Annotated in this window: 56 protein-coding genes (1 of these 56 only partly in view); 24 read left to right on the top strand and 32 right to left on the bottom strand. The window is 71.5% G+C overall.

The genetic code is table 11. The features are described from left to right. From N912_RS0109580 to N912_RS50700, 3 genes are all read right to left on the bottom strand, one after another. The coding region (locus N912_RS0109580) for an SDR family NAD(P)-dependent oxidoreductase (protein ID WP_169747843.1) at window positions 1-400 on the bottom strand (400 nt) is incomplete at its 3' end. Window positions 401-414: 14 nt separating this feature from the next. Continuing rightward, window positions 415-1,755: an MFS transporter gene (locus N912_RS50705; protein WP_037063086.1), complete on the bottom strand. Its 1,341-nt coding sequence runs from the start codon at window positions 1,753-1,755 to the stop codon at window positions 415-417. Window positions 1,756-1,879: 124 nt separating this feature from the next. Next, window positions 1,880-2,452, bottom strand: a complete 573-nt coding sequence (locus tag N912_RS50700; RefSeq protein ID WP_037063084.1) for a TetR/AcrR family transcriptional regulator — start codon at window positions 2,450-2,452, stop codon at window positions 1,880-1,882. A gap of 88 nt (window positions 2,453-2,540) precedes the next feature. On the opposite strand from N912_RS50700, the gene N912_RS0109565 reads away from it, so the two are divergent. The 6 genes from N912_RS0109565 to N912_RS0109540 all read left to right on the top strand — a co-directional run bounded on the left by N912_RS0109565 (window position 2,541) and on the right by N912_RS0109540 (window position 7,932). Then, window positions 2,541-3,575 carry a zinc-binding dehydrogenase gene (locus tag N912_RS0109565; protein WP_028922256.1) on the top strand — a complete coding sequence of 345 codons (1,035 nt, stop codon included), beginning with the start codon at window positions 2,541-2,543 and terminating at the stop codon, window positions 3,573-3,575. Continuing rightward, window positions 3,572-4,282, top strand: a complete 711-nt coding sequence (locus tag N912_RS0109560; RefSeq protein WP_028922255.1) for an HAD-IA family hydrolase — start codon at window positions 3,572-3,574, stop codon at window positions 4,280-4,282. Before N912_RS0109565 ends, N912_RS0109560 begins: the two co-directional genes overlap by 4 nt. 86 nt (window positions 4,283-4,368) lie before the next feature. Further along, window positions 4,369-4,857 carry a VOC family protein gene (locus N912_RS50695; RefSeq protein WP_156993309.1) on the top strand — a complete coding sequence of 163 codons (489 nt, stop codon included), beginning with the start codon at window positions 4,369-4,371 and terminating at the stop codon, window positions 4,855-4,857. Next, window positions 4,854-6,266, top strand: a complete 1,413-nt coding sequence (locus tag N912_RS0109550) for a glycoside hydrolase family 1 protein (RefSeq protein WP_028922254.1) — start codon at window positions 4,854-4,856, stop codon at window positions 6,264-6,266. The genes N912_RS50695 and N912_RS0109550 overlap by 4 nt, the downstream gene beginning before the upstream one ends. Continuing rightward, complete coding sequence (locus N912_RS50690; protein WP_051579895.1) at window positions 6,263-7,051, top strand: SDR family NAD(P)-dependent oxidoreductase; 789 nt, start codon at window positions 6,263-6,265, stop codon at window positions 7,049-7,051. Before N912_RS0109550 ends, N912_RS50690 begins: the two co-directional genes overlap by 4 nt. After that, entirely contained in the window at window positions 7,048-7,932 is an 885-nt protein-coding gene (locus tag N912_RS0109540) for an SMP-30/gluconolactonase/LRE family protein (RefSeq protein WP_084210703.1), read from the top strand. The genes N912_RS50690 and N912_RS0109540 overlap by 4 nt, the downstream gene beginning before the upstream one ends. On the opposite strand, the gene N912_RS0109535 is transcribed toward N912_RS0109540, so the two are convergent. The 8 genes from N912_RS0109535 to N912_RS60110 all read right to left on the bottom strand — a co-directional run bounded on the left by N912_RS0109535 (window position 7,933) and on the right by N912_RS60110 (window position 17,236). Beyond that, on the bottom strand, window positions 7,933-9,063 hold the full coding sequence (locus tag N912_RS0109535; RefSeq protein ID WP_028922252.1) for a mandelate racemase/muconate lactonizing enzyme family protein: 1,131 nt from the start codon (window positions 9,061-9,063) through the stop codon (window positions 7,933-7,935). Next, the gene (locus N912_RS50685) at window positions 9,060-10,523 is read right to left on the bottom strand and encodes an APC family permease (RefSeq protein WP_051579894.1); all 1,464 of its coding nucleotides are present in this window, start codon (window positions 10,521-10,523) and stop codon (window positions 9,060-9,062) included. Before N912_RS50685 ends, N912_RS0109535 begins: the two co-directional genes overlap by 4 nt. Before the next feature lie 72 nt (window positions 10,524-10,595). Continuing rightward, window positions 10,596-12,008, bottom strand: coding sequence for a glycoside hydrolase family 1 protein (locus N912_RS0109525; protein WP_028922251.1), 1,413 nt, complete (start codon window positions 12,006-12,008; stop codon window positions 10,596-10,598). Between the two features lie 26 nt (window positions 12,009-12,034). Beyond that, the gene (locus tag N912_RS0109520; protein WP_028922250.1) at window positions 12,035-13,018 is read right to left on the bottom strand and encodes an ABC transporter ATP-binding protein; all 984 of its coding nucleotides are present in this window, start codon (window positions 13,016-13,018) and stop codon (window positions 12,035-12,037) included. 6 nt (window positions 13,019-13,024) lie between these two features. Further along, a complete protein-coding gene (locus N912_RS50680; RefSeq protein WP_084210702.1) occupies window positions 13,025-13,852 on the bottom strand; it encodes an ABC transporter ATP-binding protein in 828 nt (275 codons plus the stop codon). Continuing rightward, a complete protein-coding gene (locus N912_RS0109510; RefSeq protein WP_028922249.1) occupies window positions 13,849-14,673 on the bottom strand; it encodes an ABC transporter permease in 825 nt (274 codons plus the stop codon). The genes N912_RS50680 and N912_RS0109510 overlap by 4 nt, the downstream gene beginning before the upstream one ends. Next, a complete protein-coding gene (locus N912_RS0109505) occupies window positions 14,670-15,602 on the bottom strand; it encodes an ABC transporter permease (RefSeq protein ID WP_028922248.1) in 933 nt (310 codons plus the stop codon). Before N912_RS0109505 ends, N912_RS0109510 begins: the two co-directional genes overlap by 4 nt. After that, the gene (locus N912_RS60110) at window positions 15,599-17,236 is read right to left on the bottom strand and encodes an ABC transporter substrate-binding protein (RefSeq protein WP_169747842.1); all 1,638 of its coding nucleotides are present in this window, start codon (window positions 17,234-17,236) and stop codon (window positions 15,599-15,601) included. The genes N912_RS0109505 and N912_RS60110 overlap by 4 nt, the downstream gene beginning before the upstream one ends. 271 nt (window positions 17,237-17,507) lie before the next feature. Here N912_RS60110 and N912_RS0109495 point away from each other — a divergent pair, with 271 nt between their 5' ends. From N912_RS0109495 to N912_RS0109480, 4 genes are read left to right on the top strand one after another with little or no spacing between them, the layout of a single operon-like run. Next, on the top strand, window positions 17,508-18,461 hold the full coding sequence (locus N912_RS0109495; protein ID WP_028922246.1) for a thiamine pyrophosphate-dependent dehydrogenase E1 component subunit alpha: 954 nt from the start codon (window positions 17,508-17,510) through the stop codon (window positions 18,459-18,461). Beyond that, window positions 18,458-19,441: an alpha-ketoacid dehydrogenase subunit beta gene (locus tag N912_RS0109490; protein WP_245645214.1), complete on the top strand. Its 984-nt coding sequence runs from the start codon at window positions 18,458-18,460 to the stop codon at window positions 19,439-19,441. Before N912_RS0109495 ends, N912_RS0109490 begins: the two co-directional genes overlap by 4 nt. A gap of 6 nt (window positions 19,442-19,447) precedes the next feature. Then, window positions 19,448-19,726, top strand: coding sequence for a muconolactone Delta-isomerase (locus N912_RS0109485; RefSeq protein WP_028922244.1), 279 nt, complete (start codon window positions 19,448-19,450; stop codon window positions 19,724-19,726). Window positions 19,727-19,728: 2 nt separating this feature from the next. Continuing rightward, window positions 19,729-21,066: a GH1 family beta-glucosidase gene (locus N912_RS0109480; protein ID WP_028922243.1), complete on the top strand. Its 1,338-nt coding sequence runs from the start codon at window positions 19,729-19,731 to the stop codon at window positions 21,064-21,066. Between the two features lie 3 nt (window positions 21,067-21,069). Here N912_RS0109480 and N912_RS0109475 read toward each other — a convergent pair whose 3' ends face one another. Continuing rightward, complete coding sequence (locus N912_RS0109475) at window positions 21,070-21,843, bottom strand: SDR family NAD(P)-dependent oxidoreductase (RefSeq protein ID WP_084210701.1); 774 nt, start codon at window positions 21,841-21,843, stop codon at window positions 21,070-21,072. Between the two features lie 92 nt (window positions 21,844-21,935). Between N912_RS0109475 and N912_RS50670 the strand changes: the two genes are divergently transcribed. Genes N912_RS50670 through N912_RS50665 form a run of 4 tightly spaced genes read left to right on the top strand, consistent with a single transcriptional unit; the run spans window position 21,936 to window position 25,280 of the window. Continuing rightward, window positions 21,936-22,250, top strand: coding sequence for an L-rhamnose mutarotase (locus N912_RS50670; RefSeq protein WP_051579893.1), 315 nt, complete (start codon window positions 21,936-21,938; stop codon window positions 22,248-22,250). Further along, window positions 22,247-23,044: an SDR family NAD(P)-dependent oxidoreductase gene (locus N912_RS0109465; RefSeq protein ID WP_051579892.1), complete on the top strand. Its 798-nt coding sequence runs from the start codon at window positions 22,247-22,249 to the stop codon at window positions 23,042-23,044. Before N912_RS50670 ends, N912_RS0109465 begins: the two co-directional genes overlap by 4 nt. Window positions 23,045-23,052: 8 nt before the next feature. After that, the gene (locus N912_RS0109460; RefSeq protein WP_037063078.1) at window positions 23,053-24,405 is read left to right on the top strand and encodes a GH1 family beta-glucosidase; all 1,353 of its coding nucleotides are present in this window, start codon (window positions 23,053-23,055) and stop codon (window positions 24,403-24,405) included. Between the two features lie 59 nt (window positions 24,406-24,464). Continuing rightward, complete coding sequence (locus N912_RS50665; RefSeq protein ID WP_064745182.1) at window positions 24,465-25,280, top strand: IclR family transcriptional regulator; 816 nt, start codon at window positions 24,465-24,467, stop codon at window positions 25,278-25,280. A 347-nt stretch (window positions 25,281-25,627) separates the two neighbouring features. Here the strand turns inward: N912_RS50665 and N912_RS0109450 are convergent, their stop codons facing one another. Next, window positions 25,628-26,512, bottom strand: coding sequence for an amidohydrolase family protein (locus N912_RS0109450; protein WP_028922239.1), 885 nt, complete (start codon window positions 26,510-26,512; stop codon window positions 25,628-25,630). Between the two features lie 76 nt (window positions 26,513-26,588). Continuing rightward, window positions 26,589-27,380 carry an SDR family NAD(P)-dependent oxidoreductase gene (locus tag N912_RS50660; RefSeq protein WP_051579890.1) on the bottom strand — a complete coding sequence of 264 codons (792 nt, stop codon included), beginning with the start codon at window positions 27,378-27,380 and terminating at the stop codon, window positions 26,589-26,591. 87 nt (window positions 27,381-27,467) lie between these two features. Between N912_RS50660 and N912_RS0109440 the strand changes: the two genes are divergently transcribed. The 4 genes from N912_RS0109440 (at window position 27,468) to N912_RS0109425 (ending at window position 33,863) form a co-directional block, all read left to right on the top strand. Further along, window positions 27,468-28,628, top strand: coding sequence for a dihydrolipoamide acetyltransferase family protein (locus N912_RS0109440; RefSeq protein WP_028922238.1), 1,161 nt, complete (start codon window positions 27,468-27,470; stop codon window positions 28,626-28,628). 101 nt (window positions 28,629-28,729) lie between these two features. Beyond that, the gene (locus tag N912_RS0109435; RefSeq protein WP_037063076.1) at window positions 28,730-30,106 is read left to right on the top strand and encodes an amino acid permease; all 1,377 of its coding nucleotides are present in this window, start codon (window positions 28,730-28,732) and stop codon (window positions 30,104-30,106) included. Next, a complete protein-coding gene (locus tag N912_RS0109430; RefSeq protein ID WP_028922236.1) occupies window positions 30,103-31,725 on the top strand; it encodes an ABC transporter substrate-binding protein in 1,623 nt (540 codons plus the stop codon). Before N912_RS0109435 ends, N912_RS0109430 begins: the two co-directional genes overlap by 4 nt. Window positions 31,726-31,730: 5 nt before the next feature. After that, window positions 31,731-33,863 (top strand): beta-galactosidase trimerization domain-containing protein, encoded by a 2,133-nt coding sequence (locus tag N912_RS0109425; protein WP_156993307.1) that lies wholly within the window; start codon window positions 31,731-31,733, stop codon window positions 33,861-33,863. 1 nt (window position 33,864) lies between these two features. Here the strand turns inward: N912_RS0109425 and N912_RS50655 are convergent, their stop codons facing one another. Both N912_RS50655 and N912_RS50650 read right to left on the bottom strand, forming a co-directional pair. Then, the gene (locus N912_RS50655) at window positions 33,865-34,551 is read right to left on the bottom strand and encodes a response regulator (RefSeq protein ID WP_051579889.1); all 687 of its coding nucleotides are present in this window, start codon (window positions 34,549-34,551) and stop codon (window positions 33,865-33,867) included. Further along, a complete protein-coding gene (locus N912_RS50650) occupies window positions 34,542-35,669 on the bottom strand; it encodes a sensor histidine kinase (protein WP_051579888.1) in 1,128 nt (375 codons plus the stop codon). The genes N912_RS50655 and N912_RS50650 overlap by 10 nt, the downstream gene beginning before the upstream one ends. A 129-nt stretch (window positions 35,670-35,798) precedes the next feature. Between N912_RS50650 and N912_RS50645 the strand changes: the two genes are divergently transcribed. Together N912_RS50645 and N912_RS0109405 are read left to right on the top strand one after the other, a co-directional pair. Further along, a complete protein-coding gene (locus N912_RS50645; protein ID WP_037063074.1) occupies window positions 35,799-36,095 on the top strand; it encodes a hypothetical protein in 297 nt (98 codons plus the stop codon). A gap of 38 nt (window positions 36,096-36,133) precedes the next feature. Continuing rightward, a complete protein-coding gene (locus N912_RS0109405) occupies window positions 36,134-36,823 on the top strand; it encodes a hypothetical protein (protein ID WP_028922234.1) in 690 nt (229 codons plus the stop codon). An 82-nt stretch (window positions 36,824-36,905) separates the two neighbouring features. Here the strand turns inward: N912_RS0109405 and N912_RS0109400 are convergent, their stop codons facing one another. Next, entirely contained in the window at window positions 36,906-37,607 is a 702-nt protein-coding gene (locus N912_RS0109400) for a TetR/AcrR family transcriptional regulator (RefSeq protein WP_028922233.1), read from the bottom strand. A 91-nt stretch (window positions 37,608-37,698) separates the two neighbouring features. Here N912_RS0109400 and N912_RS0109395 point away from each other — a divergent pair, with 91 nt between their 5' ends. Then, window positions 37,699-38,013, top strand: a complete 315-nt coding sequence (locus tag N912_RS0109395) for a DUF1330 domain-containing protein (RefSeq protein WP_028922232.1) — start codon at window positions 37,699-37,701, stop codon at window positions 38,011-38,013. Then, a complete protein-coding gene (locus N912_RS50640; RefSeq protein WP_051579887.1) occupies window positions 38,010-38,390 on the top strand; it encodes a YybH family protein in 381 nt (126 codons plus the stop codon). The genes N912_RS0109395 and N912_RS50640 overlap by 4 nt, the downstream gene beginning before the upstream one ends. Window positions 38,391-38,449: 59 nt before the next feature. Here the strand turns inward: N912_RS50640 and N912_RS60105 are convergent, their stop codons facing one another. The 15 genes from N912_RS60105 to N912_RS0109315 all read right to left on the bottom strand — a co-directional run bounded on the left by N912_RS60105 (window position 38,450) and on the right by N912_RS0109315 (window position 51,029). Continuing rightward, the gene (locus N912_RS60105) at window positions 38,450-40,372 is read right to left on the bottom strand and encodes a serine/threonine-protein kinase (protein ID WP_051579886.1); all 1,923 of its coding nucleotides are present in this window, start codon (window positions 40,370-40,372) and stop codon (window positions 38,450-38,452) included. Beyond that, on the bottom strand, window positions 40,369-40,728 hold the full coding sequence (locus tag N912_RS0109380; protein ID WP_051579885.1) for a hypothetical protein: 360 nt from the start codon (window positions 40,726-40,728) through the stop codon (window positions 40,369-40,371). Before N912_RS0109380 ends, N912_RS60105 begins: the two co-directional genes overlap by 4 nt. 1 nt (window position 40,729) lies before the next feature. Continuing rightward, a complete protein-coding gene (locus N912_RS0109375) occupies window positions 40,730-41,512 on the bottom strand; it encodes an FHA domain-containing protein (RefSeq protein ID WP_028922230.1) in 783 nt (260 codons plus the stop codon). Between the two features lie 150 nt (window positions 41,513-41,662). Continuing rightward, window positions 41,663-42,481: a hypothetical protein gene (locus N912_RS0109370; protein ID WP_156993305.1), complete on the bottom strand. Its 819-nt coding sequence runs from the start codon at window positions 42,479-42,481 to the stop codon at window positions 41,663-41,665. Between the two features lie 42 nt (window positions 42,482-42,523). Then, window positions 42,524-42,919 carry a hypothetical protein gene (locus N912_RS0109365; RefSeq protein ID WP_156993303.1) on the bottom strand — a complete coding sequence of 132 codons (396 nt, stop codon included), beginning with the start codon at window positions 42,917-42,919 and terminating at the stop codon, window positions 42,524-42,526. A 287-nt stretch (window positions 42,920-43,206) separates the two neighbouring features. Further along, complete coding sequence (locus tag N912_RS0109360) at window positions 43,207-44,412, bottom strand: P1 family peptidase (RefSeq protein ID WP_169747841.1); 1,206 nt, start codon at window positions 44,410-44,412, stop codon at window positions 43,207-43,209. A 94-nt stretch (window positions 44,413-44,506) separates the two neighbouring features. Further along, the gene (locus tag N912_RS0109355; protein WP_084210697.1) at window positions 44,507-44,965 is read right to left on the bottom strand and encodes a cupin domain-containing protein; all 459 of its coding nucleotides are present in this window, start codon (window positions 44,963-44,965) and stop codon (window positions 44,507-44,509) included. Beyond that, window positions 44,962-45,300 carry a cupin domain-containing protein gene (locus N912_RS0109350; RefSeq protein ID WP_211261155.1) on the bottom strand — a complete coding sequence of 113 codons (339 nt, stop codon included), beginning with the start codon at window positions 45,298-45,300 and terminating at the stop codon, window positions 44,962-44,964. Before N912_RS0109350 ends, N912_RS0109355 begins: the two co-directional genes overlap by 4 nt. Then, on the bottom strand, window positions 45,297-46,265 hold the full coding sequence (locus N912_RS50630) for an amidohydrolase family protein (protein WP_051579972.1): 969 nt from the start codon (window positions 46,263-46,265) through the stop codon (window positions 45,297-45,299). Before N912_RS50630 ends, N912_RS0109350 begins: the two co-directional genes overlap by 4 nt. Window positions 46,266-46,288: 23 nt before the next feature. Continuing rightward, the gene (locus tag N912_RS0109340) at window positions 46,289-46,972 is read right to left on the bottom strand and encodes a GntR family transcriptional regulator (RefSeq protein ID WP_051579883.1); all 684 of its coding nucleotides are present in this window, start codon (window positions 46,970-46,972) and stop codon (window positions 46,289-46,291) included. Beyond that, a complete protein-coding gene (locus N912_RS0109335) occupies window positions 46,969-47,373 on the bottom strand; it encodes a RidA family protein (RefSeq protein WP_028922223.1) in 405 nt (134 codons plus the stop codon). Before N912_RS0109335 ends, N912_RS0109340 begins: the two co-directional genes overlap by 4 nt. Further along, window positions 47,373-48,437, bottom strand: coding sequence for an Ldh family oxidoreductase (locus tag N912_RS50625; RefSeq protein WP_037063939.1), 1,065 nt, complete (start codon window positions 48,435-48,437; stop codon window positions 47,373-47,375). Before N912_RS50625 ends, N912_RS0109335 begins: the two co-directional genes overlap by 1 nt. Continuing rightward, the gene (locus tag N912_RS50620) at window positions 48,434-49,216 is read right to left on the bottom strand and encodes an ABC transporter permease (RefSeq protein WP_037063067.1); all 783 of its coding nucleotides are present in this window, start codon (window positions 49,214-49,216) and stop codon (window positions 48,434-48,436) included. The genes N912_RS50625 and N912_RS50620 overlap by 4 nt, the downstream gene beginning before the upstream one ends. Beyond that, window positions 49,213-49,986 (bottom strand): ABC transporter ATP-binding protein, encoded by a 774-nt coding sequence (locus N912_RS50615; protein WP_037063064.1) that lies wholly within the window; start codon window positions 49,984-49,986, stop codon window positions 49,213-49,215. Before N912_RS50615 ends, N912_RS50620 begins: the two co-directional genes overlap by 4 nt. Continuing rightward, window positions 49,986-51,029 (bottom strand): ABC transporter substrate-binding protein, encoded by a 1,044-nt coding sequence (locus N912_RS0109315; RefSeq protein WP_028922222.1) that lies wholly within the window; start codon window positions 51,027-51,029, stop codon window positions 49,986-49,988. The genes N912_RS50615 and N912_RS0109315 overlap by 1 nt, the downstream gene beginning before the upstream one ends. Before the next feature lie 389 nt (window positions 51,030-51,418). Between N912_RS0109315 and N912_RS0109310 the strand changes: the two genes are divergently transcribed. Then, on the top strand, window positions 51,419-52,240 hold the full coding sequence (locus N912_RS0109310; protein ID WP_037063936.1) for an SAM-dependent methyltransferase: 822 nt from the start codon (window positions 51,419-51,421) through the stop codon (window positions 52,238-52,240). Then, a protein-coding gene (locus N912_RS0109305; protein ID WP_064745180.1) for a substrate-binding domain-containing protein crosses the window boundary here: on the top strand, window positions 52,237-53,112 show its 5' portion. 312 nt of this gene lie beyond the right edge of the window; 876 of the gene's 1,188 nt are visible here — the first part of the coding sequence; its start codon is at window positions 52,237-52,239; its stop codon lies beyond the right edge, outside the window. Before N912_RS0109310 ends, N912_RS0109305 begins: the two co-directional genes overlap by 4 nt.

Here is a 53,112-nt window from a genome sequence, read left to right as displayed (position 1 = left end):
CGAAGATGGATGCGGTGTTGACCACTCGTCCGCCGGCGGGGCGCATGTGTGGCATGACTTCTCGGCACATGAGGAAGGTGCTGGTCAGGTTGGCGTCGATGAGGAAGTGCCAGTCCTGGTCGGTGATGTCTTCGAGTGGGCCGAGTCGGTTGTTGCCGGCGATGTTGAGCAGTCCGTACGGGGCGCCGTGGTGTTCGATGCCGGCCGCGACGGCGTGGGCGACCTCGCCGCTGTCGGTGACGTCGGCCGCGACCGGCAGCAGGCGCGCGTGGTGCGGGAGCCGGTCGAGCGCGTCGGTGGACAGGTCGATCGCGGTGACCGCGAACCCACCGGCCAACAGCTCATCCACCGCGGCGGAGCCGATCCCACCCGCCGCACCGGTCACAATGACGTGTTTCACGACGCCTCCTGCTCTCACGCGGACGTTGTGGCGGGTGACTCGCTGGTTCTTACCGGTTCCGGGGTGTCCCTGAGGTCGTCGTGGTAGGTCTCGCGTGCCGCGTACACGCCCGCCAGCGTCAGCACGGCACCGAACATCAGGTAGAGCGCAAGCGGCCAGGCCGCGCCGGCCCAGGCGAACAGCGCCGTCGCGACGAACGGGGTGGGGCCGCTGAACAGCATGGCTCCGATCTGATAGCCGATCGCCGAGCCGGAGTAGCGCATCCGGGTCTCGAACAGCTCCGGCATGAACGCCGACAGCGGCGTGTACAGCAGGCTGTGCGCGATCGGCAGCGCCATCACCATCGCCGCCAGGATGGCGATGGTGCTGCCAGTGTGGAGCAGCAGGAAGAACGGGAACGCCGCCGCTGTCCCGAACACCGCTCCCGCGAGCAACACCGGCCGGCGGCCGTACCGGTCGGCGAGTAACGCCGTGATCGGCATCGTGACGATCAGCAGCAGCGCGGCAACCATGACCGCCAGCAGGACGGTGCCGCGTTGGGCTCCGCCCTCCTGCGAGGCATACCGCAGCGCGAACACGGTGGCGGTGTAGAAGAAGACGCTGTTGGCCGCCATCGACAGGATGGCGATGAGCACGGACCTCTTCCCCGAGCGCAGGACCTCGGCCGCCGGGAACCGCGACACCTGCCCGCTGTCGCGCACGGACCGGAACGCCGGCGACTCCTCGATCCGCGCCCGGATGTAGAGGCCGATCAGCACCAGCACGGCGCTCGCGAGGAACGGCACCCGCCACCCCCAGCTCATCATCGCGTCCGGCGGAAGCTGCTCGACCAGGTAGAACGACGCCGTGGCCAGCACGAGCCCCGCCGGGACCCCGGCCTGCGGCCAGCTGCTGTAGAACGCCCGCTTGCGCCGGGGGGCGTGCTCGGCGGCCATCAGCACCGCGCCGCTCCACTCCCCGCCGACCGCCGCGCCCTGCAGCATGCGGGTGAGGACCAGCAGGATCGGCGCCCAGATGCCGATCCGCTCGTACGTCGGCAGCAGTCCCACGATCGCCGTTCCGACGCCCATCGTCAGCAGGCTCACGACCAGCATCGTCTTGCGCCCGACCCGGTCGCCGAAGTGCCCGAAGACCACCCCGCCCAACGGCCGCACGAAGAACGCCACCCCGAACGTGGCGAACGAGGCGAGGGTGCCGGCCAGCGGGTCCAGCGACGGGAAGAACAGCTTGTTGAAGACCAGCGCCGAGGCCGTGCCGAAGATGAAGAAGTCGAAGTACTCGACCAGGGTGCCGATCGAGCTCGCCAGGGCGACCTTGCGGATCGAGGGTGCGGAAGTGCGGGCGGCCGTGGCCATGAGGACTCCCGGGAGTTGGCGTCCACCGCGTCGTCGCGGCGTACGAGAAGTGTAGGAACTTAGCCGAAAGTGTCAAGGTTGGACATTTACACGGCAGCCGTCATCGATACATGAGCAGGGCGGATCAGTGGTCGGCGTGCGTCACGAGGTCACTGACGAGCCCTCGCGTTCGGTGCAGGGCCTGGGGGTGTCCGTCGATCCCGCGTTGGAACGCGGCGCCCTCCAGCAGCAGGTAGACGTGTTCGGCCAGGCGGTCGACGTCGCGGGCCTCCGGGAGGTCGTCGGCCAGCAGCCGGGCGATCTCGGTTCGGACGGCGGCCTTGTGGTCGCGGATGACGGCGAGGCCGGGGTGTCCCTCCGGCAGTTCGGCGGCGCCCCGCTGGAACCCGCATCCCCGGTCGAGATCGAGCCGAGGGTGCTCGAGGTAGGCGTCGACCACGGCGAGCACGCGTGGCGCGGGCGCGTCGGCCAGGCGGTGTTGCAGGTAGGCCCACCAGGTCTCGTGCCGGTGCGTCAGGTAGGCCGCGACCAGGTTGGCCTTCGAGCCGTAGCAGTCGTAGAGGGTCTTCTTCGTGACGCCGGCGGCATCCGCGATCCCGGCGACGCCCACGGCGGTGATCCCGTCCCGGTAGAACAGCGCCGAGGCGGACTCGAGCAGGCGGCGCCCGGCAGCTGTCCTGGGGGCGGCGACGGACATGGCGGCGAGTATACCGACCGGTGGGTTGACTTCGAGCGGGTCGACTGGTCTCCTGGAGTAAACCGATCGGTATACCGGAGGGGTGACGATGAAGGCCGTGCTACTGACGCGCTACGGCGGACCGGAGGCGTTGGAGTTCCGGACGGACGTCCCGGATCCGGTCGCGGGTCCCGGCGAGGTGCGGGTGCGGGTACGGGCGGCGTCGCTGAACAACACCGACATCTGGACCCGCGAGGGCGCCTACGGCTCGCCGGACGATCCGGGCGCGCGGACCGGATGGCGCCGGTCGTCGTTCGGCTTCCCGCGCATCCAGGGCGCCGACGTGGCCGGCGAGATCGACCAGGTCGGTGCCGGGGTGTCGCCGGCGCGGCTGGGCGAGCGGGTGTTGGTCGATCCGATGATCTACGACGGCGGCGAGCGCGCCCTGGTCACCACCGACTACCTCGGCAGCGAGCGCGATGGCGGGTTCGCCGAGCTGGTGACCGTGCCGGCGCGCAACGCCCACGCGGTCGGGGGTTCGCTGTCGTTCGCGGAGCTGGCGACGCTGCCGACCGCGGCCACCACCGCCATGCGGATGCTCGGGCGCGCGGGGCTACGGAAGGGCGAGACGGTGCTGGTGACCGGCGCGTCCGGCGGGGTCGGGTCGTCGCTGGTGCAGATCGCCAAGGCCCTCGGGGCGCGGGTGGTGGCGGTCGCCGGGGCCGCGAAGCACCCGGCGATCCGGGATATCGGCGCGGACGAGGTCGTGGCCAGGGACGCCGATCTCCCGTCCGCGCTGGCCGCGGTCGGGATCGACGAGGTCGACGTCGTCGCCGACGTGGTGGCGGGCCCGTCGTACGGCGACCTGCTGCGGGTCCTCGCGCCCCTGGGCCGCTATGTCGTGGCGGGCGCGATCGCCGGGCCGTTGGTCGAGACCGACCTGCGGACCGTCTACCTGCGCCAGCTCACGCTGATCGGGTCGTCGTTCGGCACCCACGAGGACTTCGCCTCGGTCGTCGACCTGGTTGGTCGCGGTGCGTTCCGTCCGCTGGTGGCCGCCCGGTACCCGTTGGCCGACCTCGCGGCCGCGCAGCAGCACTTCGGGTCCAAGGACTTCGTCGGCAAGCTGGTGGTGGAGCCGTGAACCTGCGCGGATTCCGGGCGCTGACCTTCGACGTGGTCGGGACACTGATCGACTTCGAGGCCGGCATCGTGGAGTGCGTGCGCCGGGTGGCCGGGTCGGCATGGGACGGTGAGGAGATTCTCCGGGCGTTCGGCGTCGAGGAGGGCGAGCAGCAACGGCGCACACCGGAGCTGCCGTTCACCCAGATGCTGGACCCGATCTCGACGCGGCTGGCGGCCCGGCTCGACCTGCCCGGCCTGGACGGTCGCGGGAACCCGAGTCCGTTGCGGCGGTCCATCTCGGCGTGGCCGGCGTTCCCCGACGCACCGGAGGCGCTGGCCGGGCTGCATCGCCGGTTCCGCCTGGTCGCCGTGACCAATGCGGACAATGCGGCGCTGCGGGCGATGAGCCGCACGCTCGGGGACCCCTTCGACGATTCGGTCACCGCGGAGGAGGTCGGGGCGAACAAGCCCGATCCGAGGGTGTTCGCCTACTGCCAGGGCCGGCTGAGCGTGCTCGACATCGGCCGGTCCGACGTGCTGCACGTGGCGCAGAGCCAGTACCACGACATCGGGGTGGCGCGGCGGCTCGGGTATGCGACCTGCTGGATCGAACGGCGCCGCGGGCGCGACGGCTTCGGCGCCACGCCCGCCCCGAGCTCGGTCGCCGTGCCCGACTACCACTTCGGCACGCTGGCCGAGCTCAGCGCCGCGGCTGGCCAGGGTTGATGCGCTCAGAGCGCGTTGCTAGCCTCTTCATACTGCCTAATTAGATTTCATGACGTGAAATTTCCGCGCGAAGGCTGGTGAGGCTGATGATCGCCGGGTGTGATCACATAGGCATACAGGTGCGCGACGTCGACCGCTCGGCACGGTTCTATGCCGAACGCCTCGGCTTCGAGCCCGTGTCCCGGTTCGCCAAGTCCGAGCCGTACGTGCAGCGCGTGGTGGGCTGCCCGGACGGGGTGAGGTTGGAGATCGCCATCCTGCGCATCCCGGGCTCCGAGGTGTTCCTGGAGATCCTGGAGTACCGAGGGGCCGCCGGCACCCCGGTCGACCCGGCCACGGCGAACCCCGGCACGGCGCACTTCTGCCTGTTCGTCGACGGGTTGGAGGAGCTGCACCGGCGGCTGCTGGCCGAGGGCGTGGAGTTCGTCTCCGAGCTCGAGACCCCGACGGCCGGCCCGAACAAGGGCGGCAAGCTGGTGTACCTGAAGGACCCGGACGGCATCCGGGTCGAGCTGGTCGAGACCGACCGCCGCTCCGACGACAGCTTCCGCCCCGGCCGGGCGGGCGCGCGATGACCGCGTTCCCCGACGGGTTCCTCTGGGGCGCGGCCACCTCGGCCTACCAGATCGAGGGCTCGCCGCTGGCCGACGGCGGCGGCCCGTCCATCCAGCACCGCTTCGCGCACACCCCGGGCAACACGCTGGACGGGGCCACCGGCGACGTGGCCGCCGACCACTACCACCGGTTCCGCGAGGACGTGGCGCTGATGCGGGAGCTGGGCCTTGGCGGCTACCAGTTCTCGGTGCCGTGGTCGCGGGTGGTGCCGGACGGGCACGGCGCGGTCAACCACAAGGGCCTGGACTTCTACGACGCGCTGGTCGACGCGCTGCTGGAGGCGGGCATCGCGCCGGTGCCGGTGCTGCACGTGTGGGAGCTGCCCGGCGCCGCCCAGGACAGGGGCGGATGGGCCAACCGGGACTGCGCTGAGTGGTTCGGCGACTTCGCCTCGGCCGTCTACCGCCGCATCGGGGACCGGGCGACGCACTGGTTCACCATCTGCGAGCCGGCCTCGGTGGCGCACTTCGGTTACGTGCTCGGCGAGCTGGCGCCCTGCATCCGGGACATCTACGCCGGGCTGCGCGCCGCGCACCACCTGCTGCTCGGGCAGGGCCGCGCGGTGCAGGCGTTCCGGGCCAGCGGAGCCACCGGCCAGATCGGCAACTACCACGCGCTGACCGACATCCTGCCGGCCACGGGCTCGGACGCCGACCTCGCCGCGGCGGACCGGACGAACGCCTACGTCAACACCCTGTACCTGGACGCGATCGTGCGCGGCGAGTACCCGGAGTCGATGGTGGACTGGTTCGGCGACGCCTGGCCGGAGGTCGCGGACGGGGACATGGCGACGATCTCGGCGCCGCTGGACTTCCTGGGCTTCAGCTACTACTCGCACTCGGTGGTGGCCGACGCGGTCGCGGGCTGTGACGACGGCAGTGGCGGCGGAGAGCGCCGGGTGGAGGACATCGGCGCGGCGGGTCCGCTGGACGCCGGCGTGGAGCGGCTGCTGCGGGTGCGGGCGCTGCCGCCGACGCGGCCGACCACCGACCTGGGCTGGGAGATCGTGCCGGACGGGCTGGCGCGCCAGCTCACCTGGGTGCACGAGCGGTACGGCGGCCCGCCGATCTTCATCGGCGAGCTGGGCGCGTCGTTCGCCGACACGGTCACCGAGGACGGCCGGGTGCACGACCGGGCCCGCATCGACTACCTCGCCGACCACGTCAAGGCCGCGCACCGGGCCATCGAGGCGGGCGTCGACCTGCGCGGGATGTTCGTCTGGTCGCTGCTGGACACCTACGAGTTCAACCTCGGCTACGGCACCCGGTTCGGGCTGATCCGGGTCGACTACGAGACCCAGCAGCGCACGATCAAGGACTCCGGGTACTGGTTCCGCGACGTCGTCGCCGCGAACGGGCTGCCGTCGTGAGCGAGCTGGACGGGCGGGTCTGCGTGGTGACCGGCGGCGGTCGGGGGATCGGTGCGGCGGTTGCCGCCCGGTTCGCCGCCGAGGGCGGTCGGGTGGCCGTCCTGGACCTGGACGGGGCGGAGGACACCCGCGCCCGGCTCGGCGGCGACGCGCGCGCCTACCGGCTGGACGTGACCGACGAGGCCGGGGTCGTCGACGTGGCCCGGCGGGTGGTCGACGACCTCGGCGGGGTGGACGTGCTGGTCAACAACGCCGGCATCGGCCGCCTCGGCCCGAGCATGAGCTTCCCGGTGTCCGACTTCCGCGCGTCGCTGGACGTCATGGTCACCGGCGTGTTCCTGTGCAGCCGCGAGTTCGGCAGGGCGATGCGCGAGGGCGGCGGCGGGGCGATCGTGAACGTGTCGTCGATCAACGGGCTGGTGGCGTTCCCGATGCGGCTGGCCTACAGCGCGGCCAAGGCCGGGGTGATCTCGATGACGAAGGTGCTGGCCACCGAGTGGGCGTCCTACGGCATCAGGGTCAACGCGGTGGCGCCGGGCAACACCGAGACCGAGATGGTCCGGGAGGCGATCGACCAGGGCCTGATCGACGTCGACACCTACCTGCGGCACACCCCGCTGGGCCGGTTCGCCCAGCCCGAGGAGCAGGCCGAGGCGGTGCTCTACCTGGCCTGTGACCGCTCGCGCTACCTGACCGGCCAGGTCATCGCCCCGGACGGGGGCTGGACCGCGTTCGGCTGGGTGCCGTGGAGCGGCGACCCGGACGCGCCCTCGGTCGGCCGATGACGGTGGAGGTGCTCGCCACCGGGATCGGCAACCCGGAAGGACCGGACCTGCTGCCGGACGGCCGCGTCGTGTTCGTCGAGACGTTCCTCGGCCGCCTGGCGGCGTGGAGCCCCCGGCGCGGTCTGCACGTGTTCGCCGAGGTCGGCGGCGGCCCGAACGCCTGCGCCCTGGGCCGCGACGGGGCGTACGTGACCCAGACCGGCGGCAAGGCCGGGCCGTGGCGCGCGCCGGTCCAGACGCTGCCGTGCATCCAGCGGGTACGCGAGGGCGGCGCGCCGGAGGTGGTGCTCGACTCCGTGGCGGGAGTGCCGCTCCAGGCACCGAACGACCTCGCCTTCGGCCCGGACGGGCGGCTCTACTTCACCGACCCCGGCGACTACGACCCGTCCCGGCCGGTCGACGGGCGGGTGTGCGTGATCGAGCCGGACGGCTCGGCGTCGGTGGTGGTCCAGGCCGGGCCGGTCTATCCGAACGGCGTGGCCTGCGCCCCGGACGGCTCGCTGATCTGGACCGAGACCTACCCGAGGCGGCTGCGCCGGCTACGCCCCGGCGGCCGGGTCGAGCTGCTGGCCACGCTGCCGCCCGGGGCGGTCCCGGACGGGGTGAAGCTCGCCGTGGACGGCCGGCTGCACGTGGCCGACGTCGGCGCCGGCGGCGTGCACGTGCTGTCCCCGGACGGCGCCCGCGCCGGCTTCATCCCCACCGGCGGGCAGCCGCAGAACTGCGTCTTCGCCGGATCGACCCTGTACGTCACCGACTTCGGCGAGCCCGACGCCGCCCCGGCCGACGACCCGGCGCCCGCGACCGGCCGCCTGCTCCGCGTCCAGCTCGACTACCCCGGCCGCAGGCTCTCCCGGGGCGCGATCCGTCGCAAGGCCTGATCAGCCTCGGCCGAGGGCGTACCGCTCGACGGCGTCCTGGCGGACCGTGACACCCAGGCCGGGTCGGTCGCGGACGGCGAGCATGCCGTCGGTCGGCGCGAACGGGTCGTCGACGAGGTCGTGCTGCAGCGGGGACTCGTGCGGCTTGAAGTCCAGGGTGTCGCCGTTGGGAGAGATGGCGAGCAGGTGCATGCTGGCGGCGGTGTTCAGGGCGCCGCTCCAGCTGTGCATGCTGTACGACAGGCCGGCCGCCTCCACGAGCTTGATGGTCTCGCGGCAGCCGGTGATGCCCAGGCAGCGGCCGGGGTCGAGCTGGAGCACGTCGGCGGCCCCGGCATCGATCACCCGCTGGTAGCTCTCTGGGCTCCACTCGTCCTCGCCGGTACCCACCGGCGTCACCGTCGCGTCCCGCAGCCGGGCGTATCCGCGCAGGTCGCTGGGCCGCAGCGGCTGCTCGACCCAGCGCAGGTCGAACTCCTCCCACTCGCGCAGCCGGCGCATCGCCGTCTTGACGTCCCACAGCCCCTTCGCCCCGGGGGTGTCAGCGACCAGCGCGATGTCCGGCCCGAGGACCCGGCGGATCTCGGTGAGGTAGCGCAGGTCGCGGGCGCGGTCGGCGCCGAACAGGGAGTCCGGGCGCATGCCCCAGCCGGCCTTGGTGATCCGGTAGCCGCGCTCGCGGAAGGCCTGGAACTCCGCGAGCGTCCAGTCCAGGTCGTCCATGTCGAAGATGATCGACGCCATGGCCGGTAGCTCCGACCGGAGCCGGCCGCCGAGCAGGGTGGCCACCGGCCGGCCGAGCAGCTTGCCCTTGAGGTCCCACAGGGCCATGTCGATGGCGCTGATCGCGAACGCCGCGATGCCCTCCACCCCGTACCAGTAGGCGTGCTCGCACATCGAGTGCCAGATCCGCTCCACCTCGAGCGGGTCGCGGCCCACCACCAGCGGCGCGAACCCGTCGTCCACCAGCACCTTGGTCGCCGCCGACGCCTCGGGGAACTGGGAGATGGCCTCGCCCCAGCCGACCACGCCGTCGTCGGTCTCGACCCGCGCGAGCGTCACGCACCGCTCCATGCCCCGGTAGTGCGGCTCGGCGTAGACCAGTGGGAACGCGTCGACTCGACCGATCATCGGGCGGGGTGCTCCTCTCGTGCGTCCTGCTCCGGGGTGTCGGCGCCCACCGCCGCGAAGGCGCGGGCGACCCGGTCGACGTCCGCCTTTCCGGAGGCGCGCACGTAGACCAGCAGCGCGACGCCCAGCCCGGCCCACCCCGCGACCACGGCGGTGAGCAGCGGGTACGGCGCGTCGGGCAGCGGGCTGACGGTCCGGTAGAGCGGGTACAGCACGCCGGCCAGCGCGACCAGCGGCACCAGCACGTGCCGGGGCCAGGAGAACGTGGCCCGGTCGTGGCGGCGCACGTAGCGGACCAGCGCCACGTTGGTCAGCGCGTAGACCACCAGGAACGCGATGGCCGTCATGAAGCCGTAGTAGCCGAACAGCGTGAGCGGCCCGGCCAGCGCGGAGCCGACGAACGCGAGCGGCAGCACCAGCACGGAGAACAGCACCGTCGCGGCGCCCGGGGTGCGGAACCGGGGGTGGGTGCGGGCGAACACCGCCGGCAGCAACCGGACCTGGCCCAGCGAGTAGATGACCCGGATGCCGGCGTTGAGCGAGGTCTGGGCCAGCGCCAGCGAGCTGACGATGACGACCACCGAGACCACCCCGCCGAACCCGCCCCAGACCCGGGTGGCCAGCGTCTCGGCCGCGAGCGGGTCGGCGGCGAACTCCTTGGCCGGGCCGTAGCTGGCCACCAGCACGTACCCGACGACGAGGAAGAACACCGGGGTGCCGACGCCGGCCATCCACAGCCCCCGCGACACCGAGCGGCGCGAGTCGGTGGCCTCCTCGGCCAGCGTGGCGGCCTCCTCGTAGCCGACCATGGCCAGCACGCCGAACCCGATCGCCAGCCCGATCCCCGGCCAGCCGCCGGAGGACGCCCCGGGGTCGAACGGCTCGGGGTCCGGCGCGGTGTGCCCGGAGAGCACCAGCCACAGCGCGAGCAGCAACAGCACGCCCACCTCGATGCCGAGCAGGATCACCGCGGACCGCACGGTCTGCGCGACGCCCCGCCAGGCCAGCACGATCACGTAGCCGGCGCAGAACGCGGAGAACACCCACCACGGGACCGAGACGCCGAAGCTGTCGCGAAGGAAGTTGCTGGTGAACCCGCCGAACGCGGCGACCCCGGTGGCGCCGATCATCAGGTAGCCGCCGACGAAGAACCAGCCGAACACGAATCCCACGTTGGAGCCCAGCCCCGCCGAGTTCCACGCGACCAGCGAGCCGGCGGACGGGATCCGCTTGGTGAACTCCGCGAAGGTGTTGGTCAGCGTCACGATGATGACCAGCGCGAGGATCAGCGTGAACACCATCGCCTTGCCGGCGAAGCCGGCCATCTGCGGGAACGTCAGCGCCACGCTCGCCGCCGGCCCGCTCGCCGCGATCGAGACCACCGCGACCTGGACCGCGCTCACACTGCCCTTGGCCAGCCCGGTGTCGTGGTTCGCGGGCTCGGATGCTGGTGTCGTCATGGCTGCACTGCCTCTCCGGTACCTGCGGGGAGATTAGGAAGGGGATAACACATTGTCAATCAAAGAGTCACATCATGAAATGACGTCGAAACCGTTGGCCCGCGCCGCCGCGCCCCACCACCGCCCGGAGGACTTCACGGTTCGGTCCAGGGTCTTGTAGTCCACCCGGACCAGCCCGAAGCGCGCGTCGTAGCCGAGGTTGAACTCGTAGGTGTCGATGAACGACCAGATGAAGATGCCGCGCAGGTCGACGCCGTCCTCGATCGCGGCGTGCGCGGCCGCCGCGTGGTCGCGCAGGTAGGCCAGCCGCTTCGGGTCGTCCACGGCGCCGTCCGGGCCGACCTCGTCGCGGAACGCGGCGCCGAACTCGGTGATCACGACCGGCGGGTTGTCGTAGCGGTCGCGCAGCCAGCGCAGGGCGTTGCCGAGGCTGTCCGGCGTGATCTCCCAGCCGATGTCGGTGAACGGCCCGTCCGGCGCCACCACGCGGACCTTCAGCAGCCGCGCCATCCCGGAGTCCAGCGGGCCGGCCGCGCCGATCTCCTCGGCCTTGCCGCCCACGCCACTGCCGTCCGGGTCGTCCGCGACCACCGTGCGGCAGTAGTAGTCGATCCCGATGAAGTCCATCGGCGTGGAGATGATGTCCAGGTCGCCGTCGCGGACCTCGGGGAACGCCTCGCCCAGCCACTCGACGGCGGCGGGCGGGTACTCCCCGCGCATGATCGGGTCCAGGAACAGCGCGTTGAAGTGCGTGTCGACGCGCTCGGCGGCGGCCCGGTCGGCGTCGCTGTCGGAGGCGGCCTGGATGTCGGCCTGCGCGTTGATGATGCCGAACTCGCCGATGCCGCCGCTGGCCCGGAACGCCTGCACCGCGCGGCCGTGGCCGAGCATCAGGTGGTGGCCGACCTTGAGGCCGGTGTAGAGGTCGCGCATGCCGGGCGCGAGCGCGCCGACGATGTGCCCGTGGTGCGCGATCGACATCGGCTCACACATGGACAGCCAGTGCGTGACGCGGTCGCCGAGGCGCCGGTAGACGACGGAGGTGTACTCGCCGAACCACTCCGCGCAGTCGCGGTTCGCCCACCCGCCGAGGTCCTGCAGGTCGGTGGGCAGCTCCCAGGCGTAGAGCACGATCGCCGGCGAGATGCCGGCCGCGACCAGCTCGTCGACCAGCCGGTCGTAGAAGTCCAGGCCGAGGGCGTTGACCCGCCCGACCCCTTCCGGCAGCACCCGGGGCCAGCTGATCGAGAAGTGGTAGGCGTTGAGCCCCACCTCGCGCATCAGCGCGACGTCCTCGCGGAAGCGGTGGTAGTGGTCGCAGGCCACGTCGCCGTTCTCGTCGTTGACCATGTTGCCGGGGGTGTGCGCGAACGTGTGCCAGATCGACCGGCCGGCGCCGTCCGCGAGCGGGTACCCCTCGACCTGGTAGGACGACGTCGCGGCGCCCCAGAGGAACCCGTCCGGGAAGCGCAGGGTGCTGGCCATGGCTGTTGTCCTTTCGAAGGTCGCTGTCAGGTGAAGTGGCACCAGGACGTGTGCCCGGTGCCGACCACGCTCGGTGCCGGGTCGACCTGCGCGCAGATCTCCCTGGCCATCGGGCATCGGGTGCGGAACCGGCACCCGGACGGGATGTCCATCGGCGACGGCGGCTCGCCGCGCAGCGCGGGCTCGGTGTCGCGGGAGCGGCGGTGGCGTCCGGGCTGGGAGCGCAGGAGCGCCTCGGTGTACGGGTGCGCGGGGTTCCTGAAGACCTCGCGCGTCGGCCCGGACTCCACGATCCGCCCGAGGTACATGACGACGATCCGGTCGCAGACCTGCGCGACCACGGCGAGCTGGTGCGCGATGAACAGCATCGCGACGCCCTGCTCCGCGCGCAGCCGCTCGAACAGCTCCAGCACCTGCGCCTGGACCGAGACGTCGAGCGCGCTGACCGCCTCGTCGGCGAGCAGCAGGCGAGGGCTCGTGGCCATCGCGCGGGCGATCGCGACGCGCTGGCGCTGGCCGCCGGAGAGCTGGTGCGGGCGGCGGGAGGCGATCTCGGCGGGCAGCCCGACCAGGTCGAGCAGCTCGGCGACGCGCTCGTTCGCGCTCCGCCCCGCCAGCAGCCCGTGCACCACCGCCGGTTCGGAGACCGCCTGCTCGACGGACATCAGCGGGTTCAGCGACGAGTAGGGGTCCTGGTAGATGAGCTGCATGCGGCGGCGGAGCCCGGCCAGCTCGGTGCCCCTGGCCGCGCGGACGTCTCGCGAGCCGAACCTGATGGTGCCGCCGTCCGGCTCGACGAGGCGGACCAGGCACTTCGCCAGCGTGCTCTTGCCGCTGCCGGACTCGCCGACGATGCCGACCGCCTCCCGGGCGCCCAGCTCGAGGGACACGCCGTCGAGGGCGACCAGCCTGGGCGGGCGGCGGTGCCTCAGAACGTCGACGACGTCGCGGCGGCCGGGGTAGCTCTTCGCTAGGCCGGCCACCGTCAGCAGCGGCTCATCGGTCGGCATGGTTGGTCACCGGCCCCTCGGTGGTGGCGCGGGCCGGGGATCGCCCGGCATGGCGGGCACGGCGGCGAGCAGCCCCGCGGTGTACGGGTCGCGCGGCGCGCTCAGGACCTCGTCGACGGTGCCGGACTCGACGACGCGGCCGGCGCACATGACGGCGACGCGGTCGCAGGACTGCGCGATCACGCCGAGGTCGTGCGACACCATGATCGCCGCCATCCCGGACTCCGCCTGGATGTCGGCCAACAGCCGCAGGATCTGGTCCTGGATGGTCACGTCGAGGGCCGTGGTCGGCTCGTCCGCGAGCAGCAGCGCCGGCTCGCAGGCGATCGCCATCGCGATCATCACGCGCTGCCGCATGCCGCCGCTGAGATGGTGCGGGTAGTCCCGCAGGCGGCGCTCGGGCGCCGGGATCCCGACCCGGGTGAGCAGCTCCACGGCCCGGCGGCGGGCGTCCCCGCGGGTGAGCCCGGCGCGTCGGGTCAGCACCTCGCCGAGCTGGTCGCCGACCGTGTAGACCGGGTTCAGGCTGTCCTGGGGATCCTGGAAGATCATCGCGATCTGCCTGCCGCGCACCTCGCGCCACCCGCGCCGTCCCAGCGTCAGCAGGTCGGAGGCGCCGCGCCAGGTCGCGCTGCCGCCGAGCACCACGCCCGGTGCCGGCACGATCCCCAGCAGTGCCCGCAGCGACAGGCTCTTGCCGCTGCCGGACTCGCCGACGATCCCCAGCGTCTCGCCGGCCATGACCTCGAACCCGACACCGCGCACGGCCAGCTCGTGGTCGCTGCCGGTCGGGAAGCCGATGGTCAGCCCGGACACGGCCAGCAGCGCGCTCACCGGGCCACCCGCTCGACCCGGGTGCCCAGGCGCTCGCCGAGCGCGTCGCCGATCAGCGTGAAGCCCAGGCCGACGAGTGTCAGCACGACGCCGGGCAGCGTGGTGATCCACCAGGCGGAGAGCAGGTACGCCTGGCCGTCGGAGATGATCGCGCCCCACTCGGGCGTGGGCGGCCGGACGCCGAGGCCGAGGAAGGACAGCGCCGCGACGAACAGGATGTTCATCACGGCGTCCGACATCGAGTACACCAGGCCGGGGCGCAGCAGGTTCGGCAGCGCGTGCCGGAACATCACCCGGCGCGGGGAGAACCCCAGCGTGTGGGCGGCCTGGATGAACTGCCGCTCGCGCAGCACCAGCAGCTCGGCGCGGGAGATCCGGGCGTAGTAGGCCCAGCCGCCCGCGGTCAGCGCCGCGAAGATCCCCAGTGGCCCCGGCCCGACGATCGCGATGATCACCAACACCAGCACCACGAACGGGAACGCGATCACGAAGTCGGCGACGCGCAGGCTCACCCGCTCCGGCCAGCCGCCGAGGTAGCCGGCCAGGGTGCCGACCACGATGCCGACGGTGACCGACACCGCGGTGGCGCCGAGCGCGAGGGCGAGGTCCAGCCAGGTCGCGGCGAGCGTCCGCGCGATCACGTCCCGGCCGAGGTCGTCGGTGCCGAACAGGTGCGCCGGCGACGGCGGTCGCAGCGTCTCGGAGAAGGTCTGCAGGTTCGGGTCCGACAGGGTGAAGTGCCCGACCGCGCTGGCCAGCACGACCGCCCCGACCAGCGACAGCCCGGTGACCATCGAGGCGGTGCCGGCGCGGGCGGTCACAGCCGCACCCTGGGGTCGAGCAGCGCGTAGCACAGGTCGGTGAGCAGGCTGGCCGACACCACCGCGAGCCCGAAGAACAGGGTCAGCGCCTGGACGACCGGGTAGTCCCGCTGGGACACGGCCGTCACCAGCAGCGTGCCGAGCCCGGGGATCGCGAACACGTTCTCGACGATGACGTTCACGCTCAGCAGGACGCCGGCGATGATGCCGAGCAGCGTGACCGTCGACATCACCGAGTTGCGCACCACGTGCCTGCGCAGGACGCGGAAGGTGCCCAGGCCCCGGGCGCGGGCGGCCTCCACGTACTCCGCGCCGAGGGTGTCGATCACGTTCGCGCGCAGCTGGCGCAGGACCAGCGGCGCCAGCCCGAGCGCCGTGGTCAGCGCCGGCAAGGTCAGCGAGGCGAGGTGCTCGGTCAGGGTGCCGCCGTAGCCCGAGGTCGGCAGCAGGCCGAGCCGCAGGCTGGCGAGCTCGATCAACAACAGGCCCAGCCAGAAGCCGGGCATCACGAACGTGACGGTGGTGAGCACTCGGATCGCCTGGTCGACCAGGCCGCCGCGGCGGGCTGCGGCGAGGGTGGCCAGCGGCACCGCGATGGCCACCGTCAGCAGCAGCGAGTACAGCACCAGCAGCAGGCTCGGCACGCCGCGCCGCGCGATGGTCGCGCCCACCGGGTCGGTGCTGCGCAGCGACTCCCCGAAGTCGAGCCGCGCGGCGCGGGAGACGAAGTCCCAGTACTGCGTCGGCAGCGGCCGGTCGAGGCCGAGCCGGTGGTTGAGCGCGGCGACCGCCTCCGGGTCCGCCCGGAAACCGAGCAGCAGCCGCGCCGGGTCGCCGGGGACGAGATGGATCACGAGGAACGCCGCGACGCTGACCCCGAGCACGACCGGGACCATGTCGAGGACGCGAGTGAGCAGGAACCGCGTCACGCCTCGGCCTCCTTCCACACTTCGTCGAGCCGCCAGTAGCTGCCGGCCATCAGGTAGTTGAAGCCGTGCACGCGGTTGCCGACCGCCGCCCGGTTCGGCGTGTAGACCAGCGGGATCACCGGCGGGTTGTCGATCGTCACGACCTGGAGCCGGTCGAACAGGCGCTTGCGTTCGGCCTCGTCCAGCGTGGTCGTGGCCCGCCGGGTGAGCGCCGCCGCCGTCGGGTTGTCGAGGTAGGTGTGCAGGTTGTCCGTCGCCGGCGAGTCGAACATCAGCGTGGCGAACTCGTCGTCGACCGGGATGTCCGTGGAGAACGCCCCCGGCGTGAAGATCGTCAGGTCGTGGTCGCCCGCCTCCCACCTGGCGCCGAGCGTCGCGTTGTCCATGCGCTGGATCGTGACCTTGACGCCGATCGCGGCCCAGGACTGCTGCACGATCTGCGCGACCTGGTTGGACGGCTGGTCGGTACCGACGATGTTGATCGTCGTGGCGAAGCCGTCCGGCACCGAGGACCTGGCGAGCAACGCCCTGCCGTTCTCCCGGGACGGTCCGGGCGCGGCCTCGTTCCAGTACTTCGCCTTCGGATAGACCGTGTTCATGATCTGCGCGACGCCGCCGAAGGCCACCTCGTTGATGTCCTTGACCGGCGTCGCCGCGACCAGCGCCTGCCGCACGACCCGCTCGCTGAACGGCTCCTTCGCGCCGTTCGGCCAGATCACGTACATGTCGCCGCCGGCGCCGACAAGGACGCTGGCCCTGCCGCTGGCGTTGATGGTCTTGATCTGCGGGAACGGGACGGTGTCCGCGACGTCCGAGGTGCCGGACAGGACGTTGAGGATGCGGGTGTTGTCGTTCGGGGTGACGCGGATCTTGAGCCCGTCGAGGTAGGGGCGTCCAGCGCGCCAGTGGGTGGGGTTGCGGACCAGGTCGGCCTCCTGGTCCTTGATCCATTCGTTGAGCATGAACGGCCCGGTGCCCACGGGGTGTTCGTTGAACGCGGCGGCGCCCTCGGACTCGACCAGCGCCTTCGGCACGATCGACGCCGCGATGTTGCCGAGCGAGTAGACGAAGCCGGGGGTCGGCCGCTCCAGCGTCACGACCGCGGTCAGCGGGTCCGGGGTGTGGATCCCGGTGATGACCCCGTAGAGCGAGTCCCGGAAGAACGAGTCCGGCCCCCGGGCGTGGTCGAGGGTGAACTGGACGTCCGCCGAGGTGAACGGCATGCCGTTGGAGAACGTGACACCCGGGCGCAGGTGGAACGTGTAGGCCAGGCCGTCCGGGCTGACGTCCCAGCTCGTCGCCAGCCCCGGCTGTGGGTCGAACCAGCCCGGCCGGTACTCGACCAGTTGGTCGAACATCTGCGCCCCGACCTGCAGCTCCGGCGTGCCCGGTGCCTCCATCATCCGGTACGGGCTCAGTGTCTTCGGCTCGCCCGACTGGTCGACGACGAGCGTCCCGCCGCGCTCGGGCGTGCCGCCCGGCCGCAGGACGGCACCCCACGCGCCCGACAGCACGTCGGCCGGTTGCCGCGCTCCGTGGTCGCCGCCCCGCGCCGCGCCGCACCCCGAGAGCAACAGCATCACCGCCAGTGCCGGCGCGAAGAACGAGGCGCACGCCCGACCGCGCAGGGTCATGCTCATCTCCTGCCTCCACGTTGAGTCCAGCGACGGTCGTGCGTCGATGTGGCATGAGGGATGGGGGCCGCCGGGGCGATCCCCGGGCCGAGGCGCTTGCGGTCTGCGAGTTGCCGGCGAGTATAAGTTCGCCGCGCTCGGAGGGTCAACGAAAGATTCTGGTCATCTGAAACGAGCTTCACTATTCGAAGGATCTCTTGACCAGCTTCGAAGGCTCAGGTTAGCCTTTCAGTATGGCTCGTGTTTTTTCATATAGTGACGATTCCCGCTGATGGCGTCCGATGAGCGCCTGCTGTCGATGCTGCGGCGCATGATCGAGATCCGCGGCTTCGAGGACGAGGTGCAGCGGCTGTTCACCAAGAACCTGGTGCGCGGCTCGACGCACCTGTGCAACGGGCAGGAGGCCTGCGCGGTGGGCGCGTGCTTCGCGCTGCGCGAGGGCGACTCGATGCTCTGCACCTATCGCGGGCACGGCGCCGTGCTGGCCATGGGCGCGCCGCTGGACGGCACGTTCGCGGAGATCCTGGGGCGGGAGTCGGGGCTGTGCCGGGGCAAGGGCGGCTCGATGCACCTGACGGACGTGGGGGTCGGCGCGTACGGCTCGTTCGCCATCGTCGGGGCGCACCTGCCGATCGCGACGGGCCTGGCGTTCGCCGCGAAACACACCGGCAGCGGCGCGGTGAGCCTGTGCTTCTTCGGCGACGGGAGCACGAACATCGGCGCGTTCCACGAGGCGCTGAACCTGGCCGGGATCTGGAAGCTGCCGGTCCTGTTCTTCTGCGAGAACAACCTCTACGGGGAGTACTCGCCGATCGCGACGACGACCCCGGTGGAGCGGCTAGCGAGCCGCGCGGACAGCTACGGCATGCCGGGCGTGCGCGTCGACGGCAACGACGTCGTGGCGGTGCACACCGCCGTGTCCGAGGCCGCCGCCAGGGCCCGCGCCGGGGAGGGGCCGACGCTGATCGAGGCCATGACCTACCGCCACCGCGGCCACTCCCGCACCGACCCCGGGAAGTACCGGCCCGCCGGGGAGCTGGCGGAGTGGCTGGCGAAGGACCCGATCACGCGGCTGGAGGCGCTGCTGGCCGAGAACGGCGTGGCGCCCGAGGCCATCGCCCAGGCGCGCGCCGACGCGGACAAGGCGGTCGAGGCCGCGCTCGAACGGGCACTCGCCGCGCCCGAGCCCGGCCTGGCCCTGATCGAAGAGGACGTGTACGCGTGAGCGTGGGCACCGTGACGTACAAGGAGGCCGTCCGCAGGGGCCTGGAGGACGCCCTCGCCGAGGACGAGCGGGTCTTCATGATCGGTGAGGACATCGCGGCGGCCGGCGGCGCGTTCAAGACCACCGAGGGCCTGGTCGACCGGTTCGGCCCGGCCCGCGTCCTGGACACCCCGATCTCGGAGCAGGCGATCATCGGCACCGCGATCGGCGCGTCGCTGAAGGGCCTGCGCCCGGTGGCGGAGCTGATGTTCGCGGACTTCGCGGGCGTCTGCTTCGACCAGATCGCCAACCAGCTCGCGAAGTACCGCTACATGACCGGCGGCCAGGTCGGCCTGCCCGTGACGGTCCGGCTGCTCAACGGGGCCGGCGGCGGGTTCGCCTCGCAGCACTCACAGACCGTCGAGAACTGGTTCCTCAACTGCCCCGGGCTGAAGATCGTGGTGCCCGGCTCGGTGGAGGACGCCTACTCGCTGCTGCGGGCCGCCATCGCGGACGACGACCCGGTCCTCTACTTCGAGCACAAGGGCCTGTACAACCTCAAGGGCGAGCTGCCCGAGACGCCGACGCCCCTGGAGATCGGCAAGGCGGGCGTGGTCCGCCCCGGCGAGCACGTCACGGTGGTGGCCAGCCAGCTGATGCGCCAGCGGGCCGCCGAGGCCGCCGAGGAGCTGGCCCAGGACGGCATCGAGGTCGAACTGATCGACCCGCGAACCGTGCTGCCGCTGGACGCCGCGACGATCGGCGAGAGCGTCGACCGCACCGGTCACCTCGTCGTGGTGCAGGAGTCCTCGTTCAGCGGCAGTTGGGGAGCTACCGTCGTGGCCGCGGTCGTACGCGATCACTTCGAGTCGCTCGACGCGCCGCCGGCCCTGGTCAGCGGCGCCGACACGCCGGTCCCGTACGCCGGCGTGCTCGAAGCGGCCTGGCTGCCGAGCGTCGAGCGCATCGAGAAGGAAGTTCGCAACCAGCTCGAAGGGTAGACGCCGATGGAGTTCCTGGTCCGGATCGAGGTGGCGCTGCCGGCCGACATGCCCGCCGCCACCCGCGCCGAGCTCACCGCCGCCGAGTTCGACTACGGCCAGGAGCTGCGCCGCCGGGGGACGATCACCCGCATCTGGCGGCTACCCGGCGGCCTGCGCAACGTCGGCGTCTGGGCGGCCCGCGACGCGACCGAGCTGCACAACGCGATCGCTGGGCTGCCGCTGTATCCGTGGACGACCGTGGAGGTGACCGCGCTGGCGGTCCATCCGCTCGAGGAAGGGTAGGCATGCGCACGTTTCCCGACGGCTTCCTGTGGGGCACCGCCACGGCCGCCTACCAGATCGAGGGCGCCGTGGCCGAGGGCGGCCGCAAGCCGTCGGTATGGGACACGTTCGCCCATACCCCCGGCCGGATCGAGAACGGCTACACCGGCGACGTGGCCTGCGATCACTACCACCGCTACGACGAGGACGTGGAGCTGATGTCCTCGCTCGGGCTGGGCGCCTACCGGTTCTCGGCCGGCTGGTCGCGGGTGATGCCCGACGGCGTCGGCCCCGCCAACCCGGCCGGGCTGGACTTCTACGACCGGCTGGTCGACGCGCTGCTGGAACGCGGCATCGTGCCGGCGCTGACGCTCAACCACTGGGACATGCCGCAGGCGCTGCAGGACCGCGGCGGCTGGCCCGACCGCGCGACGGTCGATGCGTTCGTCGAGTACGCCCGCGCCCTGGCCGGCCGGCTCGGTGACCGGGTGCGGCTGTGGACGACGCACAACGAGCCGTGGGTGATCGCGTACAACGGCTACGGCGAGGGCTCGATGGCGCCGGGCGTGCGCGACTGGAAGGCGGCCTCGCGGGCGGCGCACCACCTGTTGCTCGCGCACGGCCGGGCGGTCACCGCGCTGCGCGCGCTCGGGGCTCCGGAGATCGGCTACTCGCCGTGCGTGATCCCGCACCGGCCGGCCACCGACCGCCCGGAGGACGCGCTCGCGGCGCGGCGCGCGAACGAGCTGATCTACGGCTGGTTCCTCGACCCGGTGTTCCACGGACGGTATCCGCGACTGCTCTGGGACCGTTTCGCCGAACACGGCTGCCTGCCCGATGTCGAGGACGGCGACATGGACGAGATCCGGGCCCCGATCGACTTCCTCGGGGTGAACTACTACATGGTCTTCGACACCGTCGACGATCCGGACGAGAACGGCCCGGCCGGGTTCCGGGAGCTGCTTCCCCCGCTGCCGAGGACCGACTGCGACTGGCCGGTTCATCCCGACGGCCTGCGCGAGACGCTGGTCGAGATCAACCGCGAGTACCGGCCGAAGGCGATGTACGTGACCGAGAACGGCGCCTCCTACGACGACCCGCCGAGGGCGAACGGCGTCGTCGACGATCCCCGGCGCGTCGAGTTCCTGCGCTCGCACTTCGCGGCCGCCCACGGCGCGATCGAGGCCGGCGTGCCGCTGCGCGGCTACTTCGTGTGGACGCTGCTGGACAACTTCGAGTGGATCTGGGGCTACAACCGGACGTTCGGCATCGTCCACGTCGACCGCGACACGCAGCGGCGCACCGTCAAGAGCTCGGCCCGGTTCTACGAGCGGGTCGCGCGCACCAACACGCTGCCGTGATCGTCATGGGCCGGTGAAGTCGTAGGTCGAGGTGAGGCCGCCGTCCACGGTGATCGCGGCGCCGGACAGGCCGGAGGCCCCGGGGCTGACCAGGAAGCACAGCGTCCGCGCGACCTCCTCGGGGCGCAGCAGGCGGCCCTGCGGCGAGCGCCGTTCGCACTGGGTCAGCGCGTCGGCCGGGTCCGGGCTGTGGGCGAGGTGCTGGCGCAGCAGCGGGGTGTCGACCGCGCCGGGCAGCACCGCGTTGATCTGCAGGCCGTCGCGCGCGTGTTCGAGCGCGGCGGAGCGGACCACCTGGAGCAGCGCCGCCTTCGAGGCCGCGTACGCGCTCATCTCCTCCTCGGCGAAGAGCGAGTCGACGCTGCAGACGACCGCGACGGCGCCCCGGCCGAGGGCCACCATCGGCGGCAGCAGCGTCCGCAACCCACGGATGACCCCGAGCACGTTGATCTCGAACAGCCGCCGGAAGTCCTCCGGGCGGGTGTCCAGGAACGGCTTGACGGTGATCGCGGCCGCGCAGCAGACGAGGCAGTCCGCGCCGGCCGGGTCGATCTCGGCGGCGACGCCGGCCACCCGGTCCCAGGTGGACGGCTCGGCGATGTCGCCCCGGACCCACGCCGCGGTGTCGCCGCTGAGCTGGTCGGGCTCGCCGTCCAGGTCGACGCCCACCACGGCGGTGCCACCATCGGCGAGTTGACGGGCGGTGGCGAGGCCCATCCCGGACGCGGCGCCGGTCACGACTGCCAACCGCCGGCCGGTGGCGGGCGAACTGCTCATGTTTCTGCTCCTGGACTGACGTGCCGGGTGCATCTAGTCTGGACACATTGTGAAGCAGGCTTCATTTGGTGGCAAGACTGGGTGGTGAGCTCATGCAGCGGGTAGGACACGCCTGGCGTACCAAGCCGGGCAAGGCCGAGGAGTACCGCCGGTTCCACGCGGCGGTCTGGCCCGAGGTGGAGCGGGTGCTGCGCGACAACGGCGTGCGCACCTACGTCATCTACCAGTACGGCGACATCGTGTTCAGCTACCTGGAGGTCGACGACTACGAGCGGATGGCGGCCGCGTTCAACGCCAGCCCGGCGGCGCAGCGCTGGGAACGGGCGGTGGGCGACATGATCGAGTACGTCGACGCCGACCCGGAGACCGGCTGGCCGGTGGTGCTGCCCGAGGTCTGGGCGCTGTGAGCGCGGGGCCCGACGAGCGCCTCGACGGGGCCGTCCTGGTCACCGGCGGCGCGCGCGGCATCGGGCGGGCGGCCGCGCTCGGCTGCGCGCGCGGGGGAGCCTCGGTCGCGGTGCTCGACCTCGACGGCGAGCTCGCCGGCCAGGTCGCCGAACAGGCCATCGGGCGGGGTGCGCCGGCGTCCGTCGGGTTCGCCTGCGACGTGCGCGACGAACGGTCGGTCGCCGAGGCCGTCGACGCGGCCGCCGACCGGCTCGGCCCGGTGCGCGGCGTGGTGAGCAACGCCGGGGTCGATCGCGGCGGGCTGGTGCACGAGCTGGGGCTGGACGCCTGGCGCGACGTCATCGACACCAACCTGACCGGCGCGTTCCTGGTGTGTCGCCGCGCGCTGCGGCACATGCTGGAGCACGGGCGGGGCGGCTCGATCGTCTGCGTGTCCTCCCCGTGGGCCGTGGTCTCGGCCCCCGGCGGCGTCACGCCGTACTCGTCGTCGAAGGGCGGGCTGTCCTCGTTCGTGCGCAGCGTCGCGCTCGACTACGCCGGGCACGGCATCCGGGTCAACGCGGTGCTGCCGGGCCCGATGGACACCGCGCTGATGTGGGCGAACGTGCCGGAGGACGAGGTCCCCGCCATGCGCGAGCTGATCGGGGGCCAGGTGGCGCTCGGCCGCCTCGGCGAGCCCGACGAGGCGGCGGCGGCGATCACCTGGCTGCTCAGCGAGCGCTCGTCCTACGTCACCGGGTCGCAGCTCGTGGTCGACGGCGGCGTGCTGGCCAAGGCCAGCATCGCGGTCTGAGCCCCGCCGTGACCAGGTACCGCTTTCCCGACGGGTTCGCCTGGGGCGCCGGCACGTCCGCGTACCAGATCGAGGGCTCGCCGCTGGCCGACGGCGCGGGCATGTCGCTGCAGCACACCTACGCCCACACGCCGGGCAACGTCCTCGACGGCGTCACCGGCGACGTGCTCGCCGATCACTACCACCGCTGGCCGGAGGACGTCGCGCTGATGCGGGACCTCGGGCTGGGGGAGTACCAGTTCTCGGTGGCGTGGCCGCGCGTGCTGCCCGACGGCACCGGCACGGTGAACGGGAAGGGCATCGGCTTCTACGACCGGCTGGTCGACGCGCTGCTGGCGGCGGGCGTTGCGCCGGCGCCGATCCTGCACGTCTGGGACCTCCCGGTGGCGTTGCACCACCGGGGCGGCTGGATGAACCGGGACAGCGCCGAGTGGTTCGCCGCGTACGCCGACGTCGTCTACGAGCGCCTCGGCGACCGGGTGCCCCGGTGGATGACGATCTGCGAGCCGCTGTCGATCGCCGGCGGCGGCTACATCGACGGCCTGCTCGCGCCCCGGATGCGTGACCTGCACTCCGGGCTGCGCGTCGCGCACCACGTGCTGCTCGCCCACGGCCGCGCGGTCGAGGCGTTCCGGGCCGGCGACGCGACCGGCGAGATCGGCACCAGCACCGGCCTCTCGGACATCCAGCCGGCCTCCGGCGACCCCGCCGACCTGGCCGCGGCCGCGCGGATGAACGAACATGACAACGCGCTCTACCTCGATCCGATCATGCGCGGCGAGTACCCGGAGCGGATCGTCGCCCGCTACGGCGAGGCCTGGCCGGAGGTGCGCGACGGCGACCTCGCCACGATCGCGGCGCCGATCGACTTCCTCGGCGTCACCTACTACCAGGGCCAGGTCGTCGCCGCCGCCGACGACGCTCTGACCGGTGTCGATGCTCTCCTCGGGGTACGGACGGTGCCGACGGGCCGCCCGGTCACCGGCATCGGGTGGGACATCAACCCGGAGGGGCTCACCCGCGCGCTGCTCTGGCTCAAGGAGCGCTACGGTGACTTCCCGCTGGTGCTGACGGAGTTCGGTGCGGCGTTCGACGACGTTGTCGTGGACGGTGCGGTCGACGACAGGGCGCGGCGGGAGTTCCTGTGTGGCCACCTCATCGCGGCGCACGCGGCGATCCGGCGCGGCGTCGACCTGCGCGGGGCATTCGTCTGGTCGCTGCTGGACACCTGGGAGTTCTGGCTCGGCGTGACCGCCCGGTTCGGGATCGTCCACGTCGACTACGAGACGAAGCGTCGGACGGTCAAGGAATCCGGCCACTGGTACGCCCGCGTGATGGCGGAGAACGGTTTCGACGGGTAGCGCCGACGGCGGCCGGTCGCCTTGACGCTACTCAACATCGCTGATAGAACGGTCAGTATATGAACAATCCACAGTCGGTGCCGAGCGGTGACGTTGCCGGTACCCGGATCCAGTCCGTTGCGCGCGCGTCGCAACTGTTGCTCTGGATTGCCCAGCAGCCGCGCGGGGCCACGGCCAAGGAGGTGTCGGTCGCACAGCGGCTGGCGCTGCCGACGGTCTACCACCTGGTGAACACGCTGGTCGACCAGGGCCTGCTGACGAAGGACGCGAGCCGGCGCTACGTGCTCGGCCGCAGCGCGTCGATCATCGCGCAGGCCTACCTGCGCGGGAAGTCGGTCTCGCCGGGGCTGCTCGCCGCCGTGCGCGAACTGGCCGAGCGCAGCGGGGAGACCGCGTACCTCGCCGACTGGGGAGAGAACGACATCCGCGTGCTGGCCTCGGTCGAGAGCAGCCAGCTGCTTCGGGTCGCCGAGGTCGCCAGCGGCCCGTACCAACATGGGCACGCCCGCGCGAACGGCAAGGTGCTCCTGGCCTACGCGTGGCCCGAGATTCGCGAGGCATACCTGCGCGCGCACCCGCCGGTCGCGCTGACCCAGGCGACGATCCACGATCGCGCCGCGCTGGAGCGGGAGTTCGCGCGGATTCGCCGCCGTGGCTACGCCTACGACCGCGAGGAGTACGCCCTGGGCGTGTCCTGCGTGGCCGCGCCGCTGCTGCACGACGGCCACATCGTGGCGGCGTTCGGGATCACGGTCCCGACCGAGCGTTTCAAACGCCAGCGCCAGTCGCTCACCGCGACCCTGCTCGACGTCGTCGCCGGCGCCGACCGGATGCTCGACATGGACGACCCCGACGCCCGCCAGCACGGCGCCTAGCTGAGGTCCGTGTTGGTGGTGCTCGTTCGTGGCGCACCCGCCCGCCGCGCTCGTCCGCCGCGCTCGTCCGCCGCGCTCGTCCGCCGCGCTCGTCCGCCGCGCTCGTCCGCCGCGCTCGTCCGCCGCGCTCGTCCGCCGCGCTCGTCCGCCGCGCTCGTCCGCGGCCGCGTCCCCGCCCCGCTCGCCCGCGGCCCGCGCCGCCGCCCGCCCGCGCCCCCGCTCGCCTGCCCCCGAGTAGAACGATCTATCCAGGAATAGAACGATCTATCAAGGCGTGCCTGGCGTCGTTGGCGTGCCCAGCCAGCCTGGCTGACCACCCGGGTACGGCACGCATGAGTACGAACAATTCAACCGATTCGGAATATGCGCCGCGCGTTCTCACCGAACAGCGCGCGCCGCTCATCCTCGGAGAAATCGGCGATGATCTCGGCGTAGGCGTCGAGCACGTCGCCGTACGAGCTGTAGATGCGGTCGACCGGCCAGTTCGTGCCGAAGAACGAGCGCTCCACCCCGAACGCCTCGATGCACGCGAGCACCCAGGGCCGCAGCGAGTCGACGGTCCAGGCGTGGTCGCCCATGCCGAGCCCGGAGATCTTCATGACGGCCGTAGGGACGGCGGCCATGGCGCCGATCGCCTCCCGCCACGCCGAGAAGTACTCGGGGTCGCGCCGGCGGGGCGCCAGCGCGTGGTCCACGCAGAAGGTGACCTCGGGGTGGCGAGCCGCGAGCGCGGCGGCCGCCGGCACGTGCTCCAGCAGCGGATCGTCACAGCACACCAGGCCCAGCTCGCCGAGCAGCGCGAACCCGGCCTCCCACGCCGGGTCCGTCAGGTAGCCGTCGTAGCGCAGGTCGCGCACGCCCCGGACCACGGGCGACGCGGCGAGGTGACGCTGCAGCGTCCGGCCCGCGTCCGGCGCGGCCAGGTCGACGTGCGCGACGATCGCGTGCGGAACGCCGAGCCGCTCCCGGAACGCCTCCAGCCACCGGGTCTCCTCGACGGGGTCGTCGATGCCCAGGGCGGCCTGCACGTGGATCACCCGCCGGACGTTCTGGAACCGGGTCTCGGCGATGAAGTCGTCGGCCCAGTAGCGCTCGGCGCGCATCGCCGAGTAGTCGCCGAGGAACTCCGTCTCCTCGTCGTCACCGCCCGGCCGGAGCCATTCGTAGTGCAGCTCGGGAGCGCGCAGGTCGAAGAAGTGCACGTGCGAGTCGGTGAACGGCGGACGGCTCACGCTGTGACACCTGCCTCGCTGCGCTCGGCGTGGAGCGCGTTCGCGGTGGCCAGGCTGGGCGCGTTCCGTTGTGGGCTCACTCGGCAGCCCCGGGCAGGGTGTTGAGCCGCGAGCCGCCGTCGACGTCCAGGGACACGCCGGTGATGAAGCTCGCGGCCTCGGAGACGAAGTAGAGGACGGCGTTCGCGACATCCGAGGCGGTCCCGTTGCGCGCCATCGGAATGGCGTTGGCGATGCCGGAGAGGACCCGGTCGGCGTCCTGGCCGGTGTGCTCGGTCTTCCAGGAGAGCAGCTGCTGGCCCATGCCGGTGGTCGGGACGCCGACCGGGCACACCGTGTTCACCGTGACCGAGGGCGCCAGCTCGGCGGCGAGCGACTCGGTGAGGCCCACCAGGCCGAACTTCGAGGCGCTGTAGGCGAGCAGGTGCGGCACGCCCCGGCGGCCGGCGTCGGAACTGATCGTCACGATGCGGCCGCGGCGGCTCGCGCGCAACGCGGACTCCGCCGCCTGGCAGCACAGGAAGGCGCCCTTGAGGTTGACGTCGAGGGTGTGGTCCCAGTCCGCCTCGGTGACCTCGGCGAGCGGCTTGACGTGGATCACGCCGGCGCAGATGACCAGGGTGTCGAGCCCGCCCAGCCGGTCGACGGCGCCCTCGACCGCCGCGCGCACCTGGCCGGGCGAGCCCACGTCGGCGCGGACGGTCACCGTGCCCGCGCCGACATCGGCCGCCGCCGCCGCGAGTTTTTCCTCGTCGAGGTCCAGCAGGGCGACCGCCGCGCCCTCGGCGGCGAGCTGGCGCGCCACTTCCAATCCGATGCCGGAGGCGCCGCCGGTGACCAGCGCCTTCCGCCCCGCCGCGATGTTCACGATCCGGCGCCTCCTTCGTGCGGTCGACCAGGTTGTTCATATACCCTAGCAACAAGACAAATGATGAAAAAGCCTGACGAGGTGCCGATGTCCGAAGTGATCATGCCGCGACTGTCCGACTCGATGGAGGAAGGCACCATCGTGCACTGGCTGAAGGCATCCGGCGAGGCGGTCCGGCGCGGCGACGAGATCGTCGAGATCGAGACGGACAAGGCGACGGTGGCCCACGAGGCGGACTCGTCGGGCGTCCTCACGATCGTCAGGGCGGAGGGCGCCGTCGTGCCGATCGGGTCGCCGATCGCCCGCATCGACGAGGAACCCGGCACCGCCACCTCGCCGGAGGACGGCGCCGCGCCGCGACCCGAGCCCACCGCGCCCGGTCGGCCCGCCTCGGCGTCGCCGGTCGCGCGGCGGCTGGCCCAGAAACTGGGTGTCGACCTCGCCGCCGTAACGGGTTCGGGCCCGAACGGGCGGATCGTCAGGGCCGACGTCGAAGCGGCCGCCCGCCCGGCAACCCCGGCGCCGGCCCGCGAGCCAGAGCCCGAGCCCCTACCCGAGCCCGTACCCGAACCCGAGGTAGAGGTCGTGGCGCTGTCCCGGGCGCGGCGGACGATCGCGCAGCGGATGGCGGAGACGAAGGCGACGGTGCCGGAGTTCACGGTCAGCATGGCGATCGACATGGCCGAGGCCGTGAGCCTGCGACGGCAGCTCACCACGCTCGCGGCCGAGGCCCCGTCGCTCAACGACATGGTCGTCAAGGCGGCGGCACTGGCGCTGCGCGAGCACCCGCGCGCGAACGGCGCCTACCGGGACGGGACGTTCGAGCTGCACCGGCGGGTGAACGTCGGGATCGCGGTGGCCGTGCCCGACTCGCTGCTCGTCCCGACCGTCGTCGACGCCGACCGAAAGCCGCTCACCCAGATCGCGGCGCAGACGCGGGCGCTGGCCGCCAAGGCCCGCGACGGCCGGCTCACCCCGGACGAGCAGGCCGGCGGCACGTTCACGGTCAGCAACCTCGGCATGTTCGGCGTCACCGAGTTCACCGCGATCATCAACCGGGGCCAGGCCGGCATCCTGGCCGTCGGCGCGCTGGCGGACGTGCCGGTCGTCGATGCAGGCCGGGTCACCGTGGGCACCCGGCTGACGCTCACCCTCACCTGCGACCACCGCATCCTCTACGGCGCGGACGCCGCGGCGTTCCTGGCCCGCGTCCGCGCCCTGCTGGAGACCCCGCTCGCCCTGCTCTAGCCGCTACGCAATTTCATACTATGACCATCATGTTGACATTACGATAATCGCCACCTTAAGGTTCGAGCCCGTCGAATGGTGACCACCCGCGGGGAGCGGCAATGGAGCTGTCGAAGACGACGCCCGGGAACACCGGCCTGCGCCGCTCACTACGCAACCGTCACATGATGATGATCGCGATCGGCGGGAACATCGGGGCCGGCCTTTTCGTCGGCAGCGGAACCGTCATCGGAACCGCCGGGCCGATCGCCGTTCTGTCGTACCTCCTCGCCGGGATCCTCGTCCTGTTCACCATGCGCATGCTGGGTGAGATGGTCGTGGCCAAGCCGTCGGCCGGCTCGTTCTCCGACTACGCGCGAATGACGCTCGGCCCCTGGGCGGGATTCACCGTCGGCTGGCTCTACTGGTGGTACATAGTCGTCGTCGTGGGATTCGAGGTGGTGGCGGCCGCCGGCATCCTCCGGCAGTGGATCGACATGCCACTCTGGGTTCTCGCGCTCGTCGTGTTGGTCGTGTTCACCCTCACCAACCTGTTCTCCGTTCGGACGTACGGTGAGGTGGAGTTCTGGTTCGCCTCGATCAAGATCGCCGCCATTGTCGTGTTCCTCGTCATCGGCGCCCTGTTCGTGCTCGGTGCCTGGCCCGGTGCCGAGCTCTCGTTCGTCAACCTCACCGGCCGCGGCGGGTTCGCCCCGCACGGCGTGATGGCGATGGCCAGCGCGATCGTCGTCGTCATCGTGGCACTGGTGGGTGCCGAGATCGTGACCATCGCCGCCGGCGAGACCTCCGAACCCCAGCGGTCGGTGGCGAAGGCCACCACGGGCGTGCTCTGGCGCGTGATGCTCTTCTACGTCGGCTCCGTGTTTCTCGTCGTCACCATCATCTCCTGGGAGGACGCCGAGGCGCTCAAGAGCCCGTATGTCACCGTGCTGGAAAGGGTCGGCCTGCCGAGCGCCGCGACGGTGATGAACGTGATCATACTGATCGCCGTCCTGTCGGTGTTGAACTCGATCCTGTATGTCTCGTCCCGAATGCTGTTCGTGCTGGCGCGCCACGGCGACGCGCCACGGGCCATGGTGGCGCTCACCCGCAACAGGGTTCCGGCCCGGGCGATCCTGGCCGGAACGACTGTGGGCTTTCTCTCCGTGGTCATGGCCTATTACTCGCCCGACGCCGTGTTCTCATTTCTCATCAACTCGTCCGGCACCATCGCGCTCTTCGTCTACCTGATTATCACGGTCTCGCACCTGCGCCTGCGTAAACGACTCGAACGCGAGGAACCGGAGGCGCTCACCCTCAAGATGTGGGGCTATCCCTACCTGACGTATCTGACCATCGCGTGTTTCTGCGCGGTGCTGGTATCGATGGCGGTGCGGCCCGACCAGCGGATCCAGCTCGTCGCGGGCTGCGTCAGCCTGGCGGTCATCCTGGTCGCGTACGCGCTGCGCCGCCGACGCGCGTCATCGGCGGCGCGGTGACAGGCGGATCGCGGTGGCGTGCCGCGCTGGCGGCGTCGCTGCTCGCGGTGGCCCTTGCGGCATGTGGGAGCCCGGGCGGCGGCGGGCGGCTCGCGGACACACACGTCGAGGCGGCGGCGTGGGGCGCGACGCTGCGCCCGGGCGGGGTGCCCAAGCGCGGCGGCACCCTCGTCGTCGACCAGAACATCGCGCCGCTCACGATCAGCGCGTACCGCATGATGGAGGCCACCGGCACGCCAGACCGCCAGATCGTCGCGCAGATGTTCGACCAGCTGGCCGAGTACGCCCCTGGCCAGCTCGAACCGCGCCCGGCGCTGGCGACGAGCTGGGAGGTCAGCCCGGACGGCCTGTCCTACACCTTCCACCTGCGCCCGGGCGTGACGTTCTCCAACGGCATGCCGTTCACCTCGGCGGACGTCCGGTTCACCCTCGACCACGCCCGAGGGCCGGACTCGTTCTTCAAGGACACGCTGTTCGCCACCGTCGCCTCGATCGAGACCCCGGACCCGCTGACCGCGGTGGTCCGGCTGTCCCGGCCCACGCCCAGCTTCCTCTACTCGGTCGCCATGGTCGCCGCGTCGATCGTGCCGAAGGCGCTGGTCGAGTCCGAGGGTGCCGCCGCGTTCAACGAACACCCCGTCGGCACCGGCCCGTTCATGCTCCAACACTGGATCAAGGACCAGGAAGCCGTCCTGGTCCGCAACCCCACCCACTGGCGCACCGGACGCCCCTACCTCGACGAACTCAAGATCCGCGTCACCCCCAACGACAACACCCGCATCCTCAACGTCCTGTCCGGCACCTCCGACGCGGCCGACAGCATCCCGTTCCCGCAGATCAGGACCATCGACGAGAGCGGCAGGGCCACCGTCCTGGTCGGAGCCGGCGGCGACATGTACGTCATCTGGTCCAACAACGCCACCCCACCGTTCACCGAACGCGCCGTCCGCCAGGCCCTGGCCTACGCCACCCCGGTCGACGACATCAACACCATCGCCTTCGGCGGCGTCGCGCCGATCATGAACACGGTCTACCCGAAGGCCAAGTACTGGAACGAGGCCGCGCCCGGCTATCCCTACGACCCGGGCAAGGCCAAGGCGCTGCTGGCCACCACCTCGGTGCCCCACGGCTTCGCCACCACCATCAACATCGTCGGCACCGACCAACCCTCCAACCAGGTCGCACAGATCGTCCAACAAGCCTGGGCCACCATCGGCGTCACCGTCACCATCCAGCGCCTGGACCACGCGACGCTCGGAGCGAGGTTCCTCGCCGGCGACGCCGAACTGTCGATCTTCCCGCCCGGCGAGTGGGCCAACGACGTGGTGGTCGACGACGAGTTCGCGTCGCTGCTGTTCGACTCGCCCGCGACGCACAACCTGTACACGTACCTGGCGAACCCGGAGGCGGCGGCGCTCACCCGGCGGGCCACGACCACGCTGGACGAGGCCGAACGCAAGCGCCTGTTCGACCGGCTCCAGCTCGTGACCATCGACAACCCACCGGTGATCCCGCTGGTCTACACCCCGAACCGGATTGCCGTGGGCAACACCGTGCACGGCTTCAACGACCTGATGGCCGGCAGCTTCTGGCGGCTCGACGAGGTGTGGAAGGACTGAGTGCCGTGGCGGTAGGAACCTCCGGCTACCAGCGGGGATGGCGCCGGATGCTGGTCGACATGGAGATCCCGGCGTGGGACGAGGGCTTCCTCGCCGAGTACGACCCGGTCGCGATGGCGGACCGCTACGAACGGGCGAACGCCAGCTCCGTGATGTTCGTCTGCAAGACGCTCAACGGGTGGTGCTTCTGGCCCACCGAGGTCGGCGCGATGCATCCGAGGCTGAACGGGCGCGACGTCGTCGGCGAGACCGCGGCGCTGCTGCGCGAGCGCGGCATCGCGGCGTGCGCCTACTACAGCGTGATCTTCGACAACTGGCCCGCCGCGCGGTACCCCGACTGGCGGGTCGTGCCGCCGACCCCGCCGACCCCGCCGTCGCAGCCGACCTCCCCCGGCGACCGGCACGGGCTGTGCTGCCCGAACAACCCCGACTACCGCGCCTACATCGCCGACCAGATCGCCGACCTGTACGGGCGCTACGAGTTCGGCGCGAGCTTCTGCGACATGACGTTCTGGCCCGGCGTCTGCCTGTGCCCGGCCTGCCGGACGCGCTACCGGGACGAGACCGGCGCGGACATACCCGAGACGGTCGACTGGACCTCGCCCGCGTGGTGCGAGTTCCAGGCGGCGCGCGAGCGCTGGATCTCCGACTTCACCGGGCTGGTCACCGGGGCGATGCGCCGGGCACGGCCGGACATCGCCGTCTACCACAACTTCGCGCCGGCCCCCGGGCACTGGACGTGGGCGGTGCCGTTCGGCGCCACCGAGCACTCCGACTTCCTCGGCGGCGACCTGTACGGCGACGACGTCGAGCAGCTGCTCGTGATGAAGCTGATGGCCAACCTGTCCCGCTCGCGGCCGGCGGAGTTCATGACGTTCGCGACGGTGGACTGCTTCGAGCACATCACGCTCAAGTCGGCGGACCGGATGCGGGCGCAGGTGCTCGACGCCGCGGCCGAGTCGACCGCGTTCATGTTCATCGAGGCGATCGACCCGGCGGGCACGGCGGCCGACGACACCTACGACCGCATCGGCGACACCTTCGAGGCGATGGCCGAGGTCGAGCCCTACCTCGGCGGGGAGCCGGTGGAGGACGTCGCGGTGTACTTCTCGAACGAGTCGAAGATGGACTTCGCGGAGAACGGCCGGCCGCTCGCCGAGATCGCGGCGCCCCCGACGTACCCGCACCTGGCGGCCCTGCGCGGCGCCTGCCGGAGCCTGCGGCGCGCGCACGTCCCGTTCGGCGTGATCACCCGTCGCCAGCTCGCCGAGCTCGACCGCTACCGCGTCCTGGTGCTGCCGAACGTCTCGCGGATGGACGCCGAGGAGGTCGCGGCGGTCCGCCGGTACGTGCGGCGCGGCGGGCGGGTCTACGCCAGCGGCTACACCTCGCTGGTGGAGAGCCGGGGCGTGCGCCACGACGACCTCATGCTCGCCGACGTGTTCGGCGTCCACCTGGAGTCCGAGGAGCCGACCGGCCCCGCCTACGCCAAGCCCTCGGACGACGCCGTGCGGCGGTGGCTGCATCCGCAGCGGTTTCTCACCTTCACCACCGGCTCCGGACTGGCCGGTGGGCTCGTGCGGCTGCGCACCGACCCCGGTGCGCGGGTCCTCGCGACGCTCACCCTTCCGCACGGGCACCCGCACGTCGGCGGTTTCGGCGACCAGAACTGGGCGTCGATCCACTCCTTCCCGCCGGTGCGGGACACGGCCGACCCGGTGCTGGTCGAGCACGACTTCGGCGCCGGGCGCGCCGTCTACAGCGTGTTCGACCTCGAACGGGAGGACGCGGACGCCAACGACCGGGTCTTCGCCGCGCTGATCGACGCCCTGCTCGACGGGGAGCGCTCGGTGCGGTGCACCACCCACCCCGGCGTGTGGGCGTCGGCCTTCCGGCAGCCGGGTGCGATCCGGGTGGCGCTGCGCAACGGCCCGCCGGCGATCGTCACCCCGGCCCGGCTGCGGCTGCGCGCCCCGGACGGCGCCCGGTTCGTCGCGCTGCAACGGCTGCCGTCGGGTGAGCCCGTGCCGTTCGAGCTGGACGCGGACGGCACGCTGAGCTGCGAGCTGAACCAGGTGCCCGAGCTGGCCATGCTGCTCGCCCGCCACGAAGCGAGCGCCGAGCCACCGACGGCGTGACTCACCTCCGCGGGTGGTCGGTGATCTCCGAGTCCTTTTCCGTCCCGGTCTGGTAGACCAGCAGCGCGACCTGGACCCGGTTCTCGGCGCCGGTCTTGGTGAGGATTCGGGACACGTGCGACTTGACGGTGGCCTCGCTCATCCGCAGGTCGGACGCGATGGTCGCGTTGGAGCTGCCGGCGGCGATGGCGTCGGCCACCTCGCGTTCCCGTTCGGTCAGGCGGGCGAGCCTGCGTCGGGCGTCGGCGGTCGTCGCGTCGTCCCGGCTGGAGATCCGGGCCACGATGCGCTCGGTGACCGTCGCGGAGAACACGGAGTCGCCGGCGGCCGCGACGTGCACGGCGCGGATGATCTCCTCCGGCGGCGTGTCCTTGAGGACGTAGCCGCTCGCCCCGGCGCGCAGCGCCTCCACGACGTAGGTGTCGACGTCGAAGGTGGTGAGGACCAGCACGGCGGGGGTGCGGCGATGGGTACGCAGCTCACGGGTGGCGGCCACGCCGTCCAGGACGGGCATCTGCAGGTCCATGAGCACGACGTCGGCGTCGGTGTCGCGCAGCACCTCCAGCGCCTGGCGGCCGTTCGTCGCCTCGGCCACGACCCGCAGGGTGGGGTCGGCGGAGAGCACCATCCGCAGCCCCGCCCGCACCATGGCGTCGTCGTCGACGAGGACTATCCGGGTCACGTCCATGGCAGCTCCGCGTCGAGGATGAAGCAACCGGTCCCGTTCGGGCCGTGGCTCAGTGTGCCGCCGGCGAGCACGGCGCGTTCCCGCAGGCCGATGAGCCCGCGACGGGAACCGGACTGGTCCGGCGAGTCGGCCGCGACCGGGTTGCTCAGGCGCACCCGCAGGAGGTCGTCGGCCCGGTGCAGCAGGACCGAGACCTCGGCCGAGGGCGCGTGCTTGCGCGCGTTGGTCAGGCCTTCCTGGACGATCCGGTAGGCGGCCCTGCTGACGCTGGCGGGTGCGTCGCGCAGGTCGTCGCCGGCGGTCAGGGTCACCCGTTGCCCGGCGGCGCGCGCCTCGGCGACCAGGTCGTCGAGCCGGTCGAGTCCCGGCTGCTCCAACGACGTCGGCTCGTCGGCGCGCAGCACGCCGAGCGCGCCGCGCAGCTCCTCCAGGGCCTGGACCGCCGCCGCCCGGATCAGCTCCAGGGAGGCCCGCAGCTCCTCGCGTGACGGGTCGGGTTGGACGGCCAGGCCACCGGAGTGCAGGGCGACCAGCGAGATGCGGTGCGCGATCGCGTCGTGCATCTCCCTGGCGATGCGGGCCCGCTCGGCCTGGCGGGCCTCGGCCTCCCGGATCGCCTGCTCGCGTTCGGCCCGTTTGGCCCGGTCACGGTAGGAGTCGAGCAGCGCGTGCTGGGCCTGCTGCAGCGCGCCCCAGGCGCACAGCGCGGCGACGATCGCCACGTTCACCACGATGGTCAGGCCGAGGGAGTTGTTGCGCGGGTAGAGCAGCCAGAACACGTACCCGGCGGCGACCTGGCAGGCGCCGACCGCGAGCGCGACCGGCAGCGGGCGGCGACGGGAGACCGCGTAGAGCGCGAGCATGTTCGCCAGCCCGGCTGAGGCGGCGACGGCGGCGGCGCAGGCCAGGACCAGCGCCAGCACCACCGGCGCCCGGCGGCGCAGCACCAGCGCGAGGCTGGCCAGCGCGCCGATCCCGATGTCCACCACCCGCCACACGCCGGCGGGGCCTTCCTGCAGCACGACGTAGAGCAGCGCCAGGCCACCGGCGAACGCCAACAGCACCACGGTGACCGTCCAGCCCACCTCGGGCCAGTCCGGCCTCTCGATCCTGCTCACCAGGTGAGCCTAGATAATCCCGGGGCATCGACGTCGGCTGTCGTGTGGAGGGCGGCTCCAACTTTCGTCGAACACCGCTGCCACCGCGCGCCGATGTCGGGGGCCGGCTCGGCGGCGAGAGTTTCGGCCATGAACAACGACACACACCGCACCCGCCGTCCACTCCGCGACCTCGTCGCCGACATCGCCGCGCCGGTGGCCGGCGAGGATGATCCGGCGCGGCGGCGGCTGCTGCGTATCCGACAGGTCGTCGCGTTCGTCGGCGCGGCGGCAACCCTGATCCAGGTCATCGTCTGGCTGATGATCGCCCTGCTCGGCGGTGGGCTGCACGAGCCGTGGTGGTTGTGGACCGCCGTGCCCTCGGCCGCCGCCGTCGCCGCGCTGACCGGCCTGGCGAAGCTGCGCACCGAGGACACCCGGTCATGACCGCGTACGCCCCCACCCTTGTCCCGAGAGGATTCGACATGTCCACGTTCTCCCGTGCCGACCGGCTCGTCACCGGGCTGAGCGGCCTGGTCAGCGGCGCCGCCTCGATCGTGATGGTCGCGCTGTACTTCGTCTACGACGGCCCGCCGCCGCTGGCCAACGTGCTGGGTCGCAACCTGATCACCGTCGCCACGTTCACCGGGTTCCTGATCTTCGCGGTCGGGCTGGCGCGGCTGCTGCGGGCGGCGAACGGCGGCGACCCGGGCCTGGCCGGATCGGTCGCCACCGCGGCGCTGCGCTGCTACATCGCGGTGACCCTGGTGTCGACCTCGCTGGAGGCCGGGACCTCGCTGTGGCACCCGGACGGATCACTGGACCCGACGGTCGACGGCCCGCTGTCGGCGGCCAACGTGTTGCTGCACGGGCCGATCGCGAAGGTGCTCATCGCCGCCTTCCTGATCGCGCTGGCCGTCGCGACCCGGCACGCGGTGCTGCCGGGGTGGGCCCGTCGCGGCAGCGTCGTCGTCGCCGTGGTCAACCTGGCGATGGTGCCCTCGCTGTTCTTCGGCATGGACGCCTCGTTCGTCTACGCCGCCAACGGATGGGGATCGGTGGCCACGATGGGCGCGATCAACATGATCTGGTTCGCCACCCTGGGCGCGGCGATCCTGCGGTCGCGCCTCGACGGGGTGACGGCTCAACCGCTGGCCCACGCTCCCGGTGCATGACGCACCCTGCCCGCGCGACATCCGGCCCGTATTGCACCCGGCGGTGCGATGCGGGCCGGATCTGTTCGGCGGTCCGGGGGAGTCACCCGTGCAGCTGGCCGACGAGATCGTGCAGGTCCGCGCGCTGCAGCGCCGCCGGGTCGTTCGACACCGAGCGCAGGTGGCCGTAGATCTCGAGGGTCACCAGGCCGTGTATGCGGCCCCAGACCCGCAGCGCGAGGGCCGCGACGGCCGGTGAGAGCTCGGGCGCCTCGGCGCGGACCTTCGCCACGTAGGCGGGCGGGAAGTCGGACCATTCGGCGCCGTCCGGGCCGTTCGCGGACCCGCTGAGCGCCGCCACCAGGCGGTTGAGCCCGCCGCAGACCCGGCGGGCGGCCTGGTCGGTCGGCCCGTTCGCGGGCGGCTGGTAGCCGGGCACCGGGTCGCCGTAGATGAGGCGGAAGCCGTCGGGGTGCGCCAGCGCCCACTCGCGCAGCGCAACACCCCACGCGATCAGCCTGGCGCCCGGATCGTCGGCCGGTGCGCCGTCGCGCGCTCGCTCCAGGCTGTTGGCCAGGGAGGTGCTGATCTCGTCGGTCAGCGCCGTGATCAGGTCGTCGCGGGTGGGGAAGTAGGTGTAGATGGCCCGCGCGGTCATGCCCATCTCGCGGGCGATGCCCCGCAGCGAGATGGCTCCGGCGCCGCCGGTGGCCAGTTGTCGCAGGGCAATCGCCATGATCTCGCGGGTCGTCTCCGCGCGCAGCCGTTCACGGCGGGTCACCCGATGTTGCGCTGTCGCCGGCACGGATTGACACTCTACGCCGCCTCTGTACTCTTCGCTGTAGCAAAAGTATACGGCGTGTCATGTTGGATCGGTGGGGAACGGAGAGCCCTGGATGTCTGTCTATGTGATCGTCGATGCGGTCAACCTGGACGAGGAGCGCGCCCTGGAGTACCGCGTGCTGGCCGAGCCCACGATCGAGCTGTACGGCGGCCGGTACCGCATCCAGGGCGCGACGCCGGAGCCGGTCGAGGGGGTCTGGCCGGAGGGGCGGGTCATGACCATGGTGGAGTTCCCGGACATGGCGCGGGCCAGGCGGTGGTACTTCTCCGACGAGTACGAGAAGGCGAAGCGGGCGCGCGACGGTGCCATCGACGTACGGCTGCTGTTCGTCGAGGGCGGGAAGGCCGCCTGGCCGGTCACGGCGTGAGCGACGCCGAGATGATCGCCCGTACACCCGAGGAACTGCTGCCCATGATCACGGTGGCGATCAACGCCGGCGATCCGGGCGGGGTGGTGAAGTACTGGGACGAGGAGGGCTGCTTCGCGCTGCCGGACGGCGGGACCGCGCGCGGGCATGCGGAGCTGCTGGCGCTGTACGAACAGCGGCTCGCGCTCCGCCCGGAGATCACCACGCGCGCCGCGAAGGTCGTCCAGGCCGGCGACATCGCGCTGGTGACGAACGTGTGGTCCACGCGCCTGCGGAACGGCGAGATCGACGGCAGGGACTCGTTCGAAGGCGTTGCGACCCTGGTGTTGCGTCGTCACGCCGACCGGGGCTGGCGCATTCTCGTGGACTCGACCTAGCTCGACCGACCACGTCGCGCACCCAACAGCGTCACCGTTCCGAAGGCGATGGTCCCCGCTCAGCGCGGGAGGCGGGCGGCGACGGACTCGGCGAGCACGGTCGCGGCCGGGCAGGCGTCGCTGTCTCCGGGCAGCTCTACTCGGACGCTGACCCGCTCGTCGCGGGAGGGCGCCCATTCCGCGCGGGTTCGGTACTCCATCCAGACGGTGCACCCGGTCTGGTTGTACCACCCGGTGCCCCGTTCAACGATCGCCGGGAGGTTCGCGACCTTGCGCTCGGAGGTCAGCGGGGTGCCGAGCTGGAACGTGACCGCGGCGTGCGGCCGGTTGTACTGCCGGGCACCCAGTGAGCACTGCCATCCGGCGTACCCCTGGCTGTGCCCGGTCGTGATGCCCGGCACCGCCTGTTGCAGGGGTGCGTCGTCCACCAGGGCGCACGCGTTGTGGGCGGCGATCCCCGTGGTCGAGCGCCGGTTCGGATCGTTCGGGATCCCGCGTCGGGCGAGTGCGCGCAGCGCGGTGACCGCGGCATCGTCGGCGATGCCACAGAGGCGAGTCGCGGCCGCATCCGTGAACCGCGGAGGTGGCCGTCGGAAACGCGCGCTGAGGTAGAGGGTGATCGCGCCGAGCGTGACATTGGTCGCGCACGGCGACGTGGGCTGCCCGATCGCTTGAGGAAAGGAGATGCTGGCGGGGCCGTGCACGACACCGGGCCGCCTCGTGACCCAAAAGCCGGGTGTCTGGCCCGCCTGAAGGATTTCGACGGAGACCGTCACATCGTCGACGGCTGCCGAACAGCCGGCCAGGTTGGGGCCCGGGACGGAGGGCGCGGCGCGAAGCGCGACCGTGTCGAGCAGTGGGCACGGGTCCGCGGCGCGCGGATCGACCTCGAGGGAGACGCCTTCCAGCGGGGGGAGCGTCCCGAACGGATCGGCCGATCCGGCGACGGAATCGGAGGGGGTTCGCCAGCCGAAGGGGTCGGCGATCGCGGTCGCGATGATCAGCATGCCGGCGACCGCCGCGGCGGTGTATCGCCGTCGCCACCGGCGCCTCGGCCGGTCCGGCGCGGTCGTGGCCGCCTCGACGGGCTCCGGGAGCTCGGTCGTCACCGGCTTCGGCCCCGGGTGTTCCGCCAGGTTGGCCAACGTCGGCGCGGTGAACGCGGTCGCGATCTCCTGCAACCGGTCGGCGGCGAAGTCGGCGTCGACGCGAGCGTCGTCGAGCAGGTGCAGCATGCGCTGCAGGAGCGTCGCGAACTCGGGTGTCCGCCGGGCCCGGTCGGTTTCGATGAGCTGGCCGTTGCGGACGCGCGGATAGAGGCGTTCGACGGAGGTGTCCTCGCCGTAGGGCGCCCGGCCTTCGACGGCGTAGAGGAGCGTGAGGCCGAGGCCGAAGACGTCGGAGGCCTCCGACGGGTCGTTACCTCGGGCGATCTCGGGCGCCAGGTAGGACAGCGTTCCGATGATCGTGCCGTCGGCGGTCAGTCGCGGGTCGGTGCGGCGGCGGGCGACGCCGAAGTCGCCCAGCTTGACCCCCGTCCCGTCGGTGCGGATCAGCACGTTGTGCGGCTTGACGTCGCGGTGCAGGATGCCGTGCTCGTGAGCGGCGGCGAGCGCGGCGGCCACCCGTGCGCCGATCCGGGCGACCTCGCCCGGTTCGAGGGGGCCGTGCCGGGCGACCAGGTCGGCGAGGGTGACCGACGGCACGTACTCCATGACCAGCCAGACGTGCCGGTCGTCCTCCAGCACGTCGATCACTTCGACGACGTCGGGGTGGCGGTGCAGCTGGGCGGCATGCCGACCCTCGTCGAGGGTGCGCCTGCGCGCCTGCGCATCGTCGGCGACCGGGACCTGCTTGAGGGCGACGCGATGCCCGAGCCGGCCGTGCCGGGCCAGCCACACGGTTCCCATCCCGCCGGATCCGAGCAGGCCCTCGATCTGGTACGGCCCGACCGACGCCGGCGGCCTGGCGTTCGGGCTCATGGGGTGGGCTCCGGGTGCGCGACGTCGAGCAGCCGCAGGTCCGGTGGCACCAGGACGGCGCACGCGACCAACCTGACCGCGAGGCCGGCATCCCCTGGCTCCGCACCGGGTCCGCGCACGTTCGACCGCAGCTCGATCAGGCTCAGCACACGGTCGACCCTGTCTTCCGACCACGACTCGCCGGGCGACAACGCCCGCAGCTGCCGGGCGACCTCGGGACGCGGCACCGGGCGTGGATCGACCTCGTAGCGGAGGTACCGCTGCGCCACGACGGCGAGGACGAGGCGTTCCTCCCGGCTGAGCGGCTCGATCCTGCCGAGCGCGATCCGGTCTGTGCGCATGGGGGTGCGCGCCATCTCAGGCCGATCCGGGACGGCGCAGGAGCCGCAGGTCCGGTGGGACGATCGTCGCGGAGCTCAGCAACGCCATGATCAAGTTGTGGTTCAGCGCGTTGCCCAGCGGTGGTGGAACCTCGGACTCGACCAGACCCCAGACTCCGCGCGCCGACAGTTGCAGCCGTACCTCGCGCACGCGGTGCTGCAGGATGCGGTCGGTCCACCGCTGCGCCGGACGCGCGGCCGAGAGCTCGCGGACCGCTTCGGACCACGTCAACGGTTGCGGGTCGATTTCGTGGCGGAGGTAGCGCTGACCCAGTACGACCAGCATCAGCCGGTCGCGCTCGTCGAGGGCGAACACGCGGGGGGCGCGCGTCTCATGGGAGGCGGGGACCGACGGCGCGGGTGGCGCCTCGCGGCGGGTCACCCGGACCTCCAGCAGGTGCTCGCGCCCGACGTCGGTGCGGATGAACAGCGGCGTGTATGCCGAGGGCATCGGCTCGTCGTGCCCGCTGAGCAGCAGCTGCCCACCCGGCAACGCGATCGGCAGCCGCCCCACATTGTGCAGCCGCCACCGGCGGCCGTCGTGGCGGAAGAATCCGTGCTCCCGGCTGACCGCGTCGTCGCCCCGACCGACGCACACGTGAGCCCGGTCGGTGTCGTCTCGCCCGAACCGAAGCGTGAAGTCCGAGTCCGGCAGGGCCCGCATCCCCCCGTGCGCCGACAACACGAACAGCGTGCCGGGCGGGAGGCCGTCCGACCGCAGTCGCGCCAGGCTGTGCAGCCCCTCCGGCAATGATTCCACCGGACGTATGTTCCGGCTGGCCCTCTCCGTCACGTCCCCTCCCTAGGTGCCCGGCGTGGGCGAGTCAAGCCCTCGGCCGCCAGCCGTACCGCCGATGTGAAGAACACGCCGCCCGTGCCGAGAAAGACAATTCCGCTCCGCCCCCGTTTCTCACCGATGTCTGATGCCCACGCCCATCCGTGCAGCGAGTGCGCTGGTCGTGCAACCGTCGTCGTGCCGGCGCAGCTCCGCGTATGTCACGACGGCGACGCCGGTAAGCATGACATTGACCGGGACCATCAGGCCCGCCCGCGAGAGCTCACCGAGTGCGACACCGGCGGAGCCGGGCAGCGGCCAGTCGCCGATCGAGTCGGCGACGAGGTGGACCAGTGAGTAGCCAAGGCCCGCGATGAGCAGCCGACCGCTGGTCGGCCAGAACCGCCCTGAAGACAACTCGATACTTCGACCGATGCCCTGCCGTTCGACCACGACCACCGCGAGCAGCGAGGCGTAGAAAAGAACCGTCAGATACAGCCCGGGAATCAGCAGCATAACCAGTCCGACCGTGATGAGTAACTGGGCGACCAGCCACCAACCCATGAGCGGCAGCGCACGACGGGTCGCAAAGCGCAGCCCGTGCGCCGCGGTGGCGGGACGCCCCGCCGCATCCTGTATCGCGACGAATACCGCGCCGGCCCAGACGAACGCGCCCACCACGAACAAGGCCACTTCCACCCCCAGCGAGCTGGCCAGGTACGTGACAATGTCAGCGAAGCCCGCCCGACCCGCATTGACCGTGCGTCGGAGCTCTGCGTAGTTCGGGATCGCCGTGACGATCACCGCCCAGTACAGTGCGGCGACGACGGCGTTGATCGCATGAAGCCGCCACAGCGTGTGCCCGCTGCGGCGGCACACGCCGATTACTCGAGTGCACCAGCCGCCGAAGCTGTTCGGCGCCAAGGGATCATCTGGCAGCGTTTCTTCGGACACAGTTCCCCCTCGTCCGCGGAGATCCCGCGGGGGTATCAGGGCTCAGACGTTGGCGCGCCTGAGATCCTCCGCCGTGCACGGCTTGCTCAGGGAGCCGTCCGTTCCGGTCTTGAGGTAGCGATCGGGGACGAACAGCTCGGAGCCGTCGAAGGCGACAAGGTCCCAGATCTTGCTCCCGTATGCCTCCTTGCCGACCTGCTGGCACGAGATGCGGACGTACTGCCCTTGCTTCAAGAAGTCGGTCCGGATACCCCCGGCCTCCGGCATCTCGGGAGCGGGCTTGAGCCGTCCGTCGACGGTGGCGGTCACCAGGAACCTCTCGTTGTCCGGGTGCGGCTCGGCGAAGGCTGGCGCGGCCACGGCGGAACCGAGACCGGTGAGAACCAGTGCCAGTGCGGCCGCTGTGGCCGCGCCGGTGACGACACGTCTTGTCAACATCCTGACCTCCTTGGTTTCACGGTGTGGCCAGGATGCCGGGGCGGTTCGGGTACCCCTACCGAGCTCGAACGGGTAGATACGGACCGTGCCGGCGCAGCCTCGAGGACTCGAGCTAGTGCCGCGTAAACGAGGTCGTCTTACCCGTCTTCGGCGCCCAGGCGGCGCCCCGCCGCGTTGTCGTCGGGGCCGATACAACCCCGGTATCGGCCCTCTCCGAATCAGACACAGCCTTGCGGTGCATCCATCTGGATCACCGAATCCGGGCAAGGAACCTCGTTCACACGACACTAGACCTGATGCTTCTGGAGGGACTGCATGAGTTTGTCCAGCGGCAGGGCCTCGCGGGTGCCCCAGTTTCCGGTCATGCGTTCGGCCTTGGTCGCGGCGTTCAGCAGCGCTTCCTGGGTGGCCTCGATCACGGCCTGGAAGAAGGGGTCGATCTCGTCATTGTTGACCGCGTTGGCGTTGTACAGCGCCGTCGAGTCGTTCGGGCGGATGTCGTTGCCCGTCGAGAAGGCCAGGTAGATGTCGCCGTCACCGTTGGAGGCGGTGCCGCCGAGTACGCCGACGCCGAGTCCCGCGTGGACGGCGAGCCTCCGGCACTGGTCCGGCAGCATGGGCGCATTCGTTGCCACGATGAGAATGCACGACCCCTGAGACTTGTTGGTGGGGGTGAGCGGCGGCGGCTGGGGCAGTTCCGCGCCCACCGGCGCGCCGTTGACCCGGAGGTTGCGCAGCCTTCCGAAGTTCGGCTGGGCGAACACGCCGACCACGTAGTTGGTGCCCTTGTAGGTGACCACCCGCGAGGACGTTCCGCTGCCGCCCTTGTGCCCGAAGAAGGCCATCCCGGTCCCGCCGCCGACGTTGCCCTCGGCGGGAAGCCCACCTTTCGCGTCGGCGACCGCCTCGCGGACGTGCTCCTCGGTGATCCAGAACCCGTTCATCTGGTTCATCGGGCCGTCCCAGGTCTCGGCCACCACCGGCAGCCGCCACTTCAGGTCCTTGTTCTGTTCGGCCTCTATCTTGACAAGGGTGTCCCTGACGATACCGACCTGATGGGTGTTGGTGATCCCGATCATCGACGACAGCCATCCGGACTCCGTGATCCAGTGGGAGCCCGTCATCTCGCCGTTGCCGTTGTGCGAGTAGATTCCCGCGTAACAATGGTTGGCCCACATGGGTTCGTCGCGCGGGACGATGATCGTAACGCCGGTACGGGCGATATTCGGGGCCGGACCGGGGCGGTCGAAGATCAGTGTCTTGTAACCGACCTTGACGCCGGGAACATCGGTGATTGCGTTCAATGCGCCGGGCGGCATCTCACCGATGGTGATGCCAAGCTCTCGTAACCGGTAACGCTTGCCTTCCGCGATTCCTTGAGCCACGTTCGGCGGCAATCCGGCCGGTGCGGCGGAACAGGCCGGAATCGCCGCCCCGGTTCCCGCCGCGACCGCGGTGGCCGCCGATGCCTTCAGCACGTGCCGGCGGCTCACCGAGTTTCCCTGGCTTGAGCGCCTCATTACGCCTCCATACCATTAGGAATGCAACGGGCTCAGGGTATCCGCACAATGCGGAACCCGCGCGTTGTCAGGAGGCGTCGTCGGGGTTGGTGTACCAGGACGGTTGGACGGGATAGTGCGGACCGTCGTACACCTCCAGCAGGATCGACTCCTCCTCGGCGCGGGTCGGCCCGTGCAGGCTTCCCTTCGGGTTCCAGTAGAACGAGCCCTCGGTGAGGGTCAGCCCGGTCGGCAGGTAGCGGTAGGTGCCCTTGAGGCAGAACATGAACTGGTTGGAGGCGTGCGCGTGGCGCTCCGGGATCCCGGCGCCACGTTCGAAGCGGACCAGGGCGATCGAGGCGCCGGTCTGGTCGTTGCGCCACAGCATCTTGTGCGACAACCCGGCCAGGGTCTTCTCGGCCCAGTCGAGGTCCGAGGTCTGGAGCAGGATCTCCCGGAACCGGCCGAGCGCCTCGGATCCGTCCACCCGGGCGCGGTCGGCCGCCTCGCCGGAGTAGGCGCCGGGTTCGGACAGGTTTTCGGTCATGACCGCGCCCCCTCGCCGAGGTACTTGAGCTCGACCAGCCGGCTGCGGTAGTGGGTGGCGCCCCGGTTGGTGAGCATGTGGGTCTCGCCCGGTTCGCGGTAGACCACGCCGCCGGCGGACTCGTGCACCAGCCTGGGCTCGCCGCCGTCCAAGGGGTCGATGCGGTTGTCGGCGGCCTCCAGGGCGATCACGAGGTACGGGTTGTGGTGCCGGTGCCAGAGCTGTTGCTCGCCCGGCGCGAGGGTGATCTCCCAGACCCGCACCTCGTCGTTCTCGAAAACGATCTTTTGGCCGACGTCGTCGAGCACGACCTGCTCGCCGTCGGGTGCGGTCACGATGTCGCCTTTGGCCATGTCTCGCCTTCCTCTCGGACGTACCTGATCGGGCGGGTGAGGAGCTCGGCGTCCGAGGCCCTGGCGGCCGCGCGACGGGCGTCGAGGGTCGGGGCGCGCAGCGGGAACGGCCAGTCGCTGCCGACGTGCACCCGCTCCGCGCCGAAGGTGGCCTCGAGCAGCCGGGCCGCGTCCGCGTCGTACACCAGGTCGTCGACGAGGAGGCGGCGCGCGGCCTCGCGCGGGGTGAGCCCGGTGCGCGGCACGCCCGGTCGTTCGGTGTCGCGCCCGCGCTGCCAGCGGCCGACCAGCGCGGGCAGGGCGCCGCCGCCGTGACACAGGCAGAAGCCGATGCCGGGGAACCGCTCCAGCACGCCGCTGAAGATCAGCTGCGCGGCGGCCAGGGCGGTCTCGTACGGGTTGCCGAGCAGGTTGCTCAAGTAGAACGGCCCGAGTCGCGAGTCGGGGCAGGTGGCGGGGTGCAGCAGGACGAACGCCCGCGCCCGGTGCAGCAGCTCCCAGAGGGGGTCGTAGGCCGGGTCGGCCAGGCCGGTGGGTGTGGTGAGCGTGCCGAGCGCCACGCCGGAGTACACGCCGGTCGCGAGGACGTCCTCGGCGGTTTTGGCGGAAAGGCCTGGGTCGCCGAGTGGGAGGGTGGCCAGCGTGCGCAGCCGGGGCACGGCGAGCGCGGCCAGGCCGGCGTTCACCAGGCCGGCCCACTCGTGGGCCGCCTCCCCGTCGAGGTGGTAGCGGTACAGCGGCGGGGGCACCGACACGACGGCGCCGTCCAGGTCCTGCTCGTCGATCCAGCCCTCCAGCGCCGCCACGTCGGTCAGCCGCCGCAGCGGCAGCCGTCCGGCGTCGACGTGCAGCCGCCCGTCGTCGACGGCCACGCCATGGGTGCCGGCGTGTGCCGAGGCGACGACGGTGGCGGGTACGAGGTGGGTGTGCAGGTCCCAGCCGGGCATGGCGGTCTCCTCGGGTGCGAACGTCATCGCCGCGCGCGCGACATGGCGGCCAGGATCCTGGTCGCCGCGTTCTCCAGGTGCGCGCGCAGCGCCTCGGCCGCCGCGTCGGGGTCGTGCGCCACGCACGCGTCGAGGATGGCCTGGTGCTCCCGGCGGGTCGTCTCGATCGCGCGCTCGTCGGGGGGCCGGGCGAAGCGGTACCGCTCGCTGTTGCGCCACACCGGCTCGATCGCCCGGGGCAGCCACCGCGAGCCCGAGGCCCGGTACAGGATGAAGTGGAAGTTGCGGTGGGCCTGGCGGGCGGCGATCTGGTCGCCCAGCCTGCTCAGCCGGGTGTGCTCGGCCAGCGCCTCGGCGGCCGCCCCGGCGTCGTCCTCGGTGAACACCCGCGCGGCACGGCCGACAGCCAGCGACTCCAACGCGATCCGGGTCTCCTGGGTGTCGCGCAGGTCCTCCTCGGACAGCTCGCGCACCCGGGCGCCCTTGTGCGCGATGATCTCCACCAGGCCGATCGCCTCCAGCCTGCGCAGCGCCTCCCGCACCGGCATCGGGCTGACGTCGAGCCGCTCGGCGAGGTCCACGATGCGCAGCGGCGCACCGGGCGGCACCTCGCCGGAGAGGATCAGCTGGTGCAGCTCGGCCGCCACCGCGTCGGCCAGCGTGCGAGTGCGCAGCGGGCCCGCCTCGGGCACCAGTTCGTAGGTCACGGCGAGGCGTCCAGCACGGCGATCGCGTTGATCTCGATGAGGTACTCGGGGGCGGCCAGCTTGGTCACCTCGACCATCGTCGACGCCGGCAGCGGCGGGGCGAAGTACTCCGCGCGGACCTCGTGGATCGCGGCGAACTCCTCCATGTTGCGCACGTAGACGTCGAGCCGGCAGATGTCGTCGAGGCTACCGCCGGCGGCTTCGGCGGCCGCCTTGAGGTTCTCGCAGACCTGGCGGGTCTGCTCGCGCATGTCGCCGACGCCGGCGATCGTGCCGTCCGCCCGCCTGGCGGTCATGCCGGAGATGAACAGCAGCCGCCCGGTGGCGCCGACCACCGTCGCCTGCGAGAACACCCCCGGCGGGGTGCGCAGCTTGGCCGTGCGTATCTCGGTCTTGGCCATCACGGTGATCCTTCGCTGTCGAGGGTGAGCTCCCAGGCCAGGCCGAGCCCGGCCGCCTCGGCGCGGAGCGCGTCGAGGGTGCTGGCCGGGACCGGTATCCCCGTCGCGTGCCGCCGGACGAGGGTGTGCTGCTTGGCCATGCCCGGCGTCCGGACCGGCGCGGCGCCCGGGGCCGTCGGCGAGGAACGCACGAACCGGGCGAGCTCGCCGGCCCGCTCCGGGAAGCCGGGCACCGCGGCGCGGGGGTCGATCGCGACGAACAGGTGGGCGCAGTTGTTCGGACGGTCCAGCTCGGCGTAGAGCGGCCGGACCGAGGCGCCGAACCCACCCCCGCCGAGCACGCCGGTCAGCAGGTCGATCATCAGCGCCAGCCCGAACCCCTTCGGCCCGCCGGCCGGCAGCAGCATCCCGCCGATCGCCTCGCCCGCGTCGGTGGTCGGCGACCCGGCCGCGTCGGTGGCCCAGCCGTCCGGGATGGGCCGGTTCTCGGCGTGCGCCAGGCGGATCTTGCCCAGCGCCGCCTCGGAGGTCGCCATGTCGAACTCGAGGGGGAGGCCGTCGTCGACGGGCACCGCGACCGCGACCGGGTTGTTGCCCACCACCGGAGTCGCGCCGCCGGGGGCGGGCATCATCGGCCGGGTGTTGGACATGGCGACGCCCACGCATCCGCCGGCGACCGCGCGCGCGGCCCAGTAGCCGGCGGCGCCGAAGTGCATCGCGTTGCGGACGGCGACCGCGCCGATCCCGAACCGCCGCGCCCTGCCGACGGCGAGGTCGACCGCCCGCGCGCTGGTGAGCTGACCCAGCGCGTTGCCCGCGTCCAGCACGACCAGCCCGCCCGCGTCGCTGACGATCTCGGCGGCCCCGCCGCCGCGCCGGACGGTGCCCGCCCGCAGCCGGGCCAGGTACATGGGCACCAGCATCACGCCGTGCGAAGGCAGCCCGCGCAGGTCGGCGTCGACCAGCGCGCGGGCGATCTCGGCGGCGTCCTCGGTGCCGAACCCGGCGGCGGCGAAGATGGCGAGGACCAGCTTCTCCAGCTCGCCGGCGGACACCGTCGTCACCTGAGGTCCCCGGTTCGCGGCGCCCACGGTGTCGCCCACCGCTCGACCAGGCTGACCAGCCCGAACAGCACGATGCCCAGGACGGCCAGGCAGGTGAGGGCGGCGAAGGCCAGGTCGCCCCGGGACTGCGAGGTCGCGGCCAGCACCAGGTAGCCGAGCCCCTTGTCGGACCCGATGAACTCACCGATCACCGCGCCCACGATGGACAGCCCCACGGCGATCTTGAGCCCGCCGAAGAAGCTCGGCAGCGCGTGGCGGAACCGGATGGTCCGGAAGGTGTGCCACCGGGAGGCGTTCAGCGACCGGCTCAGCTCCAGCAGCTCCTTCGGGGTTGAGCCGAGCCCGAGCGAGGTGGCGATGATGATCGGGAACAGCGCGACGATGGCGGACACGGCGATGCGGGTCTGCTCTCCGTAGCCCAGCCACAGCAGCACGACCGGCGCCAGCGCCAGCTTGGGCACCGACTCGGAGGCGAGCAGCAGCGGGTAGATGGTGCGGCGCAGCACCGGCGAGAACGTGATCGCCGCCGCGACCGGCACCGCGACCGCCGTCGCGAGCGCGAAACCGGACAGGGACTCGGTCAGCGTGGTCACCGTCGAGGACAGCAGCAGCGCCTGGCGCGCGGTGAGCACGTCCGCGACCGCCGTCGGGGCGGGCAGCACGACCGGCGAGACGCCGAAGAGCCGCACGTAGCCCTGCCAGAGCGCGATCAGGCCGACCAGGGTGCCGAGCGGGAAGGCCAGGTCACGCAGCGGCCGCCGGCGGGTCGTGACGCTCATGCCCGCTCCAGCCCGAGCGCGCGTTCGGCCTCGCGCTCCAGGTCGTTGAACACGGCGGTGTGCCGAACGCCCAGCGAGCGCGGGTAGGCGATGTCGACCGCGATCTCCCGGTCGATGTGGCACGGCCGGGCGCTGAACACGAGCACCCGGTCGGACAGGTACACCGCCTCGGGGATGCTGTGCGTGACGAACACGATCGTGGTGCCGCTCGCGCGGCGCAGCTCCAGCAGCAGGTCGTTGAGCTGCAACCGGGTGAGCTCGTCGAGCGCGCCGAACGGCTCGTCCATCAGCAGCAGCGCGGGCTCGTGCACCAACGCCCGGCACAGCGCGACCCGCTGCTGCATGCCGCCGGAGAGCTGCGCGGGCAGGTGCCGCTCGAACCCGCCGAGCCCGACCGACTCCAGCAGGGCTCTCACCCGCGCGCGGGCGGCCGCCGAGCGGTGCCGGCGCAGCACCTCCATCGGGTACATGACGTTGTCGAAGACCGAGCGCCACGGCATCAGCGTGGGGCTCTGGAAGACCATGCCGAAGTCGGGGCGCGGGCCGCTCGCGGGTGCGCCGTCGATGCGGATCTCGCCGGTGGTGAGCGGTTCCAGCCCGGCGAGCACCCGCATCAGCGTGGTCTTCCCGCAGCCGCTCGGGCCGAGCAACGCGACCAGCTCGCCGGCGCGGACCTCGAAGTCGACCTCGTCGACGGCCTTGAGCGGCTCGCCGCCCCCGCCCGCGAAGGTCTTGCTGACCCCGCGCGCCTCGATCAGCGGCGTGCTCATCACGGCATCACCGGGGTGGTGGGCAGGAAGTCGGCGGAGTAGAGGTCGGCGACGGGCGGCAGGCCGTCCAGCCCGAGGTTGCGCCGGATGAAGTCGTAGGAGCGCCGCATCTCCTCCGGGTCGATCGCGCCGAGGCCGTGGGTCCTGGTGTACGGGGTGACGGCGAGGCCGTTCACCACCCGGACCATGTCCAGGCTGACGTCGGGGTCCAGCGCGGGCTGCGCGGCCAGGACGGCGTCGCGCGCCGCGCCGGGGTCCTGGGCGGCGGCCTGCCAGCCCTTCAGGGTCGCCGCGACGAACTTCCTGACCACGTCACCGTGGGTGGCCAGGTAGTCGTCGGTGGCGACCAGGCCGTTGGAGTACAGGCTCAGGCCGTGGTCGCCGAGGACCAGCGAGGACAGCTTCGTGTCCCCGGCGGACGCCTTCAGCGACACCTCGGTGGTCATGAACGTCTCGATCGCCGGGACCTTCCCCTGCAGCAGCAGGGCGTTCTTGGTGGACGGGTCGATGTTGGTGAACCGGACGCCGCTCGGGTCCAGCCCGGCGGCGCGCATGACGCCCCTGATGACGTTCGGGCTGAAGCTGCCGGCGCCGGTGCCGATGGTGAGCCCGGACAGCTGGCGGAGGTCGGTGACGTTGGCGCCGGACTGGAGGGTGTCGATCACGTACGGCGGCTTCTGGTAGATCGGCGCGATCATCTTGACCTTGGCGTTCTGGGCGCGGCTGCTGGCCACCGCGATGAGGTCGGTGAACCCGATCTGCGCCGCGCCCGCCTGGATCCGCTGCACCACCTGGGCGGTGCCCTGGCCCGGGACGATCTTGACGTCGAGGCCGGCCTCGGAGTAGAAGCCCCTGGTCTGGGCCAGGAAGAACGCCCCGTACTGGCCGCTGGGGATGTAGTCCAGCTGCACAGTGACGGGGGTGAGGTTCGCCGGCGCGGATCCGGGCGCCGGGTTCGCGCCGCCCGAGGTACAGCCGGTGGCCGCGAGTGCCGCGGCGGTGATCCCGGCGAGCAGTGCATGCCGTCTGGTGGTGATCTGCACATCGGCTCCCGTTGACGAGGCAACTGGCGCTCCGGATATTTGATGGAAGCAGATTTGATAAAATCTTGCAACGGTCGGTCGGTGGCCGGTAAGGCAGCTCAAGATCGTTCCCGCACGGGCCTGGGGCGTGGCCGGACGTTACCCAGCGTCACCGCTGGTCCTGCCGGAAGGGTTCCGGCCTCCGCCGCGGCCAAGGAAATGAAAGGCCGGACCCGTCACGAGAAATCGGGTTCGAGTGAGTCGCACAATAGGACTCTTTCCCCGGTGGCGCCCGACCGGGTGATATAGGAGATATTTCCCGGGTTTGCGGGGAGCGCCGCCGGGGCGGCATTTGTCGATCACGAATGTGGTATAGGCTTTCGTCGTATTCGTGCGAAGGTGAGGGTCAGGTGGCCGGTCCGCGGCACGGCGAGCTGGACCCCACGCCGAACGGTGAGATCAGGTATGACGTCCCCGGCGCGGCGCGCGTCTGGAACTACTGGATGGGCGGCAAGGACTACTATCCGGTCGACAAAGAGGCTGGTGACGCCGCTCTCGAGCTGTTCGACATGCGTACCGTGGCGAGGCAGTCCCGGGAGTTTCTCATCCGGGTGGTGCGCTACCTGGCCGGTGAGGCCGGGATTCGTCAGTTCCTGGATATCGGCACCGGGCTGCCGACCATGCAAAACACTCACGAGATAGCCCAGTCGATCATACCGGACGCGCGGATCGTGTATGTCGACAACGACCCGATCGTCCTCGCGCATGCCCGGGCGCTGTTGACAAACACCACACCCGAAGGCGTCACCGCCTACATCGATGCGGACGCCCGCGACCCCGATCTGATCATTTCTGAAGCGCGGAACGTGTTGAACTTCAACGAGCCGATCACCGTCATGTTCATGGGCGTGCTCGGCCACATCGGCGACTTCGAGACGGCACGGTCGATCGTGGCGCGAGTGATGGATGCGGTGCCGTCGGGCAGCTACCTCGCCCACACCGAAGGCAACGACCTCGATCCCGAGTACGTGGCGATCTGCGAGGGCTACAGGTCGACGGGTGCACTGCCCTACATCCCACAGCCCATCGCCGAGATCCGCAGGCGCTTCGACGGGCTGGAGATGGTGGACCCCGGCCTGGTGCCCATCACGCTCTGGCGGCCGGACGCCCCTGAGCTGGGCGACGTGGTGCCGCTCGAGGGCCAGACGGGAGGGGTGGGACGAAAGCCGTGACCGCTGACCAAGGTGCCGAGGGGCCGACGCCGGTGCGTATCGCCGCCGCGCTGGCGGTGTTGCTGTGCGCCGCCGTGGCCGGCTGTTCGGGGGCGCCCGCACCGCCCGCGCCGGCCGCCCCGCGACTGCCGGCCGCCACCGGGGACGAACGGCTCTCGGACGTCTGCCCCGCGACGGTGGTCGTCCAGCAGGCCTGGGAGCCGGAGGCCGAGCACGCCGCGACGTACCAACTGGTCGGCCCCGGATACACGATCGACGCCGCCCGCAAGCGGATCAGCGGCCCATTGGTGGCCGGCGGCAAGGACACCGGGGTCCGCATCGAGATCCGGCCCGGCGGCGCCGCCGTCGGGTTCGCCACCGTCACCGCCCAGATGTACCTGGACCGCTCGATCACGCTCGGCGCGGTGGCCACCGACCTGGCGACGGGTACCTCGACCAGCCAGCCGGTCACCGCCGTGGTCGCGCCGCTGGCCAAGAGCCCGATGGCGCTGATGTGGGACCCGGCCAGCCACCCGGACTGGAACACCGCCGCCGACATCGGCCGGGCAGGGGCCAAGGTCTTGATGGCCCAGAGCAACACCGCCACCGCGCTGCTGACCGGCAAGGGCCTGGTCAGGCCCGAGCAGGTCGACACCGGCTACACCGGCTCGCCCGTCCGGTTCGTGACCGACCCGACCATCGCCCAACAGGCCTTCGCCACCAACGAGCCGTTCGTCTACCAACACGAGCTGACGACCTGGCGCAAGCCGGTGCGCTACCAACTGCTCGCCGACGTCGGCTTCAGCGTCTACCCCGAGGCACTGTCCGTACGCACCGCCGACCTCGAACCCCTGTCCGCCTGCCTGACCAGGCTGGTCCCGCTCATCCAACGC

It is taken from the genome of Actinospineispora acaciae DSM 45401, from assembly GCF_000620785.1.
Classification (GTDB): Bacteria; Actinomycetota; Actinomycetes; order Mycobacteriales; family Pseudonocardiaceae; genus Pseudonocardia; species Pseudonocardia acaciae.
Note: the sequence above shows the minus strand (reverse complement) of the source record. Positions and strands in the feature narration are given on the sequence as shown.

Bases quoted from the DNA above. Each gene is read 5' to 3' on its own strand.
- N912_RS50645 (WP_037063074.1), top strand. From the start codon at position 35,799: ATGAACAACGACACACACCGCACCCGCCGTCCACTCCGCGACCTCGTC.
- N912_RS50620 (WP_037063067.1), bottom strand. From the start codon at position 49,216: ATGAGCGTCACGACCCGCCGGCGGCCGCTGCGTGACCTGGCCTTCCCG.
- N912_RS0109395 (WP_028922232.1), top strand. From the start codon at position 37,699: ATGTCTGTCTATGTGATCGTCGATGCGGTCAACCTGGACGAGGAGCGC.
- N912_RS50685 (WP_051579894.1), bottom strand. From the start codon at position 10,523: ATGACGACACCAGCATCCGAGCCCGCGAACCACGACACCGGGCTGGCC.
- N912_RS0109435 (WP_037063076.1), top strand. From the start codon at position 28,730: ATGGAGCTGTCGAAGACGACGCCCGGGAACACCGGCCTGCGCCGCTCA.
- N912_RS50630 (WP_051579972.1), bottom strand. From the start codon at position 46,265: ATGCCCGGCTGGGACCTGCACACCCACCTCGTACCCGCCACCGTCGTC.
- N912_RS0109485 (WP_028922244.1), top strand. From the start codon at position 19,448: ATGGAGTTCCTGGTCCGGATCGAGGTGGCGCTGCCGGCCGACATGCCC.
- N912_RS0109540 (WP_084210703.1), top strand. From the start codon at position 7,048: ATGACGGTGGAGGTGCTCGCCACCGGGATCGGCAACCCGGAAGGACCG.
- N912_RS50615 (WP_037063064.1), bottom strand. From the start codon at position 49,986: ATGAGCACGCCGCTGATCGAGGCGCGCGGGGTCAGCAAGACCTTCGCG.
- N912_RS0109495 (WP_028922246.1), top strand. From the start codon at position 17,508: ATGGCGTCCGATGAGCGCCTGCTGTCGATGCTGCGGCGCATGATCGAG.
- N912_RS0109550 (WP_028922254.1), top strand. From the start codon at position 4,854: ATGACCGCGTTCCCCGACGGGTTCCTCTGGGGCGCGGCCACCTCGGCC.
- N912_RS50665 (WP_064745182.1), top strand. From the start codon at position 24,465: ATGAACAATCCACAGTCGGTGCCGAGCGGTGACGTTGCCGGTACCCGG.
- N912_RS0109480 (WP_028922243.1), top strand. From the start codon at position 19,729: ATGCGCACGTTTCCCGACGGCTTCCTGTGGGGCACCGCCACGGCCGCC.
- N912_RS0109520 (WP_028922250.1), bottom strand. From the start codon at position 13,018: ATGCCGACCGATGAGCCGCTGCTGACGGTGGCCGGCCTAGCGAAGAGC.
- N912_RS0109405 (WP_028922234.1), top strand. From the start codon at position 36,134: ATGTCCACGTTCTCCCGTGCCGACCGGCTCGTCACCGGGCTGAGCGGC.
- N912_RS50705 (WP_037063086.1), bottom strand. From the start codon at position 1,755: ATGGCCACGGCCGCCCGCACTTCCGCACCCTCGATCCGCAAGGTCGCC.
- N912_RS0109565 (WP_028922256.1), top strand. From the start codon at position 2,541: ATGAAGGCCGTGCTACTGACGCGCTACGGCGGACCGGAGGCGTTGGAG.
- N912_RS50670 (WP_051579893.1), top strand. From the start codon at position 21,936: ATGCAGCGGGTAGGACACGCCTGGCGTACCAAGCCGGGCAAGGCCGAG.
- N912_RS0109335 (WP_028922223.1), bottom strand. From the start codon at position 47,373: ATGGCCAAGACCGAGATACGCACGGCCAAGCTGCGCACCCCGCCGGGG.
- N912_RS50655 (WP_051579889.1), bottom strand. From the start codon at position 34,551: ATGGACGTGACCCGGATAGTCCTCGTCGACGACGACGCCATGGTGCGG.
- N912_RS60105 (WP_051579886.1), bottom strand. From the start codon at position 40,372: ATGAGCCCGAACGCCAGGCCGCCGGCGTCGGTCGGGCCGTACCAGATC.
- N912_RS0109365 (WP_156993303.1), bottom strand. From the start codon at position 42,919: ATGTTGACAAGACGTGTCGTCACCGGCGCGGCCACAGCGGCCGCACTG.
- N912_RS50695 (WP_156993309.1), top strand. From the start codon at position 4,369: ATGATCGCCGGGTGTGATCACATAGGCATACAGGTGCGCGACGTCGAC.
- N912_RS50700 (WP_037063084.1), bottom strand. From the start codon at position 2,452: ATGTCCGTCGCCGCCCCCAGGACAGCTGCCGGGCGCCGCCTGCTCGAG.
- N912_RS0109535 (WP_028922252.1), bottom strand. From the start codon at position 9,063: ATGATCGGTCGAGTCGACGCGTTCCCACTGGTCTACGCCGAGCCGCAC.
- N912_RS0109525 (WP_028922251.1), bottom strand. From the start codon at position 12,008: ATGGCCAGCACCCTGCGCTTCCCGGACGGGTTCCTCTGGGGCGCCGCG.
- N912_RS0109380 (WP_051579885.1), bottom strand. From the start codon at position 40,728: ATGGCGCGCACCCCCATGCGCACAGACCGGATCGCGCTCGGCAGGATC.
- N912_RS0109355 (WP_084210697.1), bottom strand. From the start codon at position 44,965: ATGACCGAAAACCTGTCCGAACCCGGCGCCTACTCCGGCGAGGCGGCC.
- N912_RS0109475 (WP_084210701.1), bottom strand. From the start codon at position 21,843: ATGAGCAGTTCGCCCGCCACCGGCCGGCGGTTGGCAGTCGTGACCGGC.
- N912_RS60110 (WP_169747842.1), bottom strand. From the start codon at position 17,236: ATGACCCTGCGCGGTCGGGCGTGCGCCTCGTTCTTCGCGCCGGCACTG.
- N912_RS0109440 (WP_028922238.1), top strand. From the start codon at position 27,468: ATGTCCGAAGTGATCATGCCGCGACTGTCCGACTCGATGGAGGAAGGC.